General features: G+C 53.4%; 54 protein-coding genes and 1 riboswitch (2 of these 55 only partly in view). Of the genes, 22 read left to right on the forward strand and 32 right to left on the reverse strand.

The genetic code is table 11. The features are described 5' to 3' along the window. Together OGY13_RS02960 and bioA are read right to left on the reverse strand one after the other, a co-directional pair. A protein-coding gene (locus OGY13_RS02960; RefSeq protein WP_008784178.1) for a kinase inhibitor crosses the window boundary here: on the reverse strand, window positions 1-115 show its 5' end (the start). Its footprint begins 362 nt before the window's first position; only the first 115 of its 477 coding nucleotides appear in the window; the start codon lies at window positions 113-115; its stop codon lies beyond the left edge, outside the window. 57 nt (window positions 116-172) lie between these two features. Continuing rightward, the gene (gene bioA / locus OGY13_RS02965; RefSeq protein ID WP_213752083.1) at window positions 173-1462 is read right to left on the reverse strand and encodes an adenosylmethionine--8-amino-7-oxononanoate transaminase; all 1290 of its coding nucleotides are present in this window, start codon (window positions 1460-1462) and stop codon (window positions 173-175) included. 76 nt (window positions 1463-1538) lie between these two features. Between bioA and bioB the strand changes: the two genes are divergently transcribed. From bioB to bioD, 4 genes are read left to right on the forward strand one after another with little or no spacing between them, the layout of a single operon-like run. After that, the gene (gene bioB, locus OGY13_RS02970; RefSeq protein ID WP_008784180.1) at window positions 1539-2579 is read left to right on the forward strand and encodes a biotin synthase BioB; all 1041 of its coding nucleotides are present in this window, start codon (window positions 1539-1541) and stop codon (window positions 2577-2579) included. Continuing rightward, a complete protein-coding gene (bioF, locus tag OGY13_RS02975; protein ID WP_213752082.1) occupies window positions 2576-3733 on the forward strand; it encodes an 8-amino-7-oxononanoate synthase in 1158 nt (385 codons plus the stop codon). Before bioB ends, bioF begins: the two co-directional genes overlap by 4 nt. Further along, window positions 3717-4472, forward strand: coding sequence for a malonyl-ACP O-methyltransferase BioC (gene bioC / locus OGY13_RS02980; RefSeq protein WP_213752081.1), 756 nt, complete (start codon window positions 3717-3719; stop codon window positions 4470-4472). The genes bioF and bioC overlap by 17 nt, the downstream gene beginning before the upstream one ends. Next, window positions 4465-5163, forward strand: coding sequence for a dethiobiotin synthase (gene bioD / locus OGY13_RS02985; RefSeq protein WP_057066503.1), 699 nt, complete (start codon window positions 4465-4467; stop codon window positions 5161-5163). Before bioC ends, bioD begins: the two co-directional genes overlap by 8 nt. Here bioD and OGY13_RS02990 read toward each other — a convergent pair. Then, window positions 5129-5851 (reverse strand): ABC transporter ATP-binding protein, encoded by a 723-nt coding sequence (locus OGY13_RS02990; protein ID WP_008784184.1) that lies wholly within the window; start codon window positions 5849-5851, stop codon window positions 5129-5131. The genes bioD and OGY13_RS02990 overlap by 35 nt on opposite strands. A 768-nt stretch (window positions 5852-6619) precedes the next feature. Here OGY13_RS02990 and uvrB point away from each other — a divergent pair. Continuing rightward, the gene (gene uvrB, locus OGY13_RS02995) at window positions 6620-8641 is read left to right on the forward strand and encodes an excinuclease ABC subunit UvrB (protein ID WP_213752080.1); all 2022 of its coding nucleotides are present in this window, start codon (window positions 6620-6622) and stop codon (window positions 8639-8641) included. A 94-nt stretch (window positions 8642-8735) separates the two neighbouring features. On the opposite strand, the gene yvcK is transcribed toward uvrB, so the two are convergent. Next, window positions 8736-9644: a uridine diphosphate-N-acetylglucosamine-binding protein YvcK gene (yvcK, locus tag OGY13_RS03000; RefSeq protein WP_100272734.1), complete on the reverse strand. Its 909-nt coding sequence runs from the start codon at window positions 9642-9644 to the stop codon at window positions 8736-8738. Between the two features lie 329 nt (window positions 9645-9973). Continuing rightward, window positions 9974-10119: riboswitch (molybdenum cofactor riboswitch) on the forward strand. Between yvcK and moaA the strand changes: the two genes are divergently transcribed. The 6 genes from moaA (at window position 10107) to OGY13_RS03030 (ending at window position 13554) form a co-directional block, all read left to right on the forward strand. Beyond that, entirely contained in the window at window positions 10107-11096 is a 990-nt protein-coding gene (gene moaA, locus OGY13_RS03005; RefSeq protein WP_032934386.1) for a GTP 3',8-cyclase MoaA, read from the forward strand. Its footprint overlaps the riboswitch before it by 13 nt. Before the next feature lie 19 nt (window positions 11097-11115). Then, entirely contained in the window at window positions 11116-11628 is a 513-nt protein-coding gene (gene moaB / locus OGY13_RS03010; RefSeq protein WP_003035187.1) for a molybdenum cofactor biosynthesis protein B, read from the forward strand. Window positions 11629-11630: 2 nt separating this feature from the next. After that, window positions 11631-12116, forward strand: a complete 486-nt coding sequence (gene moaC, locus OGY13_RS03015) for a cyclic pyranopterin monophosphate synthase MoaC (RefSeq protein ID WP_003035188.1) — start codon at window positions 11631-11633, stop codon at window positions 12114-12116. After that, window positions 12109-12354, forward strand: coding sequence for a molybdopterin synthase sulfur carrier subunit (moaD, locus tag OGY13_RS03020; RefSeq protein WP_003831530.1), 246 nt, complete (start codon window positions 12109-12111; stop codon window positions 12352-12354). Before moaC ends, moaD begins: the two co-directional genes overlap by 8 nt. Window position 12355: 1 nt before the next feature. Continuing rightward, entirely contained in the window at window positions 12356-12808 is a 453-nt protein-coding gene (moaE, locus tag OGY13_RS03025; RefSeq protein ID WP_008784190.1) for a molybdopterin synthase catalytic subunit MoaE, read from the forward strand. Window positions 12809-12849: 41 nt separating this feature from the next. After that, complete coding sequence (locus OGY13_RS03030; RefSeq protein ID WP_003831536.1) at window positions 12850-13554, forward strand: Bax inhibitor-1/YccA family protein; 705 nt, start codon at window positions 12850-12852, stop codon at window positions 13552-13554. Between the two features lie 100 nt (window positions 13555-13654). Here the strand turns inward: OGY13_RS03030 and OGY13_RS03035 are convergent, their stop codons facing one another. The 3 genes from OGY13_RS03035 to OGY13_RS03045 are packed head-to-tail and all read right to left on the reverse strand — an operon-like array spanning window position 13655 to window position 16616. Further along, window positions 13655-14617, reverse strand: a complete 963-nt coding sequence (locus OGY13_RS03035; RefSeq protein WP_060682510.1) for a lysylphosphatidylglycerol synthase domain-containing protein — start codon at window positions 14615-14617, stop codon at window positions 13655-13657. Then, the gene (gene clsB, locus OGY13_RS03040) at window positions 14617-15858 is read right to left on the reverse strand and encodes a cardiolipin synthase ClsB (RefSeq protein ID WP_213752079.1); all 1242 of its coding nucleotides are present in this window, start codon (window positions 15856-15858) and stop codon (window positions 14617-14619) included. Before clsB ends, OGY13_RS03035 begins: the two co-directional genes overlap by 1 nt. Continuing rightward, window positions 15855-16616, reverse strand: coding sequence for an endonuclease/exonuclease/phosphatase family protein (locus OGY13_RS03045; protein ID WP_057066507.1), 762 nt, complete (start codon window positions 16614-16616; stop codon window positions 15855-15857). Before OGY13_RS03045 ends, clsB begins: the two co-directional genes overlap by 4 nt. A 131-nt stretch (window positions 16617-16747) precedes the next feature. On the opposite strand from OGY13_RS03045, the gene OGY13_RS03050 reads away from it, so the two are divergent. Next, on the forward strand, window positions 16748-17158 hold the full coding sequence (locus OGY13_RS03050; RefSeq protein ID WP_003831542.1) for a YbhQ family protein: 411 nt from the start codon (window positions 16748-16750) through the stop codon (window positions 17156-17158). On the opposite strand, the gene OGY13_RS03055 is transcribed toward OGY13_RS03050, so the two are convergent. From OGY13_RS03055 to cecR, 5 genes are all read right to left on the reverse strand, one after another. After that, window positions 17120-18226, reverse strand: a complete 1107-nt coding sequence (locus OGY13_RS03055) for an ABC transporter permease (RefSeq protein WP_008784194.1) — start codon at window positions 18224-18226, stop codon at window positions 17120-17122. The genes OGY13_RS03050 and OGY13_RS03055 overlap by 39 nt on opposite strands. Before the next feature lie 115 nt (window positions 18227-18341). Further along, window positions 18342-19475, reverse strand: a complete 1134-nt coding sequence (locus tag OGY13_RS03060) for an ABC transporter permease (protein ID WP_003831545.1) — start codon at window positions 19473-19475, stop codon at window positions 18342-18344. Further along, the gene (locus OGY13_RS03065; RefSeq protein ID WP_060682507.1) at window positions 19468-21204 is read right to left on the reverse strand and encodes an ATP-binding cassette domain-containing protein; all 1737 of its coding nucleotides are present in this window, start codon (window positions 21202-21204) and stop codon (window positions 19468-19470) included. Before OGY13_RS03065 ends, OGY13_RS03060 begins: the two co-directional genes overlap by 8 nt. Beyond that, window positions 21197-22192 (reverse strand): secretion protein HlyD, encoded by a 996-nt coding sequence (gene hlyD, locus OGY13_RS03070; protein ID WP_008784196.1) that lies wholly within the window; start codon window positions 22190-22192, stop codon window positions 21197-21199. The genes OGY13_RS03065 and hlyD overlap by 8 nt, the downstream gene beginning before the upstream one ends. Next, complete coding sequence (gene cecR / locus OGY13_RS03075; protein WP_003831550.1) at window positions 22189-22866, reverse strand: transcriptional regulator CecR; 678 nt, start codon at window positions 22864-22866, stop codon at window positions 22189-22191. Before cecR ends, hlyD begins: the two co-directional genes overlap by 4 nt. A 221-nt stretch (window positions 22867-23087) precedes the next feature. On the opposite strand from cecR, the gene rhlE reads away from it, so the two are divergent. The 4 genes from rhlE to OGY13_RS03095 all read left to right on the forward strand — a co-directional run bounded on the left by rhlE (window position 23088) and on the right by OGY13_RS03095 (window position 28927). Continuing rightward, entirely contained in the window at window positions 23088-24434 is a 1347-nt protein-coding gene (gene rhlE, locus OGY13_RS03080; protein ID WP_060682506.1) for an ATP-dependent RNA helicase RhlE, read from the forward strand. A 96-nt stretch (window positions 24435-24530) separates the two neighbouring features. Beyond that, complete coding sequence (gene dinG / locus OGY13_RS03085) at window positions 24531-26681, forward strand: ATP-dependent DNA helicase DinG (RefSeq protein WP_103284924.1); 2151 nt, start codon at window positions 24531-24533, stop codon at window positions 26679-26681. A 29-nt stretch (window positions 26682-26710) separates the two neighbouring features. Next, on the forward strand, window positions 26711-27679 hold the full coding sequence (gene ybiB, locus OGY13_RS03090; protein ID WP_048214626.1) for a DNA-binding protein YbiB: 969 nt from the start codon (window positions 26711-26713) through the stop codon (window positions 27677-27679). Between the two features lie 162 nt (window positions 27680-27841). After that, window positions 27842-28927 (forward strand): malate/lactate/ureidoglycolate dehydrogenase, encoded by a 1086-nt coding sequence (locus tag OGY13_RS03095; protein ID WP_048226018.1) that lies wholly within the window; start codon window positions 27842-27844, stop codon window positions 28925-28927. Between the two features lie 97 nt (window positions 28928-29024). Here OGY13_RS03095 and ybiJ read toward each other — a convergent pair whose 3' ends face one another. The 5 genes from ybiJ to mcbA all read right to left on the reverse strand — a co-directional run bounded on the left by ybiJ (window position 29025) and on the right by mcbA (window position 33485). After that, on the reverse strand, window positions 29025-29285 hold the full coding sequence (gene ybiJ, locus OGY13_RS03100) for a DUF1471 family protein YbiJ (RefSeq protein WP_003831561.1): 261 nt from the start codon (window positions 29283-29285) through the stop codon (window positions 29025-29027). Window positions 29286-29585: 300 nt separating this feature from the next. After that, entirely contained in the window at window positions 29586-29852 is a 267-nt protein-coding gene (locus OGY13_RS03105; RefSeq protein WP_213752078.1) for a DksA/TraR family C4-type zinc finger protein, read from the reverse strand. Window positions 29853-29927: 75 nt separating this feature from the next. Continuing rightward, window positions 29928-30605, reverse strand: coding sequence for a PKHD-type hydroxylase YbiX (ybiX, locus tag OGY13_RS03110; protein WP_048214623.1), 678 nt, complete (start codon window positions 30603-30605; stop codon window positions 29928-29930). Between the two features lie 43 nt (window positions 30606-30648). Next, window positions 30649-32934 (reverse strand): catecholate siderophore receptor Fiu, encoded by a 2286-nt coding sequence (locus OGY13_RS03115; protein ID WP_060683740.1) that lies wholly within the window; start codon window positions 32932-32934, stop codon window positions 30649-30651. Between the two features lie 290 nt (window positions 32935-33224). Then, on the reverse strand, window positions 33225-33485 hold the full coding sequence (gene mcbA, locus OGY13_RS03120) for a DUF1471 family periplasmic protein McbA (protein WP_048235782.1): 261 nt from the start codon (window positions 33483-33485) through the stop codon (window positions 33225-33227). Window positions 33486-33695: 210 nt separating this feature from the next. On the opposite strand from mcbA, the gene rlmF reads away from it, so the two are divergent. Next, a complete protein-coding gene (gene rlmF / locus OGY13_RS03125; RefSeq protein ID WP_048226015.1) occupies window positions 33696-34622 on the forward strand; it encodes a 23S rRNA (adenine(1618)-N(6))-methyltransferase RlmF in 927 nt (308 codons plus the stop codon). Here the strand turns inward: rlmF and ybiO are convergent. From ybiO to rhtA, 6 genes are all read right to left on the reverse strand, one after another. After that, the gene (gene ybiO, locus OGY13_RS03130) at window positions 34619-36856 is read right to left on the reverse strand and encodes a mechanosensitive channel protein (RefSeq protein WP_103015136.1); all 2238 of its coding nucleotides are present in this window, start codon (window positions 36854-36856) and stop codon (window positions 34619-34621) included. The two genes, rlmF and ybiO, sit on opposite strands and share 4 nt — an antisense overlap. A 118-nt stretch (window positions 36857-36974) precedes the next feature. Continuing rightward, window positions 36975-37697 carry a glutamine ABC transporter ATP-binding protein GlnQ gene (glnQ, locus tag OGY13_RS03135; protein WP_003035246.1) on the reverse strand — a complete coding sequence of 241 codons (723 nt, stop codon included), beginning with the start codon at window positions 37695-37697 and terminating at the stop codon, window positions 36975-36977. Next, window positions 37694-38353, reverse strand: coding sequence for a glutamine ABC transporter permease GlnP (gene glnP / locus OGY13_RS03140; protein WP_003035248.1), 660 nt, complete (start codon window positions 38351-38353; stop codon window positions 37694-37696). The genes glnQ and glnP overlap by 4 nt, the downstream gene beginning before the upstream one ends. A gap of 137 nt (window positions 38354-38490) precedes the next feature. After that, entirely contained in the window at window positions 38491-39237 is a 747-nt protein-coding gene (glnH, locus tag OGY13_RS03145; protein WP_003035251.1) for a glutamine ABC transporter substrate-binding protein GlnH, read from the reverse strand. 365 nt (window positions 39238-39602) lie between these two features. Beyond that, complete coding sequence (gene dps / locus OGY13_RS03150) at window positions 39603-40106, reverse strand: DNA starvation/stationary phase protection protein Dps (RefSeq protein WP_003035253.1); 504 nt, start codon at window positions 40104-40106, stop codon at window positions 39603-39605. A gap of 303 nt (window positions 40107-40409) precedes the next feature. Further along, complete coding sequence (gene rhtA / locus OGY13_RS03155; RefSeq protein ID WP_008784209.1) at window positions 40410-41297, reverse strand: threonine/homoserine exporter RhtA; 888 nt, start codon at window positions 41295-41297, stop codon at window positions 40410-40412. A gap of 411 nt (window positions 41298-41708) precedes the next feature. On the opposite strand from rhtA, the gene ompX reads away from it, so the two are divergent. Next, entirely contained in the window at window positions 41709-42224 is a 516-nt protein-coding gene (gene ompX / locus OGY13_RS03160; RefSeq protein ID WP_048214619.1) for an outer membrane protein OmpX, read from the forward strand. A gap of 139 nt (window positions 42225-42363) precedes the next feature. Here the strand turns inward: ompX and OGY13_RS03165 are convergent, their stop codons facing one another. After that, the gene (locus tag OGY13_RS03165; protein WP_048214618.1) at window positions 42364-43944 is read right to left on the reverse strand and encodes a phosphoethanolamine transferase; all 1581 of its coding nucleotides are present in this window, start codon (window positions 43942-43944) and stop codon (window positions 42364-42366) included. A gap of 276 nt (window positions 43945-44220) precedes the next feature. Further along, the gene (gene mntS, locus OGY13_RS03170; RefSeq protein WP_213752077.1) at window positions 44221-44349 is read right to left on the reverse strand and encodes a manganase accumulation protein MntS; all 129 of its coding nucleotides are present in this window, start codon (window positions 44347-44349) and stop codon (window positions 44221-44223) included. A gap of 186 nt (window positions 44350-44535) precedes the next feature. Here mntS and mntR point away from each other — a divergent pair, with 186 nt between their 5' ends. Next, window positions 44536-45009 carry a manganese-binding transcriptional regulator MntR gene (gene mntR, locus OGY13_RS03175; RefSeq protein ID WP_003831586.1) on the forward strand — a complete coding sequence of 158 codons (474 nt, stop codon included), beginning with the start codon at window positions 44536-44538 and terminating at the stop codon, window positions 45007-45009. Further along, complete coding sequence (locus tag OGY13_RS03180; protein WP_048226004.1) at window positions 45006-46115, forward strand: anion transporter; 1110 nt, start codon at window positions 45006-45008, stop codon at window positions 46113-46115. Before mntR ends, OGY13_RS03180 begins: the two co-directional genes overlap by 4 nt. A gap of 94 nt (window positions 46116-46209) precedes the next feature. Here OGY13_RS03180 and ldtB read toward each other — a convergent pair whose 3' ends face one another. After that, entirely contained in the window at window positions 46210-47130 is a 921-nt protein-coding gene (gene ldtB / locus OGY13_RS03185; protein ID WP_003035268.1) for a L,D-transpeptidase, read from the reverse strand. 232 nt (window positions 47131-47362) lie between these two features. On the opposite strand from ldtB, the gene OGY13_RS03190 reads away from it, so the two are divergent. Then, complete coding sequence (locus OGY13_RS03190; protein WP_008784214.1) at window positions 47363-48955, forward strand: ABC-F family ATPase; 1593 nt, start codon at window positions 47363-47365, stop codon at window positions 48953-48955. Window positions 48956-49033: 78 nt separating this feature from the next. Here OGY13_RS03190 and OGY13_RS03195 read toward each other — a convergent pair whose 3' ends face one another. From OGY13_RS03195 to OGY13_RS03210, 4 genes are all read right to left on the reverse strand, one after another. After that, on the reverse strand, window positions 49034-50296 hold the full coding sequence (locus tag OGY13_RS03195) for a DUF1479 domain-containing protein (protein WP_213752076.1): 1263 nt from the start codon (window positions 50294-50296) through the stop codon (window positions 49034-49036). 152 nt (window positions 50297-50448) lie between these two features. Next, a complete protein-coding gene (locus OGY13_RS03200) occupies window positions 50449-51264 on the reverse strand; it encodes a Cof-type HAD-IIB family hydrolase (RefSeq protein ID WP_213752075.1) in 816 nt (271 codons plus the stop codon). A gap of 224 nt (window positions 51265-51488) precedes the next feature. After that, on the reverse strand, window positions 51489-53921 hold the full coding sequence (locus OGY13_RS03205; RefSeq protein ID WP_213752074.1) for a glycyl radical protein: 2433 nt from the start codon (window positions 53919-53921) through the stop codon (window positions 51489-51491). Between the two features lie 5 nt (window positions 53922-53926). After that, window positions 53927-54826: a glycyl-radical enzyme activating protein gene (locus tag OGY13_RS03210; protein ID WP_213752073.1), complete on the reverse strand. Its 900-nt coding sequence runs from the start codon at window positions 54824-54826 to the stop codon at window positions 53927-53929. Window positions 54827-54958: 132 nt separating this feature from the next. On the opposite strand from OGY13_RS03210, the gene fsa reads away from it, so the two are divergent. Beyond that, window positions 54959-55621 carry a fructose-6-phosphate aldolase gene (fsa, locus tag OGY13_RS03215; protein WP_003836983.1) on the forward strand — a complete coding sequence of 221 codons (663 nt, stop codon included), beginning with the start codon at window positions 54959-54961 and terminating at the stop codon, window positions 55619-55621. A gap of 86 nt (window positions 55622-55707) precedes the next feature. On the opposite strand, the gene moeB is transcribed toward fsa, so the two are convergent. Together moeB and moeA are read right to left on the reverse strand one after the other, a co-directional pair. Beyond that, window positions 55708-56457 carry a molybdopterin-synthase adenylyltransferase MoeB gene (gene moeB / locus OGY13_RS03220; RefSeq protein ID WP_057067348.1) on the reverse strand — a complete coding sequence of 250 codons (750 nt, stop codon included), beginning with the start codon at window positions 56455-56457 and terminating at the stop codon, window positions 55708-55710. Then, window positions 56457-57671: the 3' portion of a molybdopterin molybdotransferase MoeA gene (gene moeA, locus OGY13_RS03225; RefSeq protein ID WP_191226235.1), read on the reverse strand. 21 nt of this gene lie beyond the right edge of the window; 1215 of the gene's 1236 nt are visible here — the last part of the coding sequence; its start codon lies off the right edge, out of view — the gene reads right to left on this strand; the stop codon is at window positions 56457-56459. Before moeA ends, moeB begins: the two co-directional genes overlap by 1 nt.

The raw sequence follows: 57671 nt of genomic DNA on the forward strand, positions 1-57671 counted from the left end.
CGTCATCCCACGCCAGGTGGGGGGAAATATTATCCCCGTCATACCCCATGCCGTTAAAGACGTGGCGATGCCCAAGTTTATCGCCATCGCGCAAATCGTTACTGATTAGTTTCATGCTGACTCCTCTCGTTAGCCAAAAAGTGTAGCCAGAAACCGTAGAGCTTACCGCTGATTAATCGCTAAAAAATGTTGCATTGCGCACAGCCTCGTTCACGGCCTGCGTCAGACGACGCAACTGATCGGGCTGGATGATGTACGGCGGCATCAGGTAGATGAGCTTGCCAAACGGTCTTATCCACACGCCCTGTTCGACAAAGAACTTCTGTAACGCTGCCATATTCACCGGATGGGTGGTTTCGATGACGCCAATGGCGCCGAGCACGCGTACGTCCGCAACCCAACTGGAGTCCGCCGCCGGGGCGAGTTCTGCCCGCAGCTGCGCTTCAATGGCCGCTACCTGCGCGCGCCACTCGCCGGTTTCGATTAACGACAGGCTGGCGGAGGCGACGGCGCAGGCCAACGGATTGCCCATAAAGGTCGGGCCGTGCATGAAGCATCCTGCTTCACCGTTGCTGATGGTTTCCGCAACCTGGCGGGTGGTGAGGGTTGCAGAAAGGGTCATCGTTCCGCCGGTTAACGCTTTGCCCAGGCATAAAATGTCCGGAGTGATGTCGGCATGCTCGCAGGCAAAAAGCTTGCCTGTACGACCAAATCCGGTGGCGATTTCATCAGCAATCAGCAGGATCCCTTCACGGTCGCACATCTTACGGATGCGTTTTAACCATTCGGGATGATACATGCGCATACCGCCAGCGCCCTGTACGATTGGCTCTAGGATCACTGCCGCAATTTCGTGGCGATGCGCGGCCATCAGACGGGCAAAAGGCACCATATCCAGTTCGTCCCACTCGCCGCCCATGCGGCTTTGTGGGGCTGGGGCAAACAGGTTCTCCGGCAGGTATCCCTTCCACAGACTGTGCATTGAGTTGTCAGGATCGCAGACCGACATCGCGCCGAAGGTATCACCGTGATAACCGTTACGAAATGTCATGAAACGCTGGCGGGGTTCACCTTTAGCCTGCCAGTATTGCAGTGCCATTTTCATTGCAACTTCTACGGCGACCGACCCTGAATCTGCGAGAAAAACGCACTCCAGCGCCTCTGGGGTCATCGCCACCAACTGGCGGCACAGCGCAATGGCCGGGGCATGGGTAATGCCGCCAAACATCACATGCGACATGGCATCAATCTGCGTTTTCATCGCGGCGTTCAGCTGTGGGTGATTGTAACCGTGGATTGCCGCCCACCAGGATGACATGCCGTCAATCAGCTTCTCACCGCTGGCTAAGATCAGTTCGCAACCTTCGGCACGCGCCACCGGATAAACCGGCAACGGGGAGGTCATGGAGGTGTATGGGTGCCAGATATGGCGTTGGTCAAACGCAAGATCGTCCGTTGTCATAATCGACTTGTAAACCAAATTAAAAAGATTTAGGTTTACGAGTCTACACCAAACTAACAACGAAACGTATACCAATATGGCTCATTCTTCTCGCTGGACAATGTCGCAAGTCACCGAATTATTTGAAAAACCACTGTTGGATCTGCTGTTTGAAGCGCAGCAGGTTCATCGTCAGCATTTCGATCCGCAGCAGGTACAAGTTAGTACGCTGCTGTCGATTAAGACCGGTGCTTGCCCGGAAGATTGCAAATACTGCCCTCAAAGCTCCCGCTATAAAACCGGTCTGGAAACAGAACGGTTGATGGAGGTTGAACAGGTACTGGACTCGGCACGTAAGGCGAAGCAGGCCGGTTCAACGCGGTTTTGCATGGGCGCGGCGTGGAAGAACCCGCATGAGCGCGATATGCCGTACCTGGAACAAATGGTTCAGGGCGTGAAAGAACTGGGGCTGGAAGCCTGTATGACGCTGGGCACGCTGGACGAATCTCAGGCCCAGCGCCTGGCCAATGCGGGTCTGGACTACTACAACCACAACCTCGACACCTCGCCGGAATTTTACGGCAATATCATCACCACCCGCTCGTACCAGGAGCGCCTGGATACGCTGGATAAAGTGCGCGAGGCGGGCATTAAAGTTTGCTCCGGCGGGATTGTTGGGCTGGGTGAAACGGTGACCGACCGCGCGGGTCTGCTGCTACAATTAGCGAATCTGCCGACGCCGCCGGAAAGTGTGCCGATCAACATGCTGGTGAAAGTGAAGGGCACGCCGCTTGCCGATAACGACGACGTAGATGCTTTTGATTTTATTCGTACTATCGCCGTGGCGCGTATCATGATGCCGACCTCATACGTGCGTCTTTCTGCCGGGCGCGAGCAGATGAACGAACAAACCCAGGCGATGTGCTTTATGGCCGGGGCCAACTCGATTTTCTACGGCTGCAAACTGCTGACCACCCCGAACCCGAACGAAGATAAAGATTTGCTGTTATTTCGCAAGCTGGGTCTTAACCCGCAGCAAACGGCGGTACTGGCGGGCGATAACGAACAGCAACAACGTCTGGAGCAGGCGCTACGTACCCCGGATACCGACGATTACTACAACGCGGCAACCGTATGACCTGGCAGCAAAAAATTGACGATGCGCTAACAGCGCGTCGTAGTGCTGATGCGTTGCGTCAGCGCTATGCGGTGACGCAGGGTGCCGGTCGCTGGCTGCAGGCCGACGGTCGCCAGTATCTGAATTTCTCCAGCAACGACTACCTCGGCTTAAGCCACCATCCGCAGATTATCTGCGCGTGGCAGCAGGGCGCTGAGCGTTTTGGCGTCGGCAGCGGCGGCTCGGGCCATGTCAGCGGTTATTCCGTTGCTCATCAGGCGCTGGAAGAAGAACTGGCGCAGTGGCTCGGCTATTCCCGGGCGCTGTTGTTCATCTCTGGTTTTGCCGCCAATCAGGCGGTCATTGCCGCACTGATGGGAAAAGATGACAAGATTGTTGCCGACAGGCTCAGCCATGCCTCGCTGCTGGAGGCTGCCAGTCTTAGCCCTGCCGTGTTACGTCGCTTTACTCATAACGACTCGCAACATCTGGATCGTCTGCTGACAGCCCCCTGTCCGGGGCAGCAGCTGGTGATCACCGAAGGCGTGTTCAGCATGGATGGCGACAGCGCGCCGCTGGCAGAAATCCACGTGGTGGCGAAACGGCAGGGCGCGTGGCTGCTGGTGGATGATGCGCATGGGATTGGCGTAAGCGGTGAGGAAGGGCGTGGTTCGTGCTCCCGACAGCAGGTGAAACCTGAGCTGTTGGTGGTGACATTTGGCAAAGGGTTCGGCGTCAGCGGTGCGGCGATCCTGTGTTCTGATAGCGTGGCCGATTATCTGCTGCAGTTTGCCCGTCATCTGATCTACAGCACCAGCATGCCGCCAGCCCAGGCTCAGGCCTTGCGCGCCGCGCTGGCGGTGATCCGCAGCCGCGAAGGCGATGAGCGCAGAGAAAAGCTGGCGATGCTGACCCAGCGTTTTCGCGCAGGGGTGAATACTACGGATTTGACGCTGGCACATTCAGACAGCGCTATTCAACCGCTGATCGTTGGCGACAATCATAAAGCCTTGCAACTGGCACAGACGCTACGGCAACAGGGGTGCTGGGTGACGGCGATTCGTCCACCGACGGTGCCGGTTGGGACGGCCAGGCTGCGGATTACGTTGACCCAGGCGCATGAAGTCCAGGATATCGACAACTTACTGGAGGTGCTGCATGGCGCAGGTCAATAAGCAGGCGATTGCCGCTGCGTTTGGTCGCGCGGCCACACACTATGAGCAACATGCGGAGCTTCAGCGTCAGAGCGCCGATGCGTTACTGGCACAACTCGATGGCCGGGCGTTCTCACGGGTTTTGGACGCGGGCTGTGGGCCTGGGCGTATGAGTCGCTACTGGCGGGAGCAGGGGAGCGAGGTCTGTGCGCTGGATCTGTCGGCGCAAATGCTTACGCAAGCGCAGCGTCACGATGTCGCCCATCACTATCTGCTGGCGGATATCGAAGCCATTCCGCAGGCCGCTGCCACTTTCGATCTGGCCTGGAGCAATCTGGCCGTGCAGTGGTGCAACGACCTGCGCGGCGCGTTACGCGAGCTATACCGGGTGGTGCGTCCTGGCGGGACGGTGGCGTTTAGTACGCTGGCGCAAGGGTCGATGCCGGAACTTCGTCAGGCGTGGAGAGCGGTTGATGATCGGGAGCACGCCAATCGTTTTTTACCCGTGGAGCAACTGGAAAACGCTCTGTGCGGCTGGGACGTTGAATACCAGTCTCATGCCGTCACGCTGTGGTTTGACGATGCGCTGAGTGCCATGCGCTCGCTAAAGGGCATTGGCGCGACGCATTTGCATGATGGACGTGAGCAGCGTGTGCTGACCCGCTCGCAGTTGCGCCAGTTACAGCTCGCCTGGCCCTGTCAGCAGGGTAAATATCCGCTGACCTATCATCTTTTTTTGGGAGTAATTCAACGTGACTAACACATATTTTGTCACCGGGACGGACACCGAAGTAGGTAAAACTATCGCCAGCTGTGCGTTGCTTCAGGCTGCGGGACAGCTGGGGTTGCGAACGGTCGGCTATAAGCCGGTGGCGTCAGGCAGTGAAATGACGGCTGAAGGTCTACGAAACAGCGATGCGCTGGCTCTACAGCGCAACAGCGTTGTGGCAGTGGATTATGCGGCCATCAATCCGTATACCTTCGCCGAACCTACCTCACCGCATATCATCAGTGCTGACGAAGGACGCCCCATTCAGGCTTCAGTGATGTCTGCGGGTTTACGCTTGCTTGAAGAACAAGCTGACTGGGTATTGGTGGAAGGCGCAGGCGGATGGTTTACGCCACTTTCACCAACGCTGAGTTTTTCTGACTGGGTAAAAGCGGAACAACTGCCGGTGATTCTGGTGGTTGGCGTTAAGCTCGGTTGTATCAATCATGCCATTTTGACCGCCCAGGCGGTGCAACAGGCGGGGCTGACGCTCGCCGGATGGGTTGCCAATGATGTGCTGCCACCCGGCAAGCGTCATGCTGAATATATGGCGACGCTAAAGCGTGCGCTTGCGGCTCCGCTATTGGGGGAAATTCCCTGGCTGGCAGAAGAGCCGGAACGAGCATCGACTGGTCGTTATATCGATCTTAGCGTTTTGTCTCTGGCATCCACCAGTCGTTGATTAGCGGGTCGCTGAATTGTGTTATTTGTCCTTGAGCCACGTTGCGTCCACGATGTAACAAGCAATAGCAGTCGGCGACCCGACGAATGAACGGCAGGCTCTGCTCCGCGAGCATAATGGCGATGCCAAGCTCCTGGCTTAGCCTCACAATCAGATTCCCCAGTTTGTGGATATACGCCTGGCCACTTCCTCGCGTCGGCTCATCGAGGATCAGCAGGCGCGGGCGAGTGACCAGCGCACTGGCGAGTGCAAGCTGGTGCTGATTTTCCTCTGACAATGCCACCCCTTTGGCCTGACGCAGTACAAACAGCTGCGGAAACAGGCGGTAAATATCGCTGCTGTTCATCGCTTCGCTTTCCTCGACCGCCTGGCGCGCAATGTGCAGATTTTCCTCTACCGTCAGCTGCGAAAAAATTCGCCGTTCCTGTGATACACAGTTAATACCCAGCGCAATGCGCTTTGCCGCCGGAATCTGAAGCAGATCGCAAGGTGGTGCGCCAGCCTGATGCCAGAACATGGTTCCGCTCTCAATCGGTAAATTGCCGATGATGCAATTGGCCAGCGTGGTTTTTCCCATCCCTGGAAGACCCAGCACGGCGGTACATTTGCCGGGCAACAGGTCGAGATCGACATCCCAAAGCGAGTGTTGATTACCGTAATAGTGATTCACTGCACGAAGACTCAACATAGATTTCTCCCTCATGATGATATCCGCCTCGCGGGCTGATGGTCGGGAGAAAACTGCAAATCTCTTGCCAGAAGCGGAATTAGGGGAAAATACAGCAGAATAGCGTATTGAGCGGGTTGCGGTATCCGGCTTGTTGTGGATGAGCGCCGCAGTGTGCACATTGTCAGTGCCTGGTGGCGTTGTGATGGTGCAGGCAGGAAAATGATGAAAATGCGAGCAAGATCTCGGCCATCCCAGGTCGCTTCGTTAGCTGATAAATATCAAAAAATAGCGATAATTTTTTTTTATCCCACCAGAAAAGATCATCAGGACGTTTTTGCCAGGCTACAGTCCGTACGGGCTGGAGGCAGTTATCCACTATTCCTGTGGATAACCTTGTGTATTAGAGTTAGAAAACACAAGGTAAGCGAGAGAAGACGCGGCCTGCGACTAAATTGATGCGAAAGACGGCTTGAGATAATAGTCATTAAATTACAGTGTGTTAGATAAATGCAATGGCTGTCGCAGAAGTGTCATGTGTTGCCACAAAACTTTCATCGGGTAGCTTGACAAATGTTAAAAAAGTCATTGGTTTGGGGATAACACATTTTTGCTGGTGTTTTATCTTGCCTGCGGACAAATTTTAGCCTGTAGTCACGGCCATTTTGCTGGCGTAACAGAAATATTCTGGCGCGTTACTGTTTTTTCATCCAGTATATTTTACTGGCAAAATATACTGCTGCGAGTAAAATTACACACCTGCCCGCCCATTGCTTCAGGTAGCTGCTCATGAGTAAACCGTTCAAACTAAATTCCGTTTTTAAACCCTCTGGCGATCAGCCTGAGGCGATACGTCGCCTGGAAGAAGGTCTGGAGGATGGTCTGGCGCATCAGACGCTGCTGGGGGTGACGGGGTCGGGGAAAACATTCACCATCGCGAACGTGATTGCGGACCTACAGCGCCCTACCATGGTGCTGGCCCCCAATAAGACGCTTGCCGCGCAGTTGTACGGTGAGATGAAAGAGTTCTTCCCGGATAACGCGGTGGAGTATTTCGTCTCCTACTACGACTATTATCAGCCGGAAGCCTACGTGCCAAGTTCTGACACCTTCATCGAGAAGGATGCTTCGGTTAACGAACACATTGAGCAGATGCGTCTGTCAGCAACCAAAGCGTTGCTTGAGCGACGGGATGTCGTCGTCGTGGCGTCGGTTTCCGCGATTTATGGTCTGGGTGACCCGGATCTATACCTGAAAATGATGCTGCACCTGACGGTGGGGATGATTATCGACCAGCGCGCGATCCTGCGTCGTCTGGCGGAGCTGCAGTATACCCGCAACGATCAGGCATTCCAGCGCGGGACCTTCCGCGTGCGCGGTGAAGTGATCGACATATTCCCGGCGGAATCTGACGACATCGCGTTGCGCGTGGAACTGTTTGATGAAGAGGTCGAACGTTTGTCGCTGTTTGACCCGCTTACCGGGCAGGTCGAATCCACTATTTCGCGCTTTACCATCTACCCTAAAACGCACTACGTGACGCCGCGCGAACGTATTGTACAGGCGATGGAAGAAATTAAAGTTGAGCTGGCAGAGCGGCGAAAAGTCCTGTTGGCAAATAACAAACTGCTGGAAGAACAGCGCTTAAGTCAGCGTACCCAGTTCGATCTGGAAATGATGAACGAGCTGGGTTACTGCTCGGGGATTGAAAACTATTCCCGCTATCTGTCCGGGCGTGGTCCGGGCGAGCCGCCGCCGACGCTGTTTGATTACCTGCCTGCCGATGGCCTGCTGGTGGTGGATGAATCTCACGTGACTATCCCGCAAATTGGCGGCATGTATCGCGGTGACCGGGCGCGTAAAGAAACCCTGGTCGAATACGGATTCCGTCTGCCGTCTGCGCTGGATAACCGTCCGCTTAAATTTGAAGAGTTTGAAGCGCTGGCCCCGCAAACCATCTACGTTTCGGCGACGCCGGGCAACTATGAGCTGGAGAAATCCGGTGATGATGTGGTCGATCAGGTAGTAAGACCGACCGGCCTGCTGGATCCGGTCATTGAGGTGCGCCCGGTGGCGACGCAGGTTGACGATCTGCTATCTGAGATCCGCACCCGTGCGGCGATTAACGAACGTGTGCTGGTCACCACGCTGACCAAACGGATGGCGGAGGATCTCACCGAGTATCTTGAAGAGCACGGTGAACGGGTGCGTTATCTGCACTCTGACATCGATACCGTGGAACGTATGGAAATCATTCGTGACCTGCGTCTGGGCGAGTTTGACGTGCTGGTGGGTATCAACCTGCTACGTGAAGGTCTGGACATGCCTGAGGTCTCCCTGGTGGCGATTCTGGACGCAGACAAAGAAGGGTTCCTGCGTTCTGAACGGTCACTTATTCAGACCATCGGTCGTGCGGCGCGTAACATCAACGGTAAGGCGATTCTCTACGGCGATAAAATTACCGCCTCTATGGCTAAAGCGATTGGTGAAACCGAACGTCGCCGTGAGAAGCAGCAGCTCTATAACGAAGAACACGGTATTACGCCGCAGGGGCTGAACAAGAAAGTGGTCGATATTCTGGCGCTGGGTCAGAATATTGCGAAGACCAAAGCGAAAGGCAAAGGGAAGTCACGCGCAGGCGCGAAGTCTGAGGTTGTCGAACTGGATATGACGCCAAAAGCGCTGCAGCAGAAGATTCACGAGCTGGAAGGGCAGATGATGCAGCACGCGCAGAATCTCGAATTTGAAGAGGCCGCGACAATCCGTGACCAGTTGCATCAGTTGCGCGAGTTGTTTATTGCGGCATCGTAAGACGGTGTCGGATGCGGGGTAAACCCCTTATCCGACCTACGGGGTAGATTGCGTCTTGTAGGCCAGATAAGCGAAGCGCATCAGGCAAATCCGTTCAGCCCAGCGCCTGCACTGCTTTCTCCAGCGCACTATGCAATAGCTGGCGGTCATGGCGGTAGGGAATATCGCTGGCTTCCAGCACTTCCTGGATCACAACGCGGTCGGTAACGGCGGAAGCATCCACTTTCGGCCCCACAACCACCGCATCAATCACTTTCTTCCCGACGTACTGTTCAATAATGGCCAGCTTATCGCTAAGCGTCAGGCTGGCTGCTGGCAGGCTTAATTCGCGCCCAAGATTGCCTATGTAGACCATTGGAGCCGGTGTGCGACGTAATGCCTGTGACATTTCATCGAGTAAAAGAATCGGCATCAGGCTGGTGTAAAAACTGCCGGGGCCTATCAAAATTAAATCCGCTTCAGCGATAGCCTCAACGCCCTCCCGTGTAGTCGGGACTTTTGGCGAAAGCATCAGTTCCTGAGGTGGGACGGTGAGCTGATCGATATTCACTTCGCCATAAACTTCGTGCCCCTGGTCATCAATGGCCATCAGATCCACCGGCAGCTCCGACATCGGAATTAAATGTGCGTCAACTTTCAGCAGGCTACGAATTAAATTGATAGCTTCCAGAGGCCGCACGCTGAGGTGATCGAGCGCCTTTAACATTAGATTTCCGAGGTTATGCCCGGAAAGTTCGCCATTACCGCCAAAACGATACTCAAACATAGCGGATGCAACGCTGGGTTGGGTAATTAACTGGTTCAGACAGTTACGCATGTCTCCCCAGGCAATCCCTCCTTCAGAGCGACGAATACGACCTGTCGACCCGCCGTTATCGGTGGTGGTGACGATACCCGTCAGGCGGGAACCTAATGGGGAAAGAGAGGAGAGAACGCGTCCTAATCCATGCCCTCCGCCGAGAGCGACAACGCGGTCCAAATCTGCCAGCGTGCGAGTGCGCATATATTTTCCTGATATCAATTGATCGGCGCTACAGTAACGTAAATAGCGTGTTTTCAGCAATTATCCAGTCGGCATCTGCCGTAATTTTTTTCTGCGATCTACTCCTTTCTGACGACACTCACCTGATGGCAAGATGATGTATATCAATGCAAAACTGTGATTTTTGCTTATTCTGTAGCGAAATTGCACGATCATGTCGCTATATACATATTTATACAGCGAAAGTGTACATGGCAAAAGCGCCATTTACACGCTAGTATCGGCATAACCACAAAGTACTCTTAAAAATTTGAGTTGCCGTAAGCCAACGCATCTGCAACTCGAAGTATGATGAGTATAAACACTCTAGCCTCTGCACCTGGGTCAAATGATACGGTGCTTTGGCCGTGACAAGACTTGAAAAAGTTTGTCACCAGGGCGCAGGAAGAAATGACTACGTCTCCCGTATTTGGAAAGGTGTACATGGGCTCTCAACTTACCGATGCTTTCGCACGTAAGTTTTACTACTTACGTTTGTCGATTACCGATGTGTGTAACTTTCGTTGCACCTACTGCCTGCCGGATGGCTATAAGCCCGGCGGGGTCACCAATAACGGCTTTTTAACCGTTGATGAAATTCGCCGTGTCACGCGTGCGTTCGCCAGTCTGGGAACGGAAAAAGTGCGTCTGACGGGGGGCGAACCTTCACTGCGTCGCGACTTCACTGACATTATCGCCGCCGTGCGCGAAAACGACGCCATTCGCCAGATTGCGGTAACCACCAATGGTTATCGTCTGGCGCGCGATGCCGCCGCCTGGCGCGATGCCGGACTGACCGCGCTCAACGTCAGCGTCGACAGCCTCGACGCCCGTCAGTTTCACGCCATTACCGGACAGGACAAGTTTCAGCAGGTGATGGCGGGCATTGATGCCGCCTTTGATGCCGGTTTTGAAAAAGTGAAAGTCAACACCGTGCTGATGCGCGACGTAAACCATCATCAACTGGACACCTTCCTGGCGTGGATCCAACCTCGACCAATCCAACTGCGTTTTATTGAACTGATGGAAACGGGCGAGGGCAGCTCTCTCTTCCGTAAACACCATATTTCCGGACAGGTACTGCGCGATGAGCTGCTGCGTCGCGGCTGGATCCACCAGATCCGACAGCGTAGCGACGGCCCGGCTCAGGTTTTCTGTCATCCTGATTATGTTGGCGAAATTGGTCTGATCATGCCTTATGAGAAAGACTTCTGCGCCACCTGTAATCGTCTGCGCGTTTCCTCTGTCGGCAAGCTTCATCTGTGTTTATTTGGTGAAGGCGGCGTAAGCCTGCGTGATTTGCTGGAAGACGATGCTCAGCAACCGGCGCTGGAAGAACGTATTTCAGCCGCGCTGCTGGAGAAAAAGCAGACCCATTTCCTGCATCAGAACAATACCGGTATTACGCAAAACTTATCTTACATTGGCGGCTGATCGCTAAAAGGAGTTTTTCATGAGTCAGGTAAGCGCTGAATTTATCCCGACACGCATTGCTATTCTTACTGTTTCCAACCGTCGCGGCGAAGAAGATGACACCTCCGGCCATTATCTGCGTGACTCGGCGCAAGAAGCGGGTCATCAGATTGTCGATAAGGCGATTGTCAAAGAGAACCGCTACGCCATCCGCGCCCAGGTTTCTGCCTGGATTGCCAGTGACGATGTACAGGTGGTGCTCATTACCGGTGGCACTGGCTTAACCGAAGGGGACCAGGCGCCGGAAGCGCTGCAACCGCTGTTCGACAGAGAAGTCGAAGGGTTTGGCGAAGTATTCCGTATGCTGTCGTTTGAAGAGATTGGCACCGCGACGCTGCAATCCCGCGCGATTGCCGGGGTGGCCAATAAAACGCTGATTTTTGCCATGCCGGGTTCGACCAAAGCGTGTCGTACTGCCTGGGAAAATATCATTGCGCCGCAGCTTGATGCCCGTACGCGTCCGTGTAATTTCCACCCACATTTGAAGAAATAAGTATGTCGCAACTGACTCATATTAACGCCGCTGGCGAAGCGCATATGGTGGATGTCTCCGCCAAAGCGGAAACCGTACGTGAGGCGCGTGCAGAAGCATTTGTAACCATGCGTAGCGAAACGCTGGCGATGATCATCGACGGCAGTCACCATAAGGGTGATGTTTTCGCCACGGCGCGTATTGCCGGTATTCAGGCTGCCAAACGGACCTGGGATCTTATCCCACTGTGTCACCCACTGATGTTGAGCAAGGTCGAAGTCAATTTGCACGCCGAGCCGGAGCACAATCGCGTACGTATTGAAACGCTGTGTCGCCTGACAGGTAAAACCGGCGTTGAAATGGAAGCGTTAACGGCAGCCTCCGTGGCGGCGTTGACCATCTACGATATGTGCAAAGCGGTGCAAAAGGATATGGTGATTGGTCCGGTGCGTTTGCTGGCAAAAAGCGGCGGCAAATCGGGTGATTTTAAGGTGGATGCGCATGATTAAGGTTCTTTTCTTTGCTCAGGTACGGGAACTGGTGAACACCGATGCGTTAGAAGTTGCCGCCGAGTTTGCAACGGTAGAAGCGCTGCGCAAGCATCTGGCGGCGCAAAGCGATCGCTGGGCGCTGGCGCTGGAAGACGGCAAGCTGCTGGCGGCGGTGAATCAGACGCTGGTCAGTTTTGACCATCCTCTTAACGCGGGTGATGAAGTCGCTTTCTTCCCGCCGGTAACCGGAGGCTAAAATGGCTGAAACGCGAATTGTTGTTGGCCATGCGCCGTTCAGCGTTGGGGATGAGTATCCCTGGCTGGCAGAGCGCGATGAAGACGGCGCGGTAGTCACTTTCACCGGTAAAGTCCGCAATCACAATCTCGGTGACAGCGTTAAGGCGTTAACGCTGGAACACTATCCGGGAATGACCGAAAAAGCGCTGGCGGAGATTGTCGACGAAGCGCGTTCGCGCTGGCCGCTGGGTCGGGTGACGGTGATCCATCGCATTGGCGAACTGTGGCCGGGTGACGAGATCGTTTTTGTTGGCGTGACCAGCGCGCATCGCAGCAGCGCGTTTGATGCCGGGCAGTTCATTATGGATTACCTGAAAACCCGCGCGCCGTTCTGGAAGCGCGAGGCCACGCCGGAAGGTGAGCGCTGGGTTGATGCCCGCGACAGTGATAAGCTAGCAGCAAAACGCTGGTAGAGTACAATTGTTGTAGGCTCATACTGATTCAGGAGATTGTCATGGACCGATTCCCACGATCCGATTCTATTGTACAGGCCCGTTCCGGCCTGCAAACGTATATGGCGCAGGTGTACGGCTGGATGACCTGCGGACTATTGCTGACGGCGTTTATCGCCTGGTATGCGGCAAATACGCCCGCGGTGATGATGTTTGTCTTCTCCAGCAAAATCACCTTCTTTGGCCTGATCATCGCTCAACTGGCGCTGGTGTTTGTTCTGTCCGGCATGGTGCAAAGGCTGAGCGCGGGTATGGCGACCACGCTGTTTATGCTCTATTCGGCATTAACCGGGTTGACGCTATCAAGCATCTTTATTGTCTATACCTACTCGTCTATCGCCAGCACCTTCGTGGTCACTGGCGGGATGTTCGGGATCATGAGTTTGTATGGCTACACCACCAAGCGCGATCTGAGCGGCTTCGGCAATATGCTGTTTATGGCGCTGATCGGTATTGTGCTGGCTTCGCTGGTTAACTTCTGGCTGAAGAGCGAAGCGCTGATGTGGGCGGTGACCTATATCGGGGTGATAGTGTTTGTCGGTCTGACCGCCTATGACACGCAGAAGCTGAAAAATATCGGTGAGCAGATCGACCTGCGAGACAGCTCCAATCTGCGTAAATACGCGATTCTTGGGGCCTTAACGCTGTATCTGGACTTCATCAACCTGTTCCTGATGCTGCTGCGTATTTTCGGCAATCGTCGTTAATTGTCTGTTGCCGGATGGCGCTGCGCTTATCCGGCCTACAGTTGTGTATCGAAAGTAGGCCGGATAAGGCGTTAAGCCGCATCCGGCACTATAAGCACCATCATTTCGCCATCGCCTTCTCGTTTTTTACCCGCAGCTTTTTCGCCCGACTCTCCAGCAGCAAAAAACACACCAGCGCCAGCAGTAGCGGAATAAAATAGTACAGCACGCGATACGCGAGCAGCGCGGCAATGATCGTGCCCTGAGACGTGTCCTCTCCTGCCAGCAGCGCCATAAACACCGCCTCCAGCACGCCAATTCCCGCCGGAATATGTACGATAACCCCGGCAATACTGCTTACCAGCAGCACGCCAAGCACGAAGAAATAGTTAATATTCTGACCCAGCAACAACCAGATAATCGCCCCCATAACCATCCAGTTAGTCCCGGATATCGCCATCTGCGCGAGGGCAAATTTCCAGGAGGGGAGCACCAGCTTTTGGCCCTTGATGGTGATGTGACGATGTTTAGCGAAGGTGCAAAACCACAGATAAACAACAATAATAAGCAGCAGCGCTATGCCTAAAATGCGCAATGTGCCTTCATCGATATACCAGTGAGCGGGCAGTTCGACGACGCCGAAGGTAAATATAAAACCGCCCAGCAGAATATAGCCCAGCCAGTTAGTGGTAATACTCAGCGAAAAAATCCGCGTTATTGTGCCCCCCGGCAACCCGAGACGCGAGTAGAGCCGATATCGCATCCCAATACCGCCCACCCAGGTGCTTAACGTCAGGTTGAACGCGTAACAGATAAACGACACCAACATGACCTGGCGTTTTGCCAGTTTGTGACCGCAGTAGTAGCGCCCGAGCAGATCATAACAACCGTAAAGTAAATAACTGACGATCACCAACCCCACGGCGCTGAGCAGGGCGATCCGGTTGTAATCGCGAATTACCGTCCACACTTCCTGCCAGTTGACTTTGCTGGCATAAACGACCAGCAACACGATCACCGCAATAAAAAATAACCATGTGAGGATCTTTTTCGCTAACCGCCAGCGTCGGTGATTTTTTGCCATCAGGGTTTCCCTCCTGCATCCTCAGTTTGTATACGGTCCTGAGTTTCCAGAGCGGGCTGCGCGGGCGGCTCTACCTCGGCCAGATGCGGGGTTTGCGCCGGAAGCCAGCCGACCAGCGCCGGGAAGTGGCGTAAAAAGTGGAAGGCCAACACGCTTTTAGTCAGGTTCCACCAGGTGCGTTTTGGCAGCATGGATTCATCTACCCGCTTGCAGTCCTGCGCAATAATAGGGTTCAGGTTGTCGCGCAGGGTCTGGTTAAACGTGCGGTCATGAATAATCAGATTCGCTTCCAGATTCAGCGACAGGCTCAGCGGATCAAGATTGCTGGAGCCCACCGTCGCCCAGTGATCGTCCATCAGCGCCACTTTGCCATGCAGAGGTTTACGGCGGTATTCGTAGACATGGACGCCACCTTTAACCAGATAGTTGTACAGCAGGCGGGCACCCACTTTCACAATCGGCATATCCGGTTCACCCTGCACAATGAGTTTTACCCGAACGCCGCGTCGTGCTGCTTTACGCAGGGCATGCAGCAGGCGATAACCGGGAAAGAAATAGGCATTGGCAATGATCACTTCCCGTCGGGCCTGGGTCAGCATTTTAAGATAATGGCGTTCAATATCATCGCGATGCTCTTCGTTATCGCGCCAGACAAACAGCGCCTGCGCTTCGCCGGGGCGATGATTGTCGATTGCCCGGTGATGACGTCGCCACCAGCGTCGTACGGCGCTTTGCCCGGGCAGGTTTTCCAGTACAAAGTTCAGAATGTCAGCAACGACTGGACCTTCAACGCGCACGGCGTAATCCTGCTTGGCCTCCGGGCCGTAATCCGACATATGTTCAGCGGAGTAATTGATGCCGCCGACAAAGGCAACACGGTCATCAATGACCACTATTTTTCGATGCATACGGCGAAAGAGATTGGTGCGCATTCCAAAAAGACGCGGACGCGGATCGTAGTAGCGGAAAACAACACCGGCTACGGTCAGCTCTTCAACAAAACTGTCGCTCAGATCCGGCGAGCCGTAGCCATCCAGCAGCACCTCTGCTTTGATTCCTCGTCGGGCGGCTTCGAGCAACGCGGCATGCAGCTGTTTTCCTACCGCATCTTCAAACCAGATAAAAGTCTCAAGGATAATTTTTTGCTGTGCCTGCTCAATGGCGTCAAAGACGGCGGGATAGAATTGATCGCCGTTTTCCAGCAGTTGAATTTGATTGCCTTCACGCCAGCCATATTTCATAAATGAATCTCCGCACTCAGGGGGGCATGATCGGACAAATGTCGCCAGTGACGCAGCGCAAGCGTCGTTGGGGTACTGGCATTCGCGTTTTTCACATAGATCCTGTCCAGGCGCAGCAGGGGAAACTGCACCGGAAACGTTCGCGCCGGGCGACCGTGGGCGCGGGTAAAAATCTCGTCAAGGCCAGCTTTGGCTTTCAACGGGCGATTGGCCGTTTGCCGCCAGTCGTTAAAATCTCCAGCAATCACCACGGGCTCCGCGTTGGGCAGGGCGTTAACCCAGTCTGCCAGCATCGAGAGCTGGGCCTGGCGGTGAGCTTCACGTAGGCCGAGATGCACACACATCACATGAATGGGGAGGGAGAGCATTGGCGGTACGATGCGGCAGTAAAGGACTCCGCGCTTTTCACTCGCGCCGACTGACACATCACGATTTTCATAATGCTCAATGGGATACCGCGACAGCACCGCATTACCGTGATGTCCCTGCGGGTACACGGCGTTACGCCCGTAGGCGAAGTCGCTCCACATTGTGTCTGCCAGAAATTCGTAGTGGCTGGTATCCGGCCAGTTCTCAATGTGCAGCGAATGCGCTTCGTGCGCCCCCATGACTTCCTGCAGACACACAATGTCTGCGCCGACGGTTCTGACGGCTTCCCGTAGCTCAGGCAAAATAAAACGCCGGTTGAAGGCGGTAAACCCTTTGTGAGTATTAATGGTGAGCACATTGAATGAAAATTGAACTCTCGATCCGCTCATGGACCTCCCGTTGGCGTCACTTCCTAAATAAAATAGTGTAGTCGTCGTCACAAAAAGATGCGGTGTTACGGAATTTTCCGTAAAGTCCGGTACTCTGAACAATTAGTCGAAAATCCTTCAGGAGAATAGCCATGAGGTGGCAACAACGTGTTCGTGTCGCAACGGGTCTAAGTTGCTGGCAGATAGTGTTGCATTTACTGGTAGTGGCGTTGCTGGTAATGGGCTGGATGAGCGGCAGACTGGTGCATGTCGGCCTGGGATTGTGCGTCGTGTACGGCGTTACCGTTTTATTGATGCTTGCATTGCAACGTCACCACGAACAGCGCTGGCGCGACGTGGCTGATGTGCTGGAAGAGTTGACCACGACGTGGTATTTCGGTGCCGCCATGATCGTGCTGTGGCTGCTGTCACGCGTGCTGCAAAACAATGTCTTGCTGGCACTGGCGGGGCTGGTCATCCTTGCCGGACCCGCCGTGGTCTCGCTGCTGGCGAAAGACAAAAAGCTACATCACCTTGCGTCTAAACATCGCATACGCCGCTGATCCGGTCGTGGCCGCTATCACTAATAGCGGCCACAAGCTTCCCCAGACAATCTGCAGACTCGCATCTTTCAGGTAAATCTGTTTCGTGATGTCCGTAAAATGGCGGATCGGGTTTATCCACGTCAGATTCTGCAACCAGACCGGCATGTTTTCTACCGGTGAGACATAGCCCGAGAGTAAAATCGCCGGCATCATAAACACAAACACCCCGATAAACGCCTGCTGCTGGGTGGCGCACAGTGACGAAATCAGCAGACCAAAGCCGACCAGCGACAGCCCGTAAATCACCATTGTGAAATAGAACAGCCCCAATGAACCGGCAAACGGAATGTGATAAGCCCAGATACCAATCGCCAGCACAATGGTGGCCTGAAAAGTTGCCACAATTAACGCAGGCACCGCTTTACCGATAAAAATCTGCCAGGTGGTAAGCGGGGAAACCAGCAGTTGATCCAGCGTGCCTTGCTCGCGCTCGCGGGCAACCGAGAGCGAGGTGACGATCATTACGCCGATGGTGGTGATCATGGCGATCAGCGACGGAACCACAAACCATTTGTAATCCAGATTCGGGTTATACCAGTTACGCACCACCAGCTCGCTGTTGTTCGGTTTCGGCTTGCCGTCCATCAGCTCCTGCTGATACTCCTTAACGATTTGTTGCAGGTAATTCGCGGCAATTTGCGCGCTGTTGGAGTTACGTCCGTCGAGGATAATCTGCATGGGAGCCTGCTGGAAGGTATCCAGATTACGCGAAAAATTGGCCGGGAAACGCACCAACAGCAGGGCTTTTTGCGTGTCGATGGTGGGCTGGATCTCCTGCGGACTTTTCAACAGCAGAACATGCGTAAAGGCGCTGGCGCGGGCGAAGCGCTGGGTAAGCTCAACCGAATGTTTACCGTTGTCTTCGTTATAGATAGCGATAGTGGCGTTGGTGACTTCCAGCGTTGCCGCGAACGGGAACAGGATAACCTGAATCAGCACCGGTAAAATCAGAATGGCTCGCGTCTGCGGTTCGCGTAATAGCGATTGCAGCTCTTTGCGAATTAATGTCCATAAGCGATGAAACATGCCTGTCCTCTCAGTCCAGTTTGTAGGCCTGATAAGCTAAGCGCATCAGGCATAATGCCGGATGGCGACGTGAACGCCTTATCCGGCCTACGGCTACAATTATCCATACACGAATTTAATCCAGCCGACGTTTGGTTTTAAGCCACGTCAGGCCAATAAACATCACCGCCGAAGCGATTAAAAACAGCACGTTGATAATCAGCACCACCGGGATATTGCCCGCCAGGAACAAGCTTTGCAGGGTGCTGACGAAATAACGCGCCGGAATAATGTAGGTTACCGCCCGGATAATCGCGGGCATGCTGTCTATCTGGAAGATAAATCCCGACAGCATAATCGAGGGCAGAAAGGCGGCGTTCAGCGCAACCTGCGCGGCGTTAAACTGGTTGCGGGTGATGGTGGAAATAAGCAACCCCATACCGAGTGTACTGAGCAGAAACAGGCTGGTAATGAAAAACAGGATCAGCAACGAGCCGCGGTAGGGCACGCCAAGAATAAACACCGACACCAGCATACACAGCAGCATCGCCAGCATGCCCAGAAAGTAATACGGGATTAGTTTGCACAGTAGGAGTTCGACGCGGGTGACTTCTGTCGACAGCAGCGCTTCCATGGTGCCGCGCTCCCATTCGCGCGCCACCACTAATGAGGTGAGGATGGCGCCAATCACCGTCATGATGATGGTGACCGCCCCGGGAATAATAAAGTGCTGGCTGATGGCCGCCGGGTTAAACCAGTAGCGGGTTTGCACGTCGATCAAAGGTTTGAACGATTCCCCACGATCTTCTGCCCGCTGTTGCTGCCAGATTTGCCAGATGCCTTCGACATAACCCTGCACAAAGTTGGCGGTATTCGGTTCGCTGCCGTCGGTGATCACCTGGATCGGGGCGACATCGTTAGGTCGCGCCATCTGCTGGGCAAAATCCACTGGGATCACCACCAGACCGCGAATGCGCCCGGCCTGCATTTTCTCAATCAGTTCCTGGCGATTATCGCTGATGGTTGCGTCAATATACGGCGAACCGGTCATGGTATGGGTAAAATCCAGCGCCTCTTCACTCTGCTGTTCGAGCAAAATCCCTACCCGCAGCTTGCTGGAGTCGAGGTTGATCCCGTAGCCGAAGATAAACAGCAGCAGCAGCGGGATCACCACCGCAATCAGCCAACTGCTGGGATCGCGGACGATCTGGCGCGTCTCTTTCACGCACAGCGCGCGGACGCGACGCCAGGAGAGAGCGGAGTTACTCATGCGTATGCTCCTTATCCCAGTCATTGATTAGCGTGATGAACGCCTGTTCCATGGTCGGGTCCGGCGTGTCGCTGTCGGCAGCCTGAGCCTTCAGGTCGTCTGGCGTACCGCTGGCTATCAGTTTGCCGCGATACACCAGCCCGATGCGATCGCAGTATTCTGCCTCATCCATAAAGTGGGTGGTCACCATCACCGTGACGCCTTTTTCCACCATACTGTTGATATGCAACCAGAACTCACGACGGGTGAGGGGATCGACCCCGGAAGTGGGTTCATCAAGGAACAGAATGTCGGGTTCATGCATCAGCGAGCAGGCCAGCGCCAGACGCTGCTTAAATCCCAGCGGCAGTTCATCGGTGGCATGGGAAGCGATACTCTTCAGGCCAAATGCTTCGCTCATACGATCGATTTTCTCTTTCTGCGCCCGACCGCGCAGGCCGTAGACGCCGGAGAAAAAGCGCAGATTCTGTTCAACCGTCAGGTTACCGTACAGGGAGAATTTCTGCGCCATATAGCCCAGATGCTGACGCGCTTTACCGGAGCTAACTTTCAGGTCCATATCCAGCACCAGCGCTTTGCCGGAAGTGGGGACCAGCAGGCCGCACATCATTTTAAAGGTGGTGGATTTGCCAGCGCCGTTGGGTCCTAACAGACCAAATATCTCGCCGCGCTGCACGGCAAAGTCTACGTGGTCGGTAGCGGCAAAATCGCCAAATTTCTTGGTCAGCGCTTTGGCTTCGATCACCGTTTCGCCAGGCGTGCCTTCCACGGTATGCAGGATAGCGCCCAGCGGGGATTCCGATGTTCCGGCTCCGCCGAGTAAATCGATAAAGGCATCTTCGAAGCGGGGTGCGGTTTCGTTGATGGTTATCTCCGGCATGCCGTCAGCGTTTTGGATCTGCTGAGCCGTAGCCTCTTTTTTCAGGATTAAACGGACGGATTTGCCCTGAATCATTCCGTCGCTGACCAGCGGCAGTTTTAACGCGCGTTGCAGCAGTCGGCGGTTGTTTTCCTGTGGACTGCTCATCAGGAAGCTGCGACCTGCCATGGTTTGCGTAAGCTGGGTGGGATCGCCCTGGTATAACAGTTCACCTTCGTTCATCAGCAGCACATCACGGCATTGCTCTGCTTCATCCAGATACGACGTACTCCAGAGGATCAGCATGCCGTCCCCGGCCAGCTCGTGGACCATTTGCCACAGTTCGCGACGGGAAATGGGGTCGACACCTACGCCTGGCTCATCCAGCAGCAACACTTTAGGTTCGCCAACCAGCGTACAGGCAAGCCCGAGCTTCTGCTTCATGCCGCCAGAAAGCTTGCCAGCCAGTCGTCCGGTAAATGGTCCCAGCGAGGTGAATTCCAGGAGTCGGGCAAAGGTTTTTTCTCGCGCTTCACCGGTGACGCTGCGTAAGTCGGCATAGAGATTGAGGTTCTCCATGACGGTTAAATCTTCGTACAGACCAAATTTCTGCGGCATATAGCCCAGCACCGCATGTAGTGCGCTGTCGTCTTTGATGGGGTCAAAACCAATCACTTCAGCACTTCCGGCATCAGGTTTTAATAATCCCGCCAGCATTCGCATCAACGTAGTTTTGCCCGCGCCGTCCGGCCCGACAAGCCCGGTCACGTAGCCTGCATGAACGGTACAGTCGAGCGGGGCGACGGCCGGTTTTTCCATTCCGGCAAAGTTTTTCGTCAGCCCTTTAAGCGTAATGACGGCGTCATTCATGCCGTGCCTCATCGCCAAACTTTATCGTTACCGGCATTCCCTGACGCAGCGCATCGTCCGCGTCGGTCACCACAATTCGCAGGCGATAAACCAGGTCGGTACGCAGGTCAGGAGTCTCGACCGTTTTCGGGGTAAATTCGGCGGTAGGAGAAACGAAGCCGATTTTGCCGTGATACGGTTTGTCCGGGCGGCCATCGGTATAGAGCAGGATCTCACGTCCTGGCTGCGCCTGGCTCAGATTTCGTTCGTCAACGTAAGCACGAACCCATACCGGACGCGTGAGCGACAGCGTCAGTACCGTGCCCCCTTCGTTCAGCATGCTGCCGGGTTCAACTGCACGGGTGAGAAGCGTGCCGTCAGACGGCGAGGTCAGCGTGGTGTCATGCAAATTCAGCTCTGCCTGTGCCAGCTCGGCCTGAGCTTGTTCGAGCGTGGCTTTTGCCTGCTCGATGTCCTGCACACGATTACCGCTGCGATACTGCGTGAGTTTATCCTGTGCGGATTTCAGCGAAGCTAACGCCTGATCGCGAGATGAACGGGCGTTTTCCAGATCGTTGGCTGAAATGGTGCGGCTTTTCCACAATCCGACCTGCCGATTGTAAAAGTTCTGCGCGTAATCATAGGCGGCCTGTGCCTGTTTGACTGCCGCCGCGGTTTGCGCGATCTCTTCTTCGCGATACCCTGCCAGCATCAGATCGTATTGTGCCTGTGCGGCGGCAACGTTGGCTTTTGCCTGCATCAATGCGTTTTCATACGGTGCGCGGTCCAGTTCACCCAGCACCTGACCGGCGGTAATCGCATCGCCTTCGTCAACCGCCAGCGAGGCCAGCCTGCCGCCGACACGAAAACTCAGGTTGACGCTACGGATATCGACATTGCCGTATAGCGTCAGGCCGTTATCTTGCCGACTCTGATACCACCACGTTCCACCGGCAATCACGGCAACGAGGGCCGCGATAACCAGCCCGAGAACGACAGGTTTTTTCATGACTCCAGACTCCTTTGCGTTAAACCTTGCAGAATAAGATCGATGTGACAGGTGATCGTTTGGTCAATCAGCGCGGTTTTATCCTCATCAAATTGTGACCAGCCTGTACGCAACAGAATGGTTTCTTTCCCCAGACGAAAAGCCAGCACCTCGCCGAGTATGGCGTGGGTGTGCAGAATCATTTGGGTATCATTGGCATCGCCGCCCGTATAGGCGGCAATCAGGCGCGTCAGATGTGTATGTAGCGGATTGATAACCTGGTCGTGCACCAGTTGATAAGCCGCGGTGGGGGAAAGCTGTTCGCGCGAGATAAATTTGCTCAGGTTAACGGTGTCGTCCTGAGTTAACAGCATGATCATATTTTTGCAGGCGCGCAGGATCAGTTCGCGCATCGCGCCACGGTCCGGCTCAGGCTGGGCGAATAAACGCTCGGCCTCTTCAGCGTGCGGGCGAAACTGTGCACCGATAAAATCCGCAATCCACTGGGCGCAGGCGAGATATAAATCCTCTTTTGAGCCAAAATAGTAGGTGATAGCCGCAATGTTTTGCCCGGCCTGTGCAGCGATATCGCGCGTCGTGGCGTGCAGACCATACTCACCGAATTGCGCCAATGCGGCGGCAATGAGCTGGTTCTTCGCCTGTTCACCTTTGGTTGTCATGGTGGGTGTATTCATGGCACGACTCTGATCTTAATCAATCGATTGATTAAGATTATGACTGATGTGCAGCCTTGTCCAGTCCGGAGCGTTATTTTCCAGTGAAGGGATAATTTATGCGGCACATCACAAAAACTGCTACACTCCGCCCCTTCATGACATTGTGGTTTTTGTCATCTCTATTGTATGTATCTCCCTGAAAACGACACCGGTAACGGTCAGGGCGGTTCGGAGTTGTTATGTCTTTTGATTCCCTTGGTTTAAACCCTGAAATTTTACGTGCCGTTGCCGAGCAGGGTTACCGTGAACCTACCCCTATTCAGCAGCAGGCTATTCCTGCCGTGCTGGAAGGCCGCGATCTGATGGCTAGTGCCCAGACCGGTACGGGGAAAACGGCAGGTTTTACCCTGCCGCTGTTGCAGCACCTGATCACCAATCAGCCGCATGGTAAAAGCCGTCGTCCGGTTCGTGCACTGATCCTCACGCCAACCCGCGAACTGGCGGCCCAGATTGGCGAAAACGTCCGTGATTACAGTAAGTATCTGAATATTCGCTCGCTGGTGGTCTTCGGCGGCGTCAGCATTAACCCGCAGATGATGAAGCTGCGTGGCGGCGTAGATGTGCTGATCGCTACTCCGGGTCGTTTGCTCGATCTGGAACACCAGAATGCGGTGAAACTTGATCAGGTTGAGATCCTGGTACTGGATGAAGCTGACCGCATGCTGGATATGGGCTTTATTCACGATATTCGTCGCGTTCTGGCAAAACTGCCGGCAAAACGTCAGAACCTGTTGTTCTCGGCAACGTTCTCTGATGACATTAAATCGCTGGCCGAAAAACTGTTGCACAACCCGCTGGAAATCGAAGTGGCGCGTCGTAATACCGCGTCAGAGCAGGTTACTCAGCACGTTCATTTCGTTGATAAAAAACGTAAACGCGAACTACTGTCGCAGATGATTGGTCAGGGCAACTGGCAGCAGGTGCTGGTGTTTACCCGTACCAAACATGGCGCGAACCATCTGGCAGAGCAGCTGAATAAAGACGGCATCCGCAGTGCGGCTATCCACGGTAATAAATCTCAGGGTGCGCGTACGCGTGCGCTGGCTGATTTTAAATCCGGTGATATTCGCGTGCTGGTAGCGACCGACATTGCCGCGCGAGGTCTGGACATTGAAGAGTTACCGCACGTGGTGAACTACGAGCTGCCAAACGTCCCGGAAGACTACGTGCACCGCATTGGTCGTACCGGTCGTGCGGCCGCTACCGGCGAAGCGTTGTCTCTGGTGTGCGTCGATGAACACAAGCTGTTGCGTGACATCGAGAAGTTGCTGAAAAAAGAGATCCCGCGTATTGCAACGCCAGGCTATGAACCAGACCCGTCCATTAAAGCTGAGCCGATCCAGAACGGTCGTCAGCAGCGTGGCGGCGGCGGTGGTCGTGGGCAGGGCGGAGCAGGGCGTGGACAGCAGCCGCGTCGTCAGGATGGCGGAGCGCCAAAAGCGAAGCCGCGTAATGGCGAAGGCAAACCGGCAGGTGACAAGCCTCGTCCACCGCGCCGTCCGCGCAAACCGTCTGCAGCGCAGTAATTGCGAGCCCGGCCGAAAGGTCGGGCTTTTCTTTTTGCGACACGGGATAGAAAGTGCCACAATAGTGGCTGTTTATACAGTATTTCAGGTTTTCTCATGGCACTTACCGCCGCGCTAAAAGCGCAAATCGCCGCCTGGTACAAGGCGCTTCAGGAACAGATCCCCGACTTTATCCCCCGTGCGCCGCAGCGGCAGATGATTGCTGACGTCGCGAAAACGCTCTCCGGGGAAGAAGGGCGGCATCTGGCGATTGAAGCACCGACCGGAGTGGGGAAAACCCTGTCGTATCTGATTCCTGGTATTGCCATCGCGCGTGAAGAACAAAAAACGCTGGTGGTCAGTACCGCCAACGTCGCTTTGCAGGACCAGATCTACAGCAAAGATTTACCGCTGCTGCGCAAAATTATCCCCGACCTGCGTTTTACCGCTGCGTTTGGTCGCGGACGCTATGTCTGCCCGCGTAACTTAGCGGCGCTGGCCAGCACTGAACCCAATCAGCAGGATCTGCTGGCTTTTCTCGACGATGAACTGACGCCCAACAACCAGGAAGAACAAAAGCGCTGCGCCAGGCTAAAAGGCGATCTCGACAGCTACAAGTGGGACGGGCTGCGCGACCACACCGATATCGCTATCGACGACGGACTCTGGCAGCGTCTGAGCACCGATAAAGCCAGCTGTCTGAATCGCAACTGTCACTACTATCGTGAATGCCCTTTTTTTGTTGCCCGCCGGGAGATTCAGGAAGCTGAAGTGGTCGTGGCTAATCATGCGCTGGTAATGGCGGCCATGGAAAGCGAAGCCGTTTTGCCGGAGCCGAAAAACCTACTGCTGGTACTTGATGAAGGCCACCATTTGCCGGATGTCGCGCGCGATGCGCTGGAGATGAGCGCAGAAATCAGCGCCCCCTGGTATCGACTTCAGTTGGATCTATTTTGCAAATTAGTGGCTACCTGCCTGGAGCAGTTTCGCCCGAAGACCACGCCGCCACTGGCAAATGCCGAGCGTCTGAACGGTCACTGTGAGGAACTGTATGAGCTGATTTCATCGCTCAATAACATTCTTAATCTGTATATGCCCGCTACCCAGGAGGCAGAACACCGCTTCGCGATGGGCGAATTGCCTACGGAAGTGATGGAGATTTGTCAGCGTCTGGCAAAGCTAACAGAAATGCTGCGCGGTCTGGCGGAACTGTTCCTCAACGATCTCAGCGAAAAAACCGGCACTCACGATATCGTGCGTCTGCATCGGGTTATTTTGCAGATGAACCGGGCGCTGGGCATGTTTGAGGCGCAAAGCAAACTGTGGCGGCTGGCATCGCTCGCGCAATCGTCAGGCGCGCCGGTGAGTAAATGGGCGACGCGCGAGGTGCGTGACGGGCAGATCCACGTCTGGTTCCACTGCGTGGGGATCCGTGTGAGCGATCAGCTCGAACGACTGCTGTGGCGTAGCGTCCCGCATATTATTGTCACTTCCGCAACGCTGCGCTCGCTCAACAGCTTCTCACGTTTGCAGGAGATGAGCGGTCTGAAAGAAAAAGCAGGGGACCGGTTTGTCGCGCTGGATTCACCGTTTAATCACGTTGAACAGGGCAAAATAGTCATTCCGCAGATGCGCTACGAACCGTTAATTGATAACGAAGAGCAGCATATCGCGGAAATGGCCGCCTATTTTCGCGAACAGCTGGAGAGTAAAAAGCATCAGGGCATGCTGGTACTCTTTGCCAGCGGTCGCGCGATGCAGCGTTTTCTTGAGCATGTTACCGATCTGCGCCTGCTGTTGCTGGTGCAGGGCGATCAGCCGCGCTACCGTCTGGTGGAGTTGCACCGCAAACGGGTGACCAACGGCGAGCGCAGTGTGCTGGTTGGGCTGCAATCTTTTGCTGAAGGTCTGGACTTGAAAGGCGACCTGCTGACTCAGGTGCATATTCACAAAATTGCTTTTCCGCCTATCGACAGCCCGGTGGTGATCACTGAGGGCGAGTGGTTGAAAAGTCTGAACCGCTACCCCTTCGAGGTGCAGAGCCTGCCTGCGGCGTCGTTCAATTTGATCCAGCAGGTTGGGCGACTCATCCGTAGCCATGGCTGCTGGGGAGAAGTGGTTATTTATGACAAGCGTTTATTGACCAAAAGCTATGGCAAGCGTTTACTGAACGCGTTACCCATATTTCCGATAGAGCAACCTGCTGTGCCAGACGTTATAGTAAAACCAAAAGAAAAAGCGAAACCCACGCGCCGCCGTCGGCGTTAACGATGCGAGCAACAGGCAAGGAGTTATCGATGGATTACCGCAAAATCATTAAAGAGATTGGGCGAGGAAAAAATCACGCGCGTGACCTGGATAAGGATACTGCTCGCGGACTGTATACCCATATGATGAACGGCGACGTACCTGACCTTGAGATGGGCGGGGTACTGATTGCGCTACGTATCAAGGGCGAAGGTGAAGCGGAGATGCTGGGCTTTTACGAAGCGATGCAAAACCACACCATTCGCCTGACTCCGCCGGTAACCAAACCCATGCCGATTGTCATTCCCAGCTACAATGGCGCGCGCAAGCAGGCGAATTTGACTCCGCTGCTGGCGATTTTACTGCATAAACTCGGTTTTCCGGTGGTGGTGCACGGCGTCAGCGAGGATCCAACCCGCGTACTGACTGAAACCATTTTCGAACTGATGGGGATTACGCCAACGCTGCATGCCGGGCAGGCGCAGGCAAAGCTGGATGGTCATGAGCCGGTGTTCATCCCGGTGAGCGCGCTGTGCCCTCCGCTGGAGAAACAGCTGGCGATGCGCTGGCGCATGGGGGTGCGTAACAGTGCACATACGCTGGCTAAATTAGCCACGCCGTTTGCTGAAGATGCCGCGCTGCGTCTTTCCAGCGTGTCCCACCCGGAATATGTTTCGCGCGTGGCGAAGTTCTTCGGCGATATCGGTGGGCGCGGCCTGTTGATGCATGGTACCGAGGGCGAAGTGTATGCCAACCCGCAGCGCTGCCCGCAGATAAGCCTGATAGATTCATCCGGTGTGCGAGTGCTACAAGACCGACAGAGCGAGATGCCTGACGAGCCGGTACCGCTACCGGTAGCAAAAGATCCGGAAACCACCGCGCGCTGGATTGAGCGTTGTCTGGCTGGCAGTGAGCCTGTTCCGGCATCGTTGAAAATCCAGATGGCCTGCTGCCTGGTGGCAACCGGTGAGTCCGCCTCACTGGCTGAAGGACTTGCCCGCGTCGAGCAAAGTTTCTAAACCATTTGTTATCCCGACGGGCCTGTTGCCTGGCCCGTCGGTTCTCTCTTTTCGGCAATGTGAAATTTCTGCACGTTTATTGACCTCCAGCGCACCGTGGCGCAGCATAGTTTGTTGAAAAATAAGAAACACAACAAACACGCGACACAACAGGAGATAACAATGAACAGTGGACATCGCTTCCATGTGCCAACGCTGCACGCCTTTATCCAGGCCGTTTTTCATCAGATGGGAAGCAATGATCAGGAGGCGCGGCTGGTGGCCGACCATCTGATAGCCTCTAACCTCGCCGGTCACGACTCCCATGGCATCGGTATGATCCCAAGCTATATTCGTTCATTCTCGCAGGGGCATCTGCAGATCAACCGTCATGCCAAAGTGGTAAAAGATGCGGGGGCGGTGATTACGCTTGACGGCGACTGTGCGTTTGGTCAGGTGGCGGCGCACGAGGCAATCACGCTTGGAATCGAAAAAGCGCGTCAGTACGGAATCGCCGCCGTGGCATTACATAATTCGCACCATATCGGCCGTATTGGCTACTGGGCGGAGCAATGTGCGGCGGCAGGTTTTGTCTCGGTGCATTTTGTGAATGTGGTGGGGATCCCGATGGTCGCACCGTTTCATGGGCGCGATAGCCGTTTTGGCACCAATCCTTTCTGCGTCGTATTCCCGCGTAAAAATACCTTCCCACTGTTGCTGGACTATGCAACCAGCGCCATCGCGTTTGGCAAAACCCGTGTGGCATGGCATAAGGGCGAGCCGGTGGCTCCAGGATGCCTGATTGATGTGGCGGGTGTTCCCACTACCGATCCTGCGGTAATGCAGGTTTCTCCGCTGGGGTCGTTGCTGACCTTTGCCGAGCACAAGGGGTATGCGCTGGCGGCGATGTGCGAAATTATGGGCGGTGCGCTTTCTGGCGGTAAAACCACACATGAAGAGAGCCTGCAGACCAGCGCGGACGCCATCATTAACTGTATGACCACCATCATTATGAATCCACAACTGTTCGGCGCGCCGGACTGCGACAACCAGGTCGCGGCATTTGCTGAGTGGGTGAAAGCGTCGCCGCATGCTGAAGATGCCCCGATCCTGTTGCCTGGGGAGTGGGAGGTGAATACTCGCGAGGAACGGCTGGAACACGGTATTCCGCTGGATGCCGGAAGTTGGCAAGCGATTTGTGAGGCGGCACTGCAAATTGGGATGCCAGACGCCGTGTTGCAGGAATTCTGTCAACGGCTGAAACAATAGGCAAAAAAAAGCCCGTCCAGTGGCGGACGGGCAAACAAAGGGTAACAAACAGGGTCAATGAGGGTTGGAGCATTGGGTCGTACAGGTAATCTTTCGGTTATTTATAGATAACCGCGGTGCCGCTCATTTTGTCTTTGCCGATAGCAGAAGTGATGCTGTACCCAGTTGCGCCAGCAGCATTCGCTTTCTCAGCCAGTTTGGCTTCCAGTCCGTCCAGCGTAGTGGCGCCGTCAGCAGATACCACTCCAATTTTGTTCATGTTTTGCGCCTGAGTAGAGGAAACCGGCTCGGCAGCGAAAACGCCAAATGACAGGGTAGACAGGGCGATGGCAGCAACAGCAAATTTGATATTTTTCATGATTAATCTCTCGCAGGGTTGTTCTGTTAGTCAGTGTTCTTTAAGAAGACGTTGTTCCGTCGATGTGATAAGTATCACGTTTTTTTTGGTGAGAGAAAATCGAATAGAATTGACGACATCAATCAAAAAAATTGAATGACAAATAACTTATTGAATATTAATAAATTCGAGTAAGGGATTTACAGTTCTTGTCATTGCGCTTTACAGAGAAGGCGACAACGGCACATTTTGCTACACAGGGTGCAAAAAAGCGTGCTCGTAAAGGAAATCGTATGCGCTGAAACTTTTGGTAAAGATAAGTCAACGTAGCTGGCTGTCTTTCGAACCCCTGCGATTATATCCTGAAAATGCTGAGTTATGTGAATCTTTATCCTGTTGGCAGGTGATGCATAAGCGTACCCCTGGCACGGCCTCACGTCTGGCCTGAGGGATAGGATTGCCGCATTCTTCGCATTCATACAGACTTTCCCCCGTCGGTAACTCACCGCGAACGCGGGCAACAGCATCTTCAATAGTATTGTTGATCTGTTCGTTAACCGCGTCGTCATTTGCCCATCCGGATGCCATGTGTACCTCCTGCTGATGTCTACAGACTAAGTATAGCGAAGGTGATGGTTGAAAAACGACCACGCGCCAGCAGTATCAGATTTCAGACCATTCACGCAGCAGGTTATGGTAGAGATTGAGTAATGACAGGATCTCGCTGCTCTCCCCATGGCGAGCCTTCAGGGATTGAATGTTTTTATCCAGTTCAAAAAGCATGGCGCGATTTTTGTCGTCACGGACCATCGACTGTATCCACATAAAAGACGCTACACGAACGCCATGGGTCACTGGCGTGACGCAATGTAGGCTGCTGGAAGGGTAAAGCACCAGATCGCCTGCCGGAAGCTTCACCGCATGCTGGCCGTAAGTATCATTGACCAGCAGTTCTCCCCCTTCATAATCATTCGGGTTACTCAGGAATAAAGTTGCGGAAAGGTCCGTGCGCATCCAGCCGTTTTGCGGATGGCTACGCACCGCACCGTCAACGTGAAAACCGTAGGTCTCGTTGTCCTGGTAGCGATTAAACAGCGGTGTGGAGAGCGTTTTCGGTAGTGCTGCGGCGAAGAAAAGCGCGCTGTTATTTACCGCAGTCTGTACCGCCTGTTGTAAAACGCCGTAGCGTTCACTTTGCGTATTCACCTGCTGGTTGTTTTTAACCTGCGCCCCCTGAGCGCCGGTGGTTGCGCGGCCATCAACCCAGTCGGCAGCGTCCAGTTGTTCGCGAAACCAGGCTACATCCTGCGCCGACAGAACGCCGGGAATGTGGTACATCATCAGTGTTTCTCCTGAAAGTGGGGCTTACGCCCCACGCGATGGATTAGAAATGCATATTGGCGGTGAGCAGGAAAGTTCTTGGCTCGCCCGGATGATAGCGGTATCCACTCTTGTTTATGGAAGATACATAATCGGTGTCGAACAGGTTATAGACGTTTAGCTGGAAATCGAGATTGCGATTCACGCGATAGCCCAGTTTGGCGTCAGCGACCCAGTAACCTTCAGTGTAGGATGGCGTACCCACCGCACCGTCGGAACCGCGATGCATACTGCCCACGTAGCGAGCGCCTGCGCCAACGGAGATATCATCGGTAGCCTGATACTGGTTCCACAGCGTGAATGCATGTTCCGGTGTATATGGCAGGGAAGAGGATCCATCTTGAGCAACGTTTTTACCGCTGTGGATGGTCGCGCGTTGCTGGGTGTAACCCCCAATAATCTGCCATGCGGGAGTGATGTTACCTGCTACCGAGAGCTCGTAGCCTTCAACGCGTTTCTCTCCGTACTGGGAATAGGTACCGTCGTCGTTCTGCTCAACTTCATTCTCAATATCTGTGCGGAAAATCGCGGCGGTTAACAGCAGGCGCTTATCCAGCACCTCCCATTTGGTGCCGATCTCGCTGGTTTTCGCTTTCTGCGGTTTGAAATCGGTACGGTTCGCACTGTTACCGCTGCCGCCCTGAGCAAGAGCAAAGTTGCTGCCGCCCGGCGGTTGCTGAGAAACGGCATAGTTGATGTACACGTTACCGTTATCGGTCAGGTGATACAGCGCGCCAGCTTTCCAGTTCACCAGATTGCCTGATTTGGCTGTATCCACAGTGGTGACCGGGGAACCTTTGGCCACGCCTGTCGGGCACGCGACTGCGCCGCGACCGGAAGCGCCACAAGCGGTGGCGCTGTCATATTCCGTGCGGTAATTGTCGAGGCGAATACCACCGTTCAGCTCGAATTCACGGGTAATTTGTAGCGTATCAAAAGCGTATACACCGAAGGTGTCTGTTTGCCCGTTAGCGTTGGCGCCGTTACGAGACAATCCGCCGATATTCACATTGCTGTCGGGGTGATAGATATTCACCGGTGGTGGGGTGATCGGCGCCACGCCATAGTTGGTTTGTGTTTCGCGCGTCAACTCCACGCCGGTGCTGATGTCGTGACCGATGGATCCCGTGTAGAACGTTGAGGTCAGGTTGGTCTGGTTGGTCAAGATCTTATTGCTGACATCCTTGGTATTTGCCAGGCGTGACCAGGTCCAGCTGTCGACGCTGCTGGTGGGTTGGGTGATGTTAGACGCGCCGCCCATCACCGCCGTCATCAGATAATCCTGTTTAATGCGCGACCAGCGGGTGGTGTTGCGAATAGTGGTGCTGTCGTTCAGGTCATGTTCAAAACGCATCGTCGCGGTATCGGTTGTCGAATCGTCATAATCCGAGTTGGTACCGTAGAAATTATGCGTGTCCACTTTGCCTGAATGATTCAGTGCAGAAGTCCCCGCAGAAGGTGCGGAGTATCCCGGCAGGCCAATGGTAGGGATGCCGCCATCCGGCGTGTTGTGTTGGGTGACATGCAGATAGTTCAGGTACAGTCGGTTCTCAGTCCCTAAGCCAAAAGCGAGAGAGGGGGCCACACCGTAACGTTCATTCTTAACATTATCGCGACCAGCATCATGCGTTTTTTCACCCATCAGGTTTAAACGTGCGGCGGTGGTCTCGCCGATGACCTGGTTAATGTCCAGCGTACCACGGCGGAACCAGGCGCTACCGACGCTGGCCGATGCATCGATTCCTGAGTCGGTGCGTGGCTGTTTGCTGATCATATTGATAGAGCCAGTCGGTGCGCTACGTCCATAGTCGGTACCGGAAGGACCTTTGATTACTTCCACCTGTTCGGTATTGAAGGTGTCGCGCGTGACGCTGCCAATATCACGGATACCGTCGATATAAATACTGTTCGAGGTATCCGCACCACGCATGTAAACCGCGTCACCGGTGCTGGAGTTACCGTTCTCACCGGCGAAAAATGCGCCAACGCCCGGGACGTTTTTCAGCGCGTCGGTCAGATTTGTTGCGCCTTGATCCTTAATCACCTGCTCAGAAATCACCGTCATGGTGCGGGTTGTATCCGCCACCGGACGGGAGAATTTAGGGTCGGCAGACTGTGTTGGGGCGTACAGCGAAGGTTTGGCCGCTTCAACGATCAGAGTGTCTTCTTGTTTTTTATCCTGGTCGTCCGCAGCGACAGCCTGAGCTATAGGGGACAGGCCAATGCACAGACCGGCAAAAAAAGTCAGTGAGTGAAAGCTACTGGACGGCAAGTTGCGATTTTTATCCATGTTAATGAGTGACTTATTATTTTTTGAGTGGACGGTTTCACTCGCGCGAAGGGACATCTCTATGGATGTTATACCCTGCAGGCCTCGCGGAAATGAATGTGTAATTGATAATGATTTTGATAAGCATTACTAATCAGTGCGACGTTTTAGCATTCATTAATTCAAAAATAAATACATTTATTTACATTGGATTCAAAATGCCAACATATTGATTACAAATTGAACTGCAATGAAGTGAACAGCGCGCAGAAAACTGCATTCGGGATGAATGCAGTTGGGCTGAGAAGGGGTTACTTATAGATGGTTGCGGTGCCGTACATCTGATTTTTACCGCCTGCAGAATTAACGACAAAGCCTTTTGCGCCTTGCTCTTTCGCTTTCTCCGCCAGCTTGTCTTCCAGGTCGCTCAGATTAGAGGCGCCGGTAGCGGATACGGTGCCGGAAGCATGTAGCTGACCGGTTGCAGGGCTAGTGTTGGGCTGTGCAGCAAAGGAGGCAAATGTCATGCCGGAAAGTACGGTAGCAGCAAGTAATGTGAGGCATTTCTTCATGGTGATGTCCTCTGAAAAACAACAGGTGTGCCTGATAAGTTTAGGTCGTCAGCGGATGACATTTACCGCAAAAAATTGGTGATGAACTGTCTGTTTTTTGAACAATCAGCAAGGCGTCAAACAGGTGTAAAAAATCAAATTTCCTTGTTGTGTGTGTTTACCGCGTGGCGTTATGCGGGTATCTTACGCCGCTGTTAAAAGGAGAATGCTATGTCCGCCCAGAAACCGGGATTACACCCACGCAACCGCCACAATGGCCGTTATGATCTTGCGACTTTATGCCAGGTTACGCCCGAGCTGACGCAATTTCTCACCCTCACGCCCGGCGGTGAGCAGAGTGTTGATTTCGCGAATCCGCAGGCAGTAAAGGCGCTCAATAAAGCACTGCTGGCGCATTTTTATGCGGTGAAAAACTGGGATATTCCAGATGGTTTTCTGTGCCCGCCGGTGCCTGGTCGTGCTGACTACATACACCATTTGGCCGACCTGTTGGGTGAAACCAGCGGAACCATTCCGGCAAATGCGAGCGTGCTGGACGTGGGAGTGGGGGCAAACTGTATTTATCCACTGATCGGCGTGCATGAATATGGCTGGCGATTCACGGGTAGTGAAACCAGTAGCGAAGCGTTTAACAGCGCTCAGGCGATCGTCAACGCCAATCCGGGATTAACCCGTGCTATTCGTCTGCGTCGCCAGAAAGATGCAACGGCAATCTTCAACGGCATCATTCACAAAAATGAGCAGTATGAAGCCACATTATGTAACCCGCCATTCCATGATTCTGCGGCCTCAGCCCGTGCCGGAAGCGAGCGCAAACGCCGTAATCTGGGACAGGACAAAGACGATGCGCTGAACTTTGGCGGACAGCAGCAGGAGCTGTGGTGTGAAGGCGGTGAAGTGGCGTTCATCAAGAAAATGATTGCTGAAAGCCAGGCCTTTGGTCGCCAGGTGATGTGGTTCACCACGCTGGTGTCGCGCGGTGAGAACTTGCCTCCGCTGTACCATGCATTAACGGATGCGGGCGCGGTGAAAGTGGTCAAGAAAGAGATGGCCCAGGGACAAAAGCAGAGTCGCTTTATTGCCTGGACCTTTATGGATAACGATCAGCGTCGTCGTTTTATGGCGCGTAAACGCTAAAGCGTTGGCTCGGTTGGCGGTAGCGGTTCGCTTGCCGCCGACGCAGGGCCATTCCCTGGTGCAGGTAACACTTGATACGTCTGTACCGGGGCGCGTATTTTGGCCAGATCGAAGTATTTCTTCACCTGGCTGTCGAGCGCAAAACGTACCGTCCACTGCTTCAGCGGTAAGGTGGTAAACGAGACCCGTAGCGTGAATGCCGTATTGGTTAATCCTACAATCCCGGCAAACGACGGTTCGCCGATAATCAGCCCGCGAATATCATCTTTTTCCATCACCGCAGCAACCGCGTCTTTCAACGCCTGATTCGCTTTATCCGCATCCTCATGGCGGTCTACGTCGTAATTGGCGACGACCGATCCAATTCCACGCACAAAGTTGGCGAAGGTCGTTATCGATGACCAGGGAATAATATGGTACGCCCCGGTGTCCTGACGCACGCCCACAGAACGAATGGACATTCGTTCAACCGTACCGGTGAGTGGACCGATGGTCACCAGGTCGCCGGTGTTCATGCCATTTTCAAACTGAATAAAAATCCCGGTAATAATATCTTTTACCAGCGTTTGCGAGCCGAAAGAGATTGCCAGCCCCAGCGCCCCGGCCCCGGCCAGCAATGGGGCGATATTAACGCCAATTTCCGACAGCACAATCATGATGGTGATCGTGCTGATGATCACCGCCAGCGCGTTGCGAAACAGCGTCAACAGGGTTCGGGTACGAGCGCTGGGTAGCGGGCGGCCATGAATATCGGAAGCCAGGCGATTTTCAATCAGGCTGGCGAGGATCGTCCAGCCGATGGCGGAGAAGAATAAAATCAGCGCGATACGGATCAGAATATCCACCGTTTTTTCTCCTGCGCCGTAATGCAGCCAGTTCCAGAAGTCGAACAGTCCCCAGGCATTCAATAGCAGCATGACCGCAACGCACACCGTCAGGATCCTGGCCACGCTTAACGCCGTCGACAGCCAGCCATTCAGCCGCTTTTGGAGTTCCGGATAGTTGCGCTGGGTGTGTGGCGAAAGGGTAATAGTTTTGGCTATCCAGCGGGAAAACATGCCGGAAACAAAGGCGGCAATTCCAATGATTACCAGGCTGCGCAGCGTAGCGCCCATCATGAATTTCAGGCTGTTGCCCGGATCAAACAGTGAAAAGAAAAACAGCACAATGAAGTAGGCGCTGGCCAGCCAGTGCCATACCAACGCAAAGGCGCGGATAAACAGGCTGAAAAAAGCTAACGATCTTTCTGCCAGATTCTGTAAATGCAGCGTTATCTCTTTCTTGTTTCTGAAAATCAGGTACAGCGCCCATAGCGTGATACACAGCATGATGATGACGTTGGCCATCGCGCCGACCTGCACATTGACCTGATTGGAGATAATGGGAACGGCAACTATAAGCCCGTAACCAATCAAACTGCTTAATGAACTCAAACGCCGATTCCAGTAGCGCGCACCGGCATCCTGAATGTTAAACGGACGCAGTTCGGCCACTGTTGGGCAAAATATCAGACGCAGAATGGCTTTGAAGAACTCAATCAGGGCAAAGGCATTGAGAAACAGGCTTTGCTGAAAGGCGATGGTGCGACTGCCGGCGTTCATTCTGTCGCTCAGTATCTGCCCGACAAACAATGTCAGCGCCAGCAGAAGCAAATCAATAATGAATGCGCCAACGATCATTGCTGGAAGCTGCAGCCAGTTGCTGCGTTCGCGGTTTTTCCGCCGCGCCCATTGCCCCATTTTGCGATACAGCGGCAGCGCGCACAGGCGGATCAGCCAGTAAAACCCGAACACTGACGCCGCCAGCATTAAAAAATGAGTCAGGGCATTGGTGAACGTTTGCGGGTTAAAGGTCTTGTGCGGTGCATCGGTAATATTGCGATAAAGTTGGGCAAAGCGGCTGGAGAGCGCCTCACCGTAGTGCCGTGTGACATCCGTGACGTTTTCCAGCACCGTTTTTTCTTCTGTTAATGTGGGTGGAACAATGGTTGGCACCGGCTCGGCAGGGGGCGCTGTCGCCACTTTGCGTAACTGATCGATCAGTTCCTTCCGCGAGGCGTCATTTTCCAGCACATCCGCCAGTGCGCCGTAGGCCGCTTTCTTCTGTTCAACATCCGGCTCTTTCGTTGGCGCGGCTTGTGCGTTGGTTGACGTTGGCGAGGTGACGCCAGGTATTGTCACCGCCTGAGCCGGAAGACTCAGCAGACAAACAAAGATGAACAAGATCCAGCGCATGACTCCTCCCATGAGAAAATAAATTCAAAAGGATAAGTATAGATGTCAGAGCGGGAGGGAATTGAAATGAGAGGATTCTGGTGAAAAACCTCCCTTCGGGCGAAGGGAGGTTGAGCTATCAGGAAACGTGCTGCAAGAATTCCTGTAAGCGTTGGCTGGGGGGATTTTCAATCAGGGCCTGCGGATTACCGTCTTCGGCAATTCGTCCCTTATCAATGAAAATCAGGCGTGAAGCCACTTTTTCGGCAAAGCCAATTTCGTGGGTCACAATCACCATGGTCATCCCTTCTTCCGCCAAATCCTGCATCACTTTCAGAACTTCATGACGCAGTTCCGGGTCGAGTGCTGAGGTTGGCTCATCAAACAGCATCATTTTCGGTTTTACTGCCAGCGCACGGGCAATAGCCACACGCTGTTGTTGACCACCGGACAGTTCAGAAGGGTAGTGATGTGCACGTTCGGCCAGACCCACTTTTGCCAGCAGCTCTTTCGCCAGTTTCTCGGCCTGTTCTTTATTCGCCCCGCGTACGCGCTGCGGTCCGAACATGACGTTTTCCAGTGCCGTCAGATGTGGGAACAGGTAGAACTGCTGAAACACCATTCCGGCTTCCTGACGGATTAAGCGCTCGTCTACCTTCGGATCGTTTACTTTCAGACCATCGACGATCAGATCGCCGGAGGTTATCTCTTCCAGCTTGTTAATGCAGCGCAGCAGGGTAGATTTACCGGACCCGGACGGACCGATAATCACCACCACTTCGCCCTGCTGAATGTTCAGGTCAATATTGTGCAGCACCTGAGTTGGACCAAAGTGCTTAGAAACGTTTTTAAATTCAATCACAGGATTTTCATCCTTCTTTCCAGACGACGCAGAATGAAGCTCAGCACCAGCGTAATGATCAGATAGAACACCGCAACGGCGCTCCAGATTTCCAGTGCGCGGAAGTTACCGGCAATGATTTCCTGGCCCTGACGGGTCAGTTCAGCGACGCCAATGACAATAAACAGCGAGGTATCTTTAATGCTGATGATCCACTGGTTGCCCAGCGGTGGCAGCATACGACGCAGTGCGAGGGGTAAAATAACGTGGCGGATAGTCTCTGTGCGTGAAAGTCCAAGCGCCAAACCGGCTTCGCTGAACCCTTTATGGATTGAGAGCACCGCACCGCGGGTGATTTCCGCAATATAGGCCCCGGAGTTGATCATGATGGTGACAACGGCGGCGCTAAAGGGGTCAATGCGTAAATCGTTAAATGCCATTGGCAGAGCGAAGTAAATAAACATTACCTGCACAACGATTGGCGTACCGCGAATGACTTCGATAAACACCAGCGCTACGTGGTTGGCGATCCAACCGCCGAAAGTGCGCGCAAACCCTGCTGCAAGTCCGATTATCAGACCGCCAGCCAGACCGAGGACCGAGATCCACAGGGTCATTTTGGCGCCTTCAATCAAAAGCGGGATGGCGGGCCAGATGGCACTCCAGTCAAACTGCATATGTCGTTCCTGTTACCGTGGTGTAAATATTCAAATGCCCGTTTTGCCGGATGCGCTGTGCTTATCCGGCCTACAGGTCTCAAAAATCCAGGCGTAGGCCCGGTAAGCATCACGCCACCGGGCAACGCTGCCGGTTATTATTTAGGTTCAGTACCGAACCATTTTTTGTAGATTTCGTTGTAAGTACCGTTCTCTTTCAGCGTTTTCAGCGCGCCGTTCACTTTTTCACGCAGGTCATCGCTGCCTTTCGGGAAGGCGATACCGTACTGCTGGGCTTCCAGCGATTCGCCTACAGCTTTGAACTGACCATTGCCAGCTGTTTTGATGAAGTAAAGAATGTTTGGTGTGTCGTGCAGTACAGCGTCTGCGCGGTTGGTGCCCAGTTCCATATATGCGTTATCGATATTCGGGAACTGACGCAGGTCTTTGGTTTTGATATTCGCTTTCGCGTAATCAACGGAACCGGTGCCGCTCTTAACTGCAACGACTTTACCGTCCAGATCTTTTACGCTTTTGACGTCGTTGTTATTCGCTTTCACCATCACTAACAGACCGCTTTTGTAGTAGCCGTCGGAGAAGTCGATCGCTTTTTTACGCTCATCGGTGATGGTGATACCTGCCAGTGCCAGGTCGATATTTTTGGTTTGCAGAGCCGGGATGATGCCGCTGAAATCCATCGGTTTCAGTTCATAATCCAGTTTCAGTTCTTTGGCCACGGCAGCCCACAGATCCACATCAAAACCAACGTATTTGTCACCCTGTTTGAATTCAAACGGTACAAACGCGGTGTCGGTTGCGACAACCAGTTTCTTATCTGCGGCATGGGAGGACACCGCAAAAGCCAGGGTAAGTGCAGCCAGTGAAACTTTTAATACAGACTTCATAGGATTTCCTTTTATATCCACGGGGCGATCCCCTGCGAGAACATATGGCTTAATGAAAAAATCGTGCCAATTTTGCAACTCATTGTTTTAACAAGAGGGTGTCTCGTTTTTCTGCACAATAAGTAGGGCATAGCGAATAATCTGCACTGTTTTGGGGCACTCATTTGGTGCGAACCAGTCACGGTGCAAACGGTATGACTATTTAGCGTAAAAATTGTTGATAAAACAATCTTTCGTTAACGATTGTGTGAGGTGATTATTACAAATAATTTACTTTGGAGTGGCGAATGATCAATGTTATGCACCATAGATGTGCAAAACCCCCGCCGAAGCGAGGGTTATATAGGTAATTCTTATGCCTGCTGTTACTCAATGTTGGCTTCGATAAACCACAGGAATTTATCGAGGTCGCGAGAAGCTGCGGTAAAGATATCCGCGGTATCTTCGTCTTTTGCTTCGCTGATAGCTTTACGTACGCTGTTTGCAACTACGGCATAACGTTCGGCCAGCTCTTTTAAGTGGTCCTGTACGCTATGGATATCCAGCGGGTAACTTTTCAGAGGCGTTTTGCTGTTAATAACCTGAGTTGTGCCCAGTGCCACACCGCCCAACTGTACGGCGCGTTCAGCCATGGTGTCGAGGTGATCGGTAAGGGCTGTACGGAAGCCATCCAGCATTTCATGTACTGCAATGAAGTTTGCACCGCGCATGTTCCAGTGAGCCTGTTTGGTGATCAATGACAGGTCAATGAACTGGATTACTTGCTGATTCAGCAGTTCTACGGTCGCTTTCTTTTCGCTATCAGATACATCGTTGCGGGTATAAAGGAGGGCGGATGCTTTTGTTTTTACCAGTTTCGCGGTACTCATATTTTCATATCCTCTTGATATTTATGTCCCAACTCTTCAACGGAATTAAGTATAGCGCTAAATTTGGATTTTTGTTTCCGGTGTTGCCTATCACTTTAATAGCGAAGAAGAGGGTAAATATAAAATATCAAATAAAATCAATGTGATGAGTGTATTGTTACTTGCGTGGTGTTATTTTTATGTTAATTTTAAGATTAAATGAAATATGCGGATGAGAAAATTATATTTATTAGAATTATTATCACGCAGATTTACAATTGGATATTCTGCATGATTATGCAAACCATGCAGAATAATACGTGGTTAATTCACGTCGACTTGTTTTATTTGTGGCTCTTTACGAATAGTAAGCGTAGAGCCCATTGATGCGACAATAATGGCGCCCAGAGCAAGCGTCTGGATAAGCGTCAGTGTTTCACCGAGGAAGATCATTCCGGAAACCGCTGCCAGCGCGGGTTCCATGCTCATCAATGTACCGAAAGTACGTGTAGGCAGGCGCGTCAAAGCAATCATCTCCAGCGAATAGGGAAGCGCAGTAGAGAGGACTGCAATGGCCAGACCTAACGGCAGAATGGACCAGTGCCACAGGGCATCTCCGGCCTGGAGTGCGCCGATTGGAACAAATACCAGTGCTGCAATGAATGACCCTACCGCGACGGTTGCCGGACCGTGTTCCGCCCCGGCTCGCTGCCCGGTAAGAATATAGATGGCCCAGCAGGCGCCAGCCCCCAGCGCCAGCGCTGCGCCGGTTAAATCTACGTGAGAAACGTCCTGACCCAGAGGCAGCAGGAACCAAAGCCCGAGCACTGCCAACGCAACCCAAATGAAATCCACCGGGCGTCGGGATGAAAACAGCGCTACCGCGAGCGGGCCGGTAAATTCCAGCGCCACGGCGATTCCCAGTGGGACGGTTTGGATTGACAGGTAGAAAAGGTAGTTCATCCCGCCCAGAGACAGGCCATAAAACAGTAGCGGCAGGCGTTGTTCTTTGGCGAATCGTAAACGCCAGGGCTTAAAGAAAGCGATAAGAATGAGCGTACCCAGCGCAAGGCGCAGCGCGGTAACGCCCGGCGCACCGACGAGTGGGAACAACGATTTTGCCAGTGATGCTCCGCTTTGAATGGAGGACATAGCAATAAGCAAAACCAAAATAGGCAACCAGACTGGCGCTTTACGTGACAACCCCGGCATCCTTTCTCCTGTCAAATGATGATTACACGTCTCCATCTGTGCCACGCTTCAGCATGGTTACGACGCAGATGACTTTATGTATAGAAAAGTAAAACAGCGAGTGTAATGGAATTACGCTCAACTGGTTGAGTATTCGTTGAAAAAAAAATTGCTCAGTTCCGTACAATGGCATGAAAATGATGGATTAATAATCTGTGTGATTAGGAATGTTCTGGATGAATGTGCCATATTGTGCGCGCAATAATGGTATTTTTAGTTGAAAAAGTGATGTTAATTGAAAGAGATAGCGGGTTTTTGAAATGTTCTGTTACATGAAAGACCCCGTTAGACATCGCGAATCGCAAAGAGTTTCCCATCAATTTTTGGTATATTTAAAACTTAAGATTTACTTGAAGCACATTTGAGGTGGTTATGAAAAAAATTGCATGTCTTTCAGCACTGGCCGCTGTTCTGGCTTTCTCCGCAGGTACTGCTGTAGCTGCTACTTCTACCGTTACCGGTGGTTACGCTCAGAGCGATGCTCAGGGCGCAGCGAACAAAATGAACGGTTTCAACCTGAAGTATCGCTACGAGCAGGACAACAACCCGCTGGGTGTTATCGGTTCCTTCACTTACACTGAAAAAGATCGTACCGATGCTTCTGGCGACTACAACAAAACCCAGTACTACGGCATCACTGCTGGTCCGGCTTACCGTCTGAACGACTGGGCAAGCATCTACGGTGTAGTGGGTGTTGGTTACGGTAAATTCCAGAACGCAGCATCTCCGGCTGACAACCACAGCACCAGCGACTACGGTTTCTCTTACGGTGCTGGTCTGCAGTTCAACCCGATCGAAAACGTTGCTCTGGACTTCTCCTACGAGCAGAGCCGTATTCGTAGCGTTGACGTTGGCACCTGGATTGCTGGCGTGGGTTACCGCTTCTAATCACTTCGGTGATATGAAAAATCCGCCTCTTGGGGCGGATTTTTTTTGCGTGTAATGCAGGAAGGAATGTCGTTGTAGGCCTGATAAGCGCAGCGCATCAGGCATCGGTAGCAAAATGCCTTATCCGGCCGACAACGTATTATTTGGTTGAGAAAATATCGGTACCCAGATGGTTGTAATCCACCTTCTGCAGTTTGAAGTTGGTGATGTACACCGGCCCGGCTTTTTTCTCTGAGATAAAGCGGTAGCTGTTGGTGATTTCTTTTGCGCTTATCCCCGTCCACTGCGAGAAAAAGCTGAGGAAATCATTGGCGGAGCGACGAGCTTTAATCACCCGATGCGCTTTATCATCGCTCGACAGCACCATGAAAGGCACCTGGAAATTCTGCTGGAACTGATCGTCATGCGCCAGGTACTGCACCTCTTTTCCCCGCTCTTTAAACGCGAGGCCATGATCGGAGAAATAGACCATCGAGAAGCTATTACCGCTGTTACGTAACTGCTCGTAAAGCTGGCGCAGCAGGTCATCCGTTTGCGTCATGGTGTACAGATAACAAGATGTCTCTTTTGACTGGACGAAAGTCTCGTATTTACCCTGTGTTCGGTCACAGGCCTGCGGATGCGAGCCCATTAAATGCAGCACGATGAGCTGTGGCTGGGTGCGCTCGGTTGCCAGCACCTGGGCAGTCATCTTCAACAGCGCTTCGTCACGGGTGTTTTTATCCGCTTCGAAGTCACCGCTTTTGAGGAACTGAACCTCATCAGCGCGCTTCGCAATGCTGGCGATGGCCGTATCGTATTCACCAATCTGTCCCTGATTGGAAAACCACCATGTCTGAAAGCCCGCGCGGTTAGCCAGGGTGACAAAGTTATCCTGGAACTGGGGTTTATTATCCACTACCCGATTAAGCGTTAAGCCGAGCGATTTTTGCGTTGAACCGCTGGCAGCAATGTAATCCGCAAAGATATAGCCGTTAACGGAGCTGGCAAACGGGGTGTTATCCCAGTGACCGCCAAACGCGCCTAACGCATCGCGGCGGGCGCTTTCACCGATTACCACGACGTAGGTGTGATACTTCGGTTTAACGGCGGTTACCGTCCAGCTGTCTTTTACGCTCGACAGTTTCGCCATACGCTCTTGTTCGTCGAGCACTTCGTTGTTATTGACGATAACGTCCTTGGCGAAACGGAAAACCGGATAGCCAGTGTCTTTCAGCTTGAACACGCCGCCCCAGGCCAGGTTTTGTACCGGGGTAACAAAGAATGCGACAACGCTAAACAGCAAACAAATGCTGTCGAACTTATTCCAGCTGCGCTGCTGCACATCTTTTTTACGGCGTACGGCGATAACGCCAAGGGCAAAAATAAACACCCCAACCAGATAACTGTACCAGGGGAAGATGGTCAGGATCTCGGTTGACTCTTCCATATTGGTTGAGTGCAGCGCCAGCAAGGTATTGAAGTTCGGTGAGCCGTAAGCCTGGCCGAACGGAAAGTACATTGCCGCAATGAGTGAGCAAATGCCAATCAGTGCTTTCTGCGCGCGCGGCGCGCTACGCCACAGCAGCATCAATATACAGGTGAAAGCAACGCTATAGAGCAGGCTAAGCGGATAGCCCAGAGCAAGGTTTATTAGCAGAGACTGTAAGAAATAGAGGCCAGTCCACGGACTAATTGCCCGGCTACGAGCAATGATTGAATCTTTGAGGGTTAAATTCATATGCCACTGTTACAAAAACGCCATGTGCTTACCCTGGCGCTAAGGGTCATTGCCTGCCTGAGAGAGCGAGAAGAGGGATAGGGTCCGCATCCGCGAGCCGCAATATACGCAGGGCTGCGAAAAGATAGAGTGTGCGCAAGAGAAGGTCAACTACTACAAAGAAATTGTTTTGCGAGGGGCGTGGCAAAACTGACAAAAAGAAAGGTTATTGAGACGAAAACCACCACCGTACCCGAATGACGGCAGGAAAATGAAGCGGCGTACCGCGACGCCGCATTATTTTTCTGAAGGTTTATCCTGCTCTGGTTTGCTGTTAATCATGTCACACAGCATAGAGATCAGCATCAACCGTATTTTAAAGGGAGAGTGACTAAACACGCGTATGCACCTCTTAAATTCATTCATGTAAACCTCCTGACTTCACAATCCCATCAGTCCTTGAGGGATGTCTTTATTATATACAGATATAGCACAGGCTATATTATATAGCTATTGCTAAAACGTTAATTTTTTGTGCCCACGCAACTCTGGTTTACAATGAGCGCTCTCTAATCAGATGCCGTTAACGCGTCACAGTAACGAGGAAGCAGAATGAGTCGTCGCGCAGGTATGCCAACAACAAAAAAAGTGACGCAATTGGTGAATGTTGAAGAACACGTTGAAGGATTTCGTCAGGTCCGGGAGGCGCATCGCCGCGAGCTGATTGATGACTACGTAGAGCTGATTTCCGATCTCATTATTGAGGTAGGTGAAGCGCGCCAGGTGGATATGGCAGCGCGACTTGGGGTTTCCCAGCCGACGGTTGCTAAAATGCTTAAGCGCCTTGCTTCAGTCGGATTGATTGAAATGATCCCGTGGCGTGGGGTGTTTTTAACCGCAGAAGGTGAACGACTAGCCCAGGAGAGCCGGGAACGTCATCAGATTGTGGAAAATTTCCTGTTGATGTTAGGCATCAGCCCGGAAATTGCCCGTCGCGACGCGGAGGGGATGGAGCATCACGTCAGTAAGGAAACGCTGGAGGCTTTTAGCCGGTTTACGCAACAGCAAGGAACTGGCTCTGAATGAGTTTTCCTTTATTACGTGCCTTACAGCGCGATCGTTTTTTCCAGCTGTTAATCATCGTTGGGGTTGTACTGAGTCTGTTCACGCCATTTACGCCCCGGTCCTGGCCAGGGGCAATTGACTGGCACACGATTATCACGCTTAGCGGGCTGATGTTACTGACCAAAGGCGTGGAGCTAAGCGGTTATTTCGATGTGTTAGGGCGCAAGATGACCCGCCGCTTCAAAACAGAGCGCCAGCTGGCGATATTTATGGTGCTGGCGGCGGCGTTGTTGTCGACGTTTCTGACCAACGACGTTGCATTGTTTATTGTTGTTCCGCTGACCATCACCCTGAAAAAATTATGTGCCATTCCGGTGAATCGCCTGATTATCTTTGAGGCGCTGGCGGTAAACGCCGGATCGTTGCTCACGCCAATAGGTAATCCGCAAAACATTCTGATGTGGGGACGCTCAGGCTTATCGTTTACCGCGTTTACCTGGCAAATGGCGCCGCTTGCGGGGGCCATGATGCTGACGCTGGTGGTGCTGTGCTGGTTCAGTTTCCCGCATAAAGCGTTGCACTATCATACCGGTACGCGCGCGCCTGACTGGCAACCACGCCTGGTATGGAGTTGTCTGGCGCTGTATATCATCTTCCTGGCGGCGCTGGAGTTAAAGCAAGAGCTGTGGGGTCTGGCTATTGTGGCGGCAGGGTTCATGGTACTGGCGCGTCGCGTGATCCTCAGCGTGGATTGGACGTTGCTGTTAGTGTTTATGGCGATGTTCATTGATGTGCATTTGCTGACGCAGCTCCCGGCCTTGCAGGGGATTTCCCACCAGATTGGCACGCTCTCAGCACCGGGACTTTGGTTAACGGCTATTGGCCTGTCGCAGTTTATCAGTAATGTGCCCAGTACGATTTTGTTGCTGAACTATGTCCCGCCGACGCTGCTGCTGGCCTGGGCGGTTAATGTGGGCGGCTTTGGTCTGTTGCCGGGATCGCTGGCGAATCTCATTGCGTTACGGATGGCAAACGACCGACGGATCTGGTGGCGTTTTCATTGGTATTCGGTACCGATGCTGATATGGGCGGCGCTGGTGGGGTATGGTTTGCTGCTGTTGATGTAATTGATGTGATGTGCCGGATGGCGGCTGGCGCCTAATCCGGCCTACTGCGTTGGTAGGCCCGATAAGCGTAGCGCCATCGGGCATATATAGCAGATTAGTTCAAACGAACCGGCATACCTGAACGGTTCTGTACCGCCTGCTCAACGACGGCCTGATCGACGTCAGACTGACCGGTGATGCTGGTAATGCTCTTGTTCAGGGTAATCGGTACGATTTCTCCGCCTTCGAACTGTGCTTCAGTCGTAGACAGTGGGTTATGTACTTCGATGTAACGGCTGCCGTCTGGTTCGGTAGTGGCTTTTACCGGCTCATCGATAAACTGTACGCGGGTGCCGACTGGCACATTTTCAAACAGGAATTTGATGTCGTCGTTACGCAGACGCACGCAACCGTGGCTGACGCGTAAGCCTACGCCGAAGTTAGCATTGGTGCCGTGGATGGCATACAGGCGACCGATATACAGCGCGTACAGTCCCATCGGGTTATCCGGACCTGCCGGAACAACGGCTGGCAGCGGCTCGCCCGCAGCGCGGTATTCCGCATGCATTTTCGCCGTTGGCGTCCAGGTTGGGCCCGCTTTTTTACGTTCTACTTTGGTGGTCCAGTTGATTGGCGTGTCTTTGCCCAGCTGGCCGATACCGATCGGCAGAACAATTACGGTGTTGGTGCCTTTCGGGTAGTAGTACAGACGCATTTCAGCGCTGTTGATAACAATACCTTCATGCACGGTATCCGGCAGGATCAACTGCTGAGGAATGTTCAGCACGGTGCCGCCTTTCGGCAGGAAGGTATCCACACCCGGGTTGGCTTCCAGCATGTTAGACAAACCCATCTGATACTCTGCCGCAAAATACTCCAGCGGTTGGGTGTTGCCTTCAGGAATAGTAATGACCTGGTTTTGGCCAATCAAACGGCTACCATCAGTCGGCAGCGGGTACGTGACGGCTGAAGCGGTATTACAAAAACCAACTATTGCGAGTGCCGCCGCGAAAAGCGTTGTTAATTTCATATTCATATTCATGTATGCGAGATTCAGTGCCAGGCAGGCTAGTGGGTTGAGATTTATGTAGTGTTGGGCACGCATTATATGTGCAATCTGAGCAACAAGGAATTCGGATGTGTACTAAATCACATTTTTTTCCTTTTGGTTTCACTTTTCCCCTTCCGCATGAAGACGCGATCTTCTTGTAGACTTATGGCATAATAAGCGGTTTGTCACATATTTCTTTCTCTTTCAGGATACGCCAGTGTTAGTTTCCAGCAACGTCACCATGCAGTTCGGCAGTAAGCCGCTGTTTGAAAATATTTCCGTCAAATTTGGCGGCGGCAACCGTTACGGCCTGATTGGCGCGAACGGTAGCGGTAAATCCACTTTTATGAAAATTCTCGGCGGCGATCTCGAACCGACGCTGGGCAACGTTTCCCTCGATCCTAACGAGCGCATTGGTAAGCTGCGCCAGGATCAGTTCGCCTTTGAAGAGTTCACCGTGCTCGACACCGTGATCATGGGTCACGCTGAACTGTGGGAAGTGAAGCAGGAGCGCGATCGCATTTACGCTCTGGCCGAGATGAGCGAAGAAGACGGCTATAAAGTTGCTGACCTCGAAGTTCAGTATGGCGAAATGGACGGCTACTCTGCGGAAGCGCGTGCGGGTGAACTGCTGCTGGGCGTAGGTATTCCGGTAGAACAGCATTACGGCCCGATGAGCGAAGTCGCGCCCGGCTGGAAGCTGCGTGTGCTTCTGGCACAGGCGCTGTTCTCTAACCCGGACATTCTGCTGCTCGACGAACCAACGAACAACCTGGATATCGACACCATCCGCTGGCTGGAGCAGACGCTGAACGAGCGTGACAGCACCATGATCATCATTTCGCACGACCGTCACTTCCTGAACATGGTCTGTACGCACATGGCGGATCTGGACTACGGCGAACTGCGTGTTTATCCGGGTAACTACGACGAATACATGACGGCGGCAACCCAGGCGCGTGAACGTCTGCTGGCCGATAACGCCAAGAAGAAAGCACAGATTGCCGATCTGCAATCCTTCGTCAGCCGCTTTAGCGCCAACGCGTCTAAATCTCGACAGGCGACTTCTCGTGCGCGTCAGATTGATAAGATTAAGCTCGACGAAGTGAAAGCGTCCAGCCGTCAGAACCCGTTCATCCGCTTCGAACAGGATAAGAAACTGTTCCGTAACGCGCTGGAAGTGGAAGCGCTGGCGAAAGGTTTTGATGAAGGCCCGCTGTTTAAAAACTTCAACCTCCTGCTGGAAGTAGGGGAGAAGGTTGCCATCATTGGTGCCAACGGCGTGGGTAAATCCACTATGCTGAAAACGTTGGTTGGCGACTTACAGCCGGACAACGGTACCGTTAAGTGGTCTGAAAACGCCCAGGTCGGTTACTACGCGCAGGATCATGAATACGAGTTCGAAAACGATCTGACCGTTTTCGAATGGATGAGTCAGTGGAAGCAGGAAGGCGATGATGAGCAGGTAGTACGTAGCTTCCTTGGCCGTCTGCTGTTCAGCCAGGACGATATCAAGAAACCTGCGAAAGTGCTCTCTGGTGGTGAAAAAGGACGCATGCTGTTCGGTAAGCTGATGATGCAGAAACCGAATATCCTGGTTATGGATGAACCGACCAACCACTTGGATATGGAATCTATCGAATCGCTGAACATGGCGCTGGAAATGTACCAGGGCACGCTGATCTTCGTTTCTCACGACCGTGAGTTCGTCAGCTCGCTGGCAACCCGCGTGATTGAAATTACGCCGGAACGCGTAATCGACTTCACCGGTAACTACGAAGATTACCTGCGTAGTAAAGGCGTCGAATAATTATCCCGTCGTTCTCGTGTTACAGGTGTGATGGTTGCACCTGTAACACGGGATACTTAAGGATAAGGGTATATAAAATTAAACAATCCCCAGCGCGCGTTTGCCGTGGATATTCAAATCCTCCAGCGTGAAGCGTCCTTCCCAGTTAGTTTCATAATCCTCCCGTGGAAAATCATCCGGCGACGCACCTTTTTCCAGCGCGGCCTTCACTTTGTGGGCGTAGGCCAGATTCTTTTCGCACATCGGTGCGGCAGGAATGTACATCACGTTACCCCAACCCTGCTGATTTTCCACCGGTGCGACGGAGTGAATCACATCACAATGCCACCAGACGGAGTCTCCGGCGTCCAGTTGTGGAATGCTGGTTAACGCTTCAATCAGCAGAGGATGCCATTGCGTGGAAATCGGCAGCACCCGGCCGGGCGCAACGCCGCAAAGTTCATCTTCTGGCACATCGTCAAGCAATGGGCGTAACAGCACATACGCCATCGCTTCAGGGATCGGGACCACATGCAACAATCCCTGACCTGGCAGCATATCGGACAGTGCAGTCCAGCCCTGGAAGGTACGGAATACCGAACATTTGGTGGTGTTATCCACCGTGTACTCTTCTACCTCAGTGCGATGCGCCGCCTGCCACGGATCGTAATCTTCCAGCTTGCCATTGAAAACATGAGCAAAGACCTGCTGATATGCCGGAAGAAGCCAGCGTTCCAGCGCGCCGGAATCCGTATGCGCGCCCAGCCCTTTAGACGTGGTTCCCGGCGGTCGACGGCGAATGCGGTCAGGGTAAATAACGCTGATATCCGGGTTAAACCATTGTTTACCTTCGCTTGTAAAGGTCCACAAACGATTGAGGAACGACTGTGCATTGGCCATTTCTTCACTCTGGCGGGCCTGCATCTGCGCCTGGGACCAGTAGATGGGGTAGATTTCAGGCCGTGATGCGCTCAGAGTACCGAAGAAATTATCGCCGGGTCCTTTATAGACGTCGTCAAAGTGGTTGCGGTCCAGATAGTCCAGCATTGAGCTGTCCCAGTCGAGAGCCTGTTCGCGAGGGAAATGACCTTTAATGACTGCGCATCCGCGACGCTTAATTTCTTCACGCTGCTCTGCACTTACGTGGCCCGCTTTGATATCTGCATAAGATATCACCGGCCACACCGGGGCACCTTGCGCTTTGAGGGCGTTGATTTCCGCCACGCGGGTGGCGATAGCATCGCTCAACTGATTGAAGATTAACTGAACATCCCCAAGCTGTGTCCGCAGTTGCTGTTTCATCTGCCGGATTGCCGCTTTGTGATCGGCGGGCAGCGTGTCGCTGGTAAAAGTAAAAGCCATATCCACCTCGCATCAACTTTCATTCGAAACTTAACTAACTTACAGATGATAATATAAGTTAAAATTTAGTTAACGCAAGTTTAAAACTTGATGGAGTGAGCAAAATAGAAAAAGAGTAAAAACCGGGATGAGGGATACCCCGGTTGGCAGGATTAGACGTTAAAAGGGGAGGTGTTATCCAGCACAGCCTGAATTACGTTCAGCGCGCCCTGATGGTTATTGTCGTCGGTCTGATAGCGAGCAATCGCTTTGATATTCTCTGCCGCGTTGGCCATGGCGAAAGAGTAGTGCGCCATTTTCAGCATTTCCGCGTCGTTTCCGCTATCGCCAATGGCGACTACGTTTTGCGGTGACAGGTTCCAGCGTTTAAGCAGGCGGCTGATCCCGTTGGCTTTATGTAGGCCCGGAATGATCAGATCGATAAACCCGAAGCCGCTGGTGACGGGCTTCATAATGCCGTCCAGCGCAGCATGCAGGTGATCGATAACCAATGGGATTTGTTGGTCCGGTAAATTTAGCGAGAACTTGAACAGCACATCGTCGATATCCTGATAATCCTTTACGGGTTTCAGGCGATGGTAGTGTTTTGACATCAATGCGACAAAGGACTCTGGCGCATTTTCGCTAACGTAAGCGCTTTGCAGCCCGCAAGCCACAAAGTTGAGCTGCTTATCTTTTAGCAGTTCACCAATGACAATACGGGACTCGTGGCGGGTAAGCTCGCCGTGAAACAGCTGTTTGCCATGCTCATAAACCAGCGCGCCATTCTCAGCGACAAACGATATTTCGTCTTTAAGCTCCGGGAAAAAGGAGATCAACTGGTAATACTGGTTGCCGCTGGCCACGACAAATTCGATATTTCGTTTTTTCAGTTCCTGATACTGCGCCATAAAACGTGCACGATCGTATTTCTTGGCGTCGTCGAGAAAAGTTCCGTCCATATCGGTGACGATAACTTTGATGGTCATAAAGATAGGCTCCTGGCGATTACTGCAACCAGAAACATTCTAATAACAATGTGACCTGTAGCACAAATTTAATTTCGAATGAAAGTAAAAAGCCGGATGGTAGCTTCACCTTACCCGGCTACGGGGAGAGTCGTTGTAGGCCGGATAAGCGTCAGCGCATCCGGCAATGGGTAGGGTAGCGTGCCGGATGGCGGTGTGGAATCTCATCCGGCCGACAATATTGTTTACAGCATATGTTCAGTACGCGCGATGATGTCGTCTTGCGCATCCGGAGAAAGCGCAGTGAAGAAGGCGGAATAACCTGCTACACGGACCACCAGGTCACGATATTGATCCGGGTGTTTTTTGGCTTCCAGCAGCGTTTCACGGGAGACAATGTTGTACTGAATATGCCAGCCTTTGTGCTCTTCGAAGAAGGTACGCAGCAGGATCATCAGCTTTTGCTTATCGGATTCATTTTCCAGCGTGGCCGGGTTGAGCTTCTGATTTAACAGCACGCCGCCGAGAATCGAACCGGTCGGCAGTTTACCCACCGAACCAATTACCGCCGTTGGGCCGAGATGGTCCGTACCGGAGGCCGGGCTTGCGCCTTCTGCCAGCGGAGTGTGTGCTTTACGGCCATCCGGCGTTGCCATCGTTGCTGCGCCAAACGGCACGTTTGCCGAAATAGATGAGGTCCCGGCGTAGTAATTGCCGCCAACCGGGCCACGTCCGTAACGCGGATTATGATACTGTTTCAGTTCATCGATATAGGTCTGATAAGCGCGGGCCAGCAGCGTATCAACGCTATCGTCATCGTTGCCATATTTCGGCGCGCCGTTGATCAGTCGTTGGCGTAACTGCTCATGGGTCAGACCGTCAAAATCATCGGCCAGCGCGGCGGCCAGCTGTTGTTGACCAATAGCGCCCTGTTCAAAGACCAGTTTCTTCACTGCTGCCAGGCTGTTACCGAGGTTGGCAATACCCACCTGCAAACCCGATACCCAGTCATACTTCGCGCCGCCTTGCTTAATGCTTTTCGCCCGTTCAATGCAGTCGTCTACCAGCGCGGAACACAGAATATCGTGCACGTTCTCTTCCAGCATGGTGTCGACGACATACTCAATTTCTATGGATTTACGCGTGTAGTAGCGGATTTGCGTATCCCAGGCATCCATCACTTCGTCGAAATTGTTGAAGTTACCAGCCGAGAGCGCTTTTTCCTGTGGCAGAAAGACTTTGCCACTGGTGGCATCACGCCCACCTTCCAGTGCCGCCAGCATCACGCGGGCAAAGTTAATAAAGCTCATGCCGGTGCAACGGTAGCCCCATTTCCCGCCGACTGCGGTTTCGATACACCCAATGGCCGCATAGTCATAGGCATCCTGCGGTTCAATGCCCAACTTAATGAATTCCGGTATGACGATTTCATCGTTGTTAAAGGCTGGCATCCCGAAACCGCAGCGGATCACCTGCACGCAGGCATCAAGGAAGTCATTACTCATCCCCGCGTGATAACGCACGCTCAGGTTTGGCTGCGTAGAACGCAGACGGCCGCAGGACTCCAGAATCGCGTAGGAGAGCGGGTTGACGGCATCCATCGGCTGGCCGTTGACCAGGTTTTGACCACCAATGGTCACGTTCTGATACAGCGGACTGCCCGCCGAGGCTTTCGAATGGGAGCCGGAACGGATTTTGTTCACTTCCAGCAGTTTCAACCAGCAGTTGTGCAATAGTTCAATAGCGTGCTCACGATCAAGACTCTGGTTCAGTTCAACGTCACGACGATAGAACGGGTAGAGGTATTGATCCATACGACCAAACGACACCGAGTGACCGTTTGATTCAATTTGCAGGATCAACTGGATAAAATAGCACAGCTGCAGCGCCTGCCAGAACGTTTTTGGCGGCTCATGGGCGATAACATCACAGTTTTCCGCCATGGTCAGCAGTTCATCTCGACGGCTGGCGCGGGTTTCCATGGATGCCATTTTACGTGCCAGCGCGGCAAAGCGCTCAATGTGCAGACTGACGGCTTCCAGCACGATATCAATCGCTTTCAGGAACTGATCGCCATGGAGGTCTTCCAGACATGTCAGATTGATGCGGGAGCGACGTTCATCGACTTTGTGACGCAGGCCGTCGAGACCTTTTTCCAGCAGCAGCGGGAAGTTTACCGCCAGGTGTGCGTCGCCGGAGGTCATGTTACCTTCGGCTTTGATAATACCGGTTTCCAGCAGCCCTTTCTGCTCATCAGTGAACATCCCGTAGCAGCGATCCTGCACGGTTTGACCACGCCACCATGGGCACACCTCATGCAATACACGTTTGTTCTCTTCGCTTACCGCAAAGCCTGCGCCCGGTCTGTCGGCGAGGTCGTCGATCTCTTTTTCAATCCACGAGACGGTGTATTCCGGGAAGATAGGCGCGGCACGCACTTCGCTTGCCTGGTTACCAATGATCAGTTCGTCATGTTTGATCCAGATGGTGCGTTCCGCCAGATGATGGGCTAGCGCCAGTGCGCGACGTACCGGGATAGGCTTATCCAGGTGTTGCTGATACATCTCGGTATAGTGCTGGGCGCGCTCGGTACAAACCGGTGGTTTCACGATGTGGATCAGGGCCGTTTTATGCGCTTTGATACGGTCGCTGAGTGTGTCCAGTTTCAGAGTGGTCATGGCAATTATCCTCGTAGGGTCGCAGTTAAACCTTTAAGGCTGGCGTACTGCTGGGCAAATTCGAGCAGTGCTGGCGCATCAAGCGGTTTATCCGGTGCGTTGTAGGGTTGACTGAGTAAGTGGTATTTGTTGATGCCCAGGGTGTGGTAGGGCAAGAAATGGATCTCACCGACGTGAAGCTCATCGGCGGCAAAATCGGTAATGGCCTGAATAGCGGCTTCGTCTGCGTTGAATCCCTGAATCAGCGGTACGCGGATAATCATTTTTTTACCGGCGGCAGCCAGTTTTTTTAGATTTTCCAGTACGCGAGAGGCACGCCCATCGGTCCATTGTTTAAACGGCGCATCTGCAACGTGTTTTAGATCTGCCAGAAACAGATCGACGTCAGGTAATGATGGTTCAATATACTTCCACGGGACATGCAAACAGGTTTCCACCGCGGTATGAATGCCTGCGTCGTGGCTGGCTTTGAGCAAAGCAGCTGCCAGCTCTGGCTGCATAAACGGTTCACCGCCGGACAGGGTGAGGCCTCCGCCACTGCGGTCGTAAAACGGTTTATCTCGCAATACGGTCTCCATGATATCGTCCACGCTTTTTACCTCTCCGCAGACGGTTAACGCCTGAGTCGGACAGCAGTCGGTCAGTACGGTGAGTGCGTCATCGGTCAGTTTTTCGCGATGAATAAGTAATCCGCCCAGCGCCCGTTCAATCACCGCGGGTGCAGCCTGAGCACAGAGATCGCAACCGTCGAGGCACAAACGCGCGTCATAAAGCAGGTCCTGCGTGCGGGCGCGGCTTTCCGGATTCTGGCACCACCGACAGCCCAGGGAGCATCCCTTAAGGAACACCACGGTACGAATACCGGGGCCATCATGCGTGGAGTAGCGCTGGATATTGAAAATCATAAGCGACCTCTTTTCTTTCGTATAAAGATTAAATTACTTTCGAATGAAAGTTATATTGACGTGCGTCAACTAACAGTGAGGTTTCGCCGTGCTACCTTTTATTCATGCTAATTATTCGTTTGAGGAAAGGTTATGGAACTCTATTTAGATACGTCTGATGTTGATGCGGTAAAAGCTCTGGCGCGCATTTTCCCGCTGGCTGGGGTGACCACTAACCCGAGCATTGTGGCGGCAGGGAACCAGACGCTGGAAGTACTACTGCCGCAACTGCAGGAAGCGATGGGAGGGCAAGGGCGTCTGTTTGCTCAGGTAATGGCGACCACCGCCGAAGGTATGGTCAGCGATGCGCGTAAACTGCGGGCAATCATTGCTGATATCGTGGTCAAAGTGCCGGTGACAGCAGAAGGTCTGGCGGCGATTAAGCTTCTAAAAGAAGAAGGGATCCCGACGCTGGGTACCGCGGTATACGGTGCTGCTCAAGGGTTATTGGCTGCTCTGGCGGGTGCGGAATACGTTGCGCCATACGTCAACCGCGTGGATGCGCAAGGAGGGGATGGCATTCAGACGGTGACCGACCTGCAGACGTTACTGAAAATGCATGCTCCGCACGCCAAAGTACTGGCAGCCAGTTTTAAAACACCGCGTCAGGCGCTGGATTGTCTGCTGGCGGGCTGCGAGTCCATCACGCTACCGCTGGACGTTGCTCAGCAGATGATTAGCTCTCCGGCGGTTGATGCTGCCGTCGCGAAGTTTGAGCACGACTGGCAGAGTGCATTTGGACGCACGTCGATCTGATGCTGTTGCCGGATGGCGCTAACGCTTCCCCGGCCTACGTTGGAGCCGTTGTAGGTCGGGTAAAGCGAAGCCGCCACCCGACTTTTTTACTGCCCGCAAACCTCACACCCCGGGTTGCGCATCAGCTTCATTTCGCGAAACTGGCAGGTCATGGCATCGTACATGACGATTTTTCCGGATGCCGGTTTACCGTAGTTTGCCAGTAGCTTAATGGCTTCCATCGCCTGTAACGATCCGATCACGCCGATCAGCGGGGCCATCACTCCGGCTTCTACGCAGGTCAGGGCATTTTCACCGAACAGACGACTCAGGCAACGGTAGCAGGGCTCACCGTCCTGGTATGTAAATACGGTAATTTGTCCTTCCATGCGAATAGCTGCACCGGAAACCAGCGGGACTCTGGCGGCAAAACATCCGGCATTCAGCTGATTGCGGATGCTGACGTTATCCGTACAGTCCAGCACCAAATCGTGTTCGGCAATAAGCGCGTGAATCTCGCTATCGTCAAGCAGCGCATTCACCGGCGTAATGGCGATATAAGGGTTAATCCGCGCTAGCGCGTCACGGGCGGATAGCACTTTGGGTTGCCCGACGGTTGCATCGCTGTGCAGCGTCTGGCGTTGGAGGTTCGACACGGAGACCGTGTCAAAGTCGAGCAGGGTTAAATGTCCGACGCCAGCGCCCGCAAGGTACTGGGTTGCTGCGCATCCCAGTCCCCCCAGACCAACGACCAGTACCCGCGCATCTTTGAGCGCTTCCTGACCTTCGAAATCGAAGCCGCGCAGAATGATTTGCCGGTTATAGCGCATCATCTCCTGGTCGCTGAGTTCCGCCATTACAGGCCTCCAAACAGTGCGTTAAACGGCTCGACCTCAACCCATTCTCCGGCCTCAACGTTACCGCGATCGCGCTCCAGCACGATAAAGCAGTTGCCCTGGCTAAAGGAGCTAAAAATATGCGAGCCCTGGTGTCCGGTGGTGGTGACTTCCAGTTCGCCTTCCGCGGTACGCTGCAATACACCGCGCTGAAAATCCAGACGCCCTGGCGTTTTCTTCAGGCGTGAGGCTGTGCGCACGCGCTGGCGCGCAGGTAACCCACAGGCGGTGTTTCCGCTGAGTTTCGCCAGCAGCGGTTGCACCAGTTGATAAAAGGTGAGGGCCGCAGAAACCGGATTACCCGGCAGGCCGCAAAACCAGCTGTTGCTCAGTTTACCAAACGCGAACGGTTTACCGGGTTTGATGGCCAGCTTCCAGAAGGCAATTTCTCCCAGCTCTTCCAGAATGGTTTTGGTGTAATCCGCTTCGCCTACCGAAACGCCACCAGAGCTGATGACGACATCGGCCTGGCTGTCGGCTTCGATAAACGCGGCCCGCAGCGCGTTGGGATCGTCGCGAATAATTCCTAAGTTGATCACTTCGCAGCCCAGTTGCTGCAGCATCAGGTGAACGGTCAGACGGTTTGTGTCATAAATCTGCCCGTCGCCCAGCGGTTGACCCGGCAGTTGCAGCTCATCACCGGTGGAGAACAACGCCACGCGAACTTTGCGAACGACCGGTACTTCGGCAATGCCGAGCGAGGCCAGAACAGGAAGCTCGGCGGTTGTCAGACGAGTTCCGGTAGGGAATACCACCGCGCCGTTTGCGATATCTTCACCGCGCAGACGAATATTTTGTCCGCTGCGGACCTCGGCGGTAAAACGCACACCGTCGTCAGTTTGTTCCGTTTGCTCCTGCATCACCACCGCTTCACAACCGGCAGGCACCGGGGCACCGGTCATAATGCGGATGCAGGTTCCCGCAGGCCACTCGCCGTGGAATGGTTGACCAGCAAAGGCTTTGCCAGCCACCGCAAGAGGCTGGTCTGATTGTAAATCGGCTAATCGCACCGCATAGCCATCCATTGCCGAGTTATCGAATCCCGGCACATCAATCGGGGAGATGACGTCGGTGGCCAGAATGCGGCCAAAGCATTGAACCAGGGGCAGCGTTTCGACGGCGGTGAGTGGGGTAATACGCGAAAGCATCTGAGAGAGAGCCGTTTCAAGCGGCAT

The sequence above is a fragment of the Citrobacter sp. Cpo045 genome, from assembly GCF_030332875.1.
Lineage (GTDB): Bacteria > Pseudomonadota > Gammaproteobacteria > Enterobacterales > Enterobacteriaceae > Citrobacter > Citrobacter portucalensis.

Excerpts from the sequence above, each read along its gene's own strand:
- OGY13_RS03180 (WP_048226004.1), top strand. The coding sequence starts at position 45,006 with ATGAGTTTTCCTTTATTACGTGCCTTACAGCGCGATCGTTTTTTCCAG.
- ybiB (WP_048214626.1), top strand. The coding sequence starts at position 26,711 with ATGGATTACCGCAAAATCATTAAAGAGATTGGGCGAGGAAAAAATCAC.
- rhlE (WP_060682506.1), top strand. The coding sequence starts at position 23,088 with ATGTCTTTTGATTCCCTTGGTTTAAACCCTGAAATTTTACGTGCCGTT.
- OGY13_RS03055 (WP_008784194.1), bottom strand. The coding sequence starts at position 18,226 with ATGTTTCATCGCTTATGGACATTAATTCGCAAAGAGCTGCAATCGCTA.
- bioA (WP_213752083.1), bottom strand. The coding sequence starts at position 1,462 with ATGACAACGGACGATCTTGCGTTTGACCAACGCCATATCTGGCACCCA.
- OGY13_RS03115 (WP_060683740.1), bottom strand. The coding sequence starts at position 32,934 with ATGGATAAAAATCGCAACTTGCCGTCCAGTAGCTTTCACTCACTGACT.
- OGY13_RS03205 (WP_213752074.1), bottom strand. The coding sequence starts at position 53,921 with ATGACCACTCTGAAACTGGACACACTCAGCGACCGTATCAAAGCGCAT.
- OGY13_RS02990 (WP_008784184.1), bottom strand. The coding sequence starts at position 5,851 with ATGTTGAGTCTTCGTGCAGTGAATCACTATTACGGTAATCAACACTCG.
- OGY13_RS03195 (WP_213752076.1), bottom strand. The coding sequence starts at position 50,296 with ATGGCTTTTACTTTTACCAGCGACACGCTGCCCGCCGATCACAAAGCG.
- bioF (WP_213752082.1), top strand. The coding sequence starts at position 2,576 with ATGACCTGGCAGCAAAAAATTGACGATGCGCTAACAGCGCGTCGTAGT.
- OGY13_RS03060 (WP_003831545.1), bottom strand. The coding sequence starts at position 19,475 with ATGAGTAACTCCGCTCTCTCCTGGCGTCGCGTCCGCGCGCTGTGCGTG.
- ybiO (WP_103015136.1), bottom strand. The coding sequence starts at position 36,856 with ATGCGCTGGATCTTGTTCATCTTTGTTTGTCTGCTGAGTCTTCCGGCT.
- moaE (WP_008784190.1), top strand. The coding sequence starts at position 12,356 with ATGGCTGAAACGCGAATTGTTGTTGGCCATGCGCCGTTCAGCGTTGGG.
- mntR (WP_003831586.1), top strand. The coding sequence starts at position 44,536 with ATGAGTCGTCGCGCAGGTATGCCAACAACAAAAAAAGTGACGCAATTG.
- glnP (WP_003035248.1), bottom strand. The coding sequence starts at position 38,353 with ATGCAGTTTGACTGGAGTGCCATCTGGCCCGCCATCCCGCTTTTGATT.
- OGY13_RS03165 (WP_048214618.1), bottom strand. The coding sequence starts at position 43,944 with ATGAATTTAACCCTCAAAGATTCAATCATTGCTCGTAGCCGGGCAATT.
- moaD (WP_003831530.1), top strand. The coding sequence starts at position 12,109 with ATGATTAAGGTTCTTTTCTTTGCTCAGGTACGGGAACTGGTGAACACC.
- ldtB (WP_003035268.1), bottom strand. The coding sequence starts at position 47,130 with ATGAATATGAAATTAACAACGCTTTTCGCGGCGGCACTCGCAATAGTT.
- OGY13_RS03210 (WP_213752073.1), bottom strand. The coding sequence starts at position 54,826 with ATGATTTTCAATATCCAGCGCTACTCCACGCATGATGGCCCCGGTATT.
- hlyD (WP_008784196.1), bottom strand. The coding sequence starts at position 22,192 with ATGAAAAAACCTGTCGTTCTCGGGCTGGTTATCGCGGCCCTCGTTGCC.
- OGY13_RS03065 (WP_060682507.1), bottom strand. The coding sequence starts at position 21,204 with ATGAATGACGCCGTCATTACGCTTAAAGGGCTGACGAAAAACTTTGCC.
- clsB (WP_213752079.1), bottom strand. The coding sequence starts at position 15,858 with ATGAAATATGGCTGGCGTGAAGGCAATCAAATTCAACTGCTGGAAAAC.
- OGY13_RS03035 (WP_060682510.1), bottom strand. The coding sequence starts at position 14,617 with ATGGCAAAAAATCACCGACGCTGGCGGTTAGCGAAAAAGATCCTCACA.
- moeB (WP_057067348.1), bottom strand. The coding sequence starts at position 56,457 with ATGGCGGAACTCAGCGACCAGGAGATGATGCGCTATAACCGGCAAATC.
- yvcK (WP_100272734.1), bottom strand. The coding sequence starts at position 9,644 with ATGCGCACTCGCACGCTGGCAGATTTGGACCGCGTTGTCGCTCTCGGC.
- OGY13_RS03045 (WP_057066507.1), bottom strand. The coding sequence starts at position 16,616 with ATGAGCGGATCGAGAGTTCAATTTTCATTCAATGTGCTCACCATTAAT.
- moaB (WP_003035187.1), top strand. The coding sequence starts at position 11,116 with ATGAGTCAGGTAAGCGCTGAATTTATCCCGACACGCATTGCTATTCTT.
- rhtA (WP_008784209.1), bottom strand. The coding sequence starts at position 41,297 with ATGCCGGGGTTGTCACGTAAAGCGCCAGTCTGGTTGCCTATTTTGGTT.
- glnH (WP_003035251.1), bottom strand. The coding sequence starts at position 39,237 with ATGAAGTCTGTATTAAAAGTTTCACTGGCTGCACTTACCCTGGCTTTT.
- mntS (WP_213752077.1), bottom strand. The coding sequence starts at position 44,349 with ATGAATGAATTTAAGAGGTGCATACGCGTGTTTAGTCACTCTCCCTTT.
- bioC (WP_213752081.1), top strand. The coding sequence starts at position 3,717 with ATGGCGCAGGTCAATAAGCAGGCGATTGCCGCTGCGTTTGGTCGCGCG.
- OGY13_RS03050 (WP_003831542.1), top strand. The coding sequence starts at position 16,748 with ATGAGGTGGCAACAACGTGTTCGTGTCGCAACGGGTCTAAGTTGCTGG.
- uvrB (WP_213752080.1), top strand. The coding sequence starts at position 6,620 with ATGAGTAAACCGTTCAAACTAAATTCCGTTTTTAAACCCTCTGGCGAT.
- ybiX (WP_048214623.1), bottom strand. The coding sequence starts at position 30,605 with ATGATGTACCACATTCCCGGCGTTCTGTCGGCGCAGGATGTAGCCTGG.
- dinG (WP_103284924.1), top strand. The coding sequence starts at position 24,531 with ATGGCACTTACCGCCGCGCTAAAAGCGCAAATCGCCGCCTGGTACAAG.
- fsa (WP_003836983.1), top strand. The coding sequence starts at position 54,959 with ATGGAACTCTATTTAGATACGTCTGATGTTGATGCGGTAAAAGCTCTG.
- moaA (WP_032934386.1), top strand. The coding sequence starts at position 10,107 with ATGGGCTCTCAACTTACCGATGCTTTCGCACGTAAGTTTTACTACTTA.
- OGY13_RS03105 (WP_213752078.1), bottom strand. The coding sequence starts at position 29,852 with ATGGCATCCGGATGGGCAAATGACGACGCGGTTAACGAACAGATCAAC.
- bioB (WP_008784180.1), top strand. The coding sequence starts at position 1,539 with ATGGCTCATTCTTCTCGCTGGACAATGTCGCAAGTCACCGAATTATTT.
- ompX (WP_048214619.1), top strand. The coding sequence starts at position 41,709 with ATGAAAAAAATTGCATGTCTTTCAGCACTGGCCGCTGTTCTGGCTTTC.
- moaC (WP_003035188.1), top strand. The coding sequence starts at position 11,631 with ATGTCGCAACTGACTCATATTAACGCCGCTGGCGAAGCGCATATGGTG.
- OGY13_RS03030 (WP_003831536.1), top strand. The coding sequence starts at position 12,850 with ATGGACCGATTCCCACGATCCGATTCTATTGTACAGGCCCGTTCCGGC.
- mcbA (WP_048235782.1), bottom strand. The coding sequence starts at position 33,485 with ATGAAGAAATGCCTCACATTACTTGCTGCTACCGTACTTTCCGGCATG.
- rlmF (WP_048226015.1), top strand. The coding sequence starts at position 33,696 with ATGTCCGCCCAGAAACCGGGATTACACCCACGCAACCGCCACAATGGC.
- OGY13_RS03095 (WP_048226018.1), top strand. The coding sequence starts at position 27,842 with ATGAACAGTGGACATCGCTTCCATGTGCCAACGCTGCACGCCTTTATC.
- ybiJ (WP_003831561.1), bottom strand. The coding sequence starts at position 29,285 with ATGAAAAATATCAAATTTGCTGTTGCTGCCATCGCCCTGTCTACCCTG.
- cecR (WP_003831550.1), bottom strand. The coding sequence starts at position 22,866 with ATGAATACACCCACCATGACAACCAAAGGTGAACAGGCGAAGAACCAG.
- OGY13_RS03200 (WP_213752075.1), bottom strand. The coding sequence starts at position 51,264 with ATGACCATCAAAGTTATCGTCACCGATATGGACGGAACTTTTCTCGAC.
- dps (WP_003035253.1), bottom strand. The coding sequence starts at position 40,106 with ATGAGTACCGCGAAACTGGTAAAAACAAAAGCATCCGCCCTCCTTTAT.